Source organism: Pseudomonas moorei (assembly GCF_042846945.1).
Classification (GTDB): domain Bacteria; phylum Pseudomonadota; class Gammaproteobacteria; order Pseudomonadales; family Pseudomonadaceae; genus Aquipseudomonas; species Aquipseudomonas moorei.
The window spans coordinates 167,564-225,234 of sequence record NZ_AP035776.1 but is presented as its reverse complement, the minus strand read 5'-3'; the positions used below and the strand labels follow the sequence as shown (position 1 = coordinate 225,234).

47 protein-coding genes are annotated in these 57,671 nt (G+C 61.0%); 16 read left to right on the top strand and 31 right to left on the bottom strand.

The window, feature by feature from the left end:
* Positions 1–88: 88 nt before the first annotated feature.
* The 5 genes from ACGJAX_RS01055 to ACGJAX_RS01035 all read right to left on the bottom strand — a co-directional run bounded on the left by ACGJAX_RS01055 (position 89) and on the right by ACGJAX_RS01035 (position 8,057).
* A complete protein-coding gene (locus tag ACGJAX_RS01055) occupies positions 89–1,453 on the bottom strand; it encodes a heavy metal sensor histidine kinase (protein WP_090325021.1) in 1,365 nt (454 codons plus the stop codon).
* Positions 1,443–2,120, bottom strand: coding sequence for a heavy metal response regulator transcription factor (locus tag ACGJAX_RS01050; RefSeq protein WP_033056445.1), 678 nt, complete (start codon positions 2,118–2,120; stop codon positions 1,443–1,445). Before ACGJAX_RS01050 ends, ACGJAX_RS01055 begins: the two co-directional genes overlap by 11 nt.
* Before the next feature lie 9 nt (positions 2,121–2,129).
* On the bottom strand, positions 2,130–5,231 hold the full coding sequence (locus ACGJAX_RS01045; protein WP_390957222.1) for a multidrug efflux RND transporter permease subunit: 3,102 nt from the start codon (positions 5,229–5,231) through the stop codon (positions 2,130–2,132).
* Positions 5,228–6,388, bottom strand: coding sequence for an efflux RND transporter periplasmic adaptor subunit (locus tag ACGJAX_RS01040; RefSeq protein WP_390957221.1), 1,161 nt, complete (start codon positions 6,386–6,388; stop codon positions 5,228–5,230). The genes ACGJAX_RS01045 and ACGJAX_RS01040 overlap by 4 nt, the downstream gene beginning before the upstream one ends.
* A 700-nt stretch (positions 6,389–7,088) precedes the next feature.
* The gene (locus ACGJAX_RS01035; protein WP_390957220.1) at positions 7,089–8,057 is read right to left on the bottom strand and encodes a LysR substrate-binding domain-containing protein; all 969 of its coding nucleotides are present in this window, start codon (positions 8,055–8,057) and stop codon (positions 7,089–7,091) included.
* A 181-nt stretch (positions 8,058–8,238) separates the two neighbouring features.
* On the opposite strand from ACGJAX_RS01035, the gene ACGJAX_RS01030 reads away from it, so the two are divergent.
* The 4 genes from ACGJAX_RS01030 (at position 8,239) to ACGJAX_RS01015 (ending at position 13,190) form a co-directional block, all read left to right on the top strand.
* Positions 8,239–9,738 carry an efflux transporter outer membrane subunit gene (locus tag ACGJAX_RS01030; protein ID WP_390957219.1) on the top strand — a complete coding sequence of 500 codons (1,500 nt, stop codon included), beginning with the start codon at positions 8,239–8,241 and terminating at the stop codon, positions 9,736–9,738.
* A gap of 183 nt (positions 9,739–9,921) precedes the next feature.
* Positions 9,922–12,126, top strand: a complete 2,205-nt coding sequence (locus ACGJAX_RS01025; protein ID WP_390957218.1) for an FUSC family protein — start codon at positions 9,922–9,924, stop codon at positions 12,124–12,126.
* Positions 12,116–12,316 (top strand): DUF1656 domain-containing protein, encoded by a 201-nt coding sequence (locus ACGJAX_RS01020; protein WP_047532914.1) that lies wholly within the window; start codon positions 12,116–12,118, stop codon positions 12,314–12,316. The genes ACGJAX_RS01025 and ACGJAX_RS01020 overlap by 11 nt, the downstream gene beginning before the upstream one ends.
* 10 nt (positions 12,317–12,326) lie before the next feature.
* Entirely contained in the window at positions 12,327–13,190 is an 864-nt protein-coding gene (locus tag ACGJAX_RS01015; protein WP_090325011.1) for an HlyD family secretion protein, read from the top strand.
* 56 nt (positions 13,191–13,246) lie between these two features.
* On the opposite strand, the gene ACGJAX_RS01010 is transcribed toward ACGJAX_RS01015, so the two are convergent.
* The 16 genes from ACGJAX_RS01010 to yaaA all read right to left on the bottom strand — a co-directional run bounded on the left by ACGJAX_RS01010 (position 13,247) and on the right by yaaA (position 33,558).
* Positions 13,247–13,645: a DUF4440 domain-containing protein gene (locus tag ACGJAX_RS01010; RefSeq protein ID WP_248916944.1), complete on the bottom strand. Its 399-nt coding sequence runs from the start codon at positions 13,643–13,645 to the stop codon at positions 13,247–13,249.
* A 47-nt stretch (positions 13,646–13,692) separates the two neighbouring features.
* On the bottom strand, positions 13,693–14,517 hold the full coding sequence (locus tag ACGJAX_RS01005) for an SDR family oxidoreductase (RefSeq protein WP_390957217.1): 825 nt from the start codon (positions 14,515–14,517) through the stop codon (positions 13,693–13,695).
* Positions 14,518–14,551: 34 nt separating this feature from the next.
* Positions 14,552–15,016 carry a multidrug transporter gene (locus ACGJAX_RS01000; RefSeq protein ID WP_247256362.1) on the bottom strand — a complete coding sequence of 155 codons (465 nt, stop codon included), beginning with the start codon at positions 15,014–15,016 and terminating at the stop codon, positions 14,552–14,554.
* A gap of 294 nt (positions 15,017–15,310) precedes the next feature.
* The gene (locus tag ACGJAX_RS00995) at positions 15,311–16,762 is read right to left on the bottom strand and encodes a mannose-1-phosphate guanylyltransferase/mannose-6-phosphate isomerase (protein WP_090325005.1); all 1,452 of its coding nucleotides are present in this window, start codon (positions 16,760–16,762) and stop codon (positions 15,311–15,313) included.
* A gap of 224 nt (positions 16,763–16,986) precedes the next feature.
* The gene (locus ACGJAX_RS00990) at positions 16,987–17,643 is read right to left on the bottom strand and encodes an alginate O-acetyltransferase AlgF (RefSeq protein ID WP_390957216.1); all 657 of its coding nucleotides are present in this window, start codon (positions 17,641–17,643) and stop codon (positions 16,987–16,989) included.
* Between the two features lie 17 nt (positions 17,644–17,660).
* On the bottom strand, positions 17,661–18,836 hold the full coding sequence (locus ACGJAX_RS00985; RefSeq protein WP_390957215.1) for an alginate O-acetyltransferase: 1,176 nt from the start codon (positions 18,834–18,836) through the stop codon (positions 17,661–17,663).
* Positions 18,837–18,847: 11 nt separating this feature from the next.
* On the bottom strand, positions 18,848–20,413 hold the full coding sequence (locus ACGJAX_RS00980) for an MBOAT family protein (RefSeq protein ID WP_090325000.1): 1,566 nt from the start codon (positions 20,411–20,413) through the stop codon (positions 18,848–18,850).
* 212 nt (positions 20,414–20,625) lie between these two features.
* Positions 20,626–21,747, bottom strand: a complete 1,122-nt coding sequence (locus ACGJAX_RS00975; RefSeq protein ID WP_390957214.1) for a mannuronate-specific alginate lyase — start codon at positions 21,745–21,747, stop codon at positions 20,626–20,628.
* A gap of 8 nt (positions 21,748–21,755) precedes the next feature.
* Positions 21,756–23,204, bottom strand: coding sequence for an alginate O-acetyltransferase AlgX-related protein (locus tag ACGJAX_RS00970; RefSeq protein WP_390957213.1), 1,449 nt, complete (start codon positions 23,202–23,204; stop codon positions 21,756–21,758).
* Positions 23,205–23,214: 10 nt separating this feature from the next.
* Positions 23,215–24,813 (bottom strand): mannuronan 5-epimerase AlgG, encoded by a 1,599-nt coding sequence (gene algG / locus ACGJAX_RS00965; RefSeq protein ID WP_248916855.1) that lies wholly within the window; start codon positions 24,811–24,813, stop codon positions 23,215–23,217.
* A gap of 26 nt (positions 24,814–24,839) precedes the next feature.
* Complete coding sequence (locus ACGJAX_RS00960) at positions 24,840–26,321, bottom strand: alginate export family protein (protein ID WP_247256368.1); 1,482 nt, start codon at positions 26,319–26,321, stop codon at positions 24,840–24,842.
* Positions 26,318–27,829 carry an alginate biosynthesis TPR repeat lipoprotein AlgK gene (algK, locus tag ACGJAX_RS00955; RefSeq protein ID WP_390957212.1) on the bottom strand — a complete coding sequence of 504 codons (1,512 nt, stop codon included), beginning with the start codon at positions 27,827–27,829 and terminating at the stop codon, positions 26,318–26,320. The genes ACGJAX_RS00960 and algK overlap by 4 nt, the downstream gene beginning before the upstream one ends.
* 9 nt (positions 27,830–27,838) lie before the next feature.
* On the bottom strand, positions 27,839–29,008 hold the full coding sequence (locus ACGJAX_RS00950) for a PilZ domain-containing protein (protein WP_390957211.1): 1,170 nt from the start codon (positions 29,006–29,008) through the stop codon (positions 27,839–27,841).
* 35 nt (positions 29,009–29,043) lie between these two features.
* Positions 29,044–30,525 (bottom strand): mannuronan synthase, encoded by a 1,482-nt coding sequence (gene alg8 / locus ACGJAX_RS00945; RefSeq protein WP_090324989.1) that lies wholly within the window; start codon positions 30,523–30,525, stop codon positions 29,044–29,046.
* A 114-nt stretch (positions 30,526–30,639) separates the two neighbouring features.
* The gene (locus tag ACGJAX_RS00940; protein WP_390957210.1) at positions 30,640–31,956 is read right to left on the bottom strand and encodes a nucleotide sugar dehydrogenase; all 1,317 of its coding nucleotides are present in this window, start codon (positions 31,954–31,956) and stop codon (positions 30,640–30,642) included.
* Between the two features lie 822 nt (positions 31,957–32,778).
* Positions 32,779–33,558 (bottom strand): peroxide stress protein YaaA, encoded by a 780-nt coding sequence (gene yaaA / locus ACGJAX_RS00935; RefSeq protein WP_390957209.1) that lies wholly within the window; start codon positions 33,556–33,558, stop codon positions 32,779–32,781.
* A 188-nt stretch (positions 33,559–33,746) separates the two neighbouring features.
* On the opposite strand from yaaA, the gene ACGJAX_RS00930 reads away from it, so the two are divergent.
* The 6 genes from ACGJAX_RS00930 to ACGJAX_RS00905 all read left to right on the top strand — a co-directional run bounded on the left by ACGJAX_RS00930 (position 33,747) and on the right by ACGJAX_RS00905 (position 39,107).
* Positions 33,747–34,871, top strand: coding sequence for a polysaccharide deacetylase family protein (locus tag ACGJAX_RS00930; RefSeq protein WP_247256372.1), 1,125 nt, complete (start codon positions 33,747–33,749; stop codon positions 34,869–34,871).
* Positions 34,872–35,229: 358 nt separating this feature from the next.
* Positions 35,230–36,624 carry a PhoH family protein gene (locus ACGJAX_RS00925; protein WP_056854495.1) on the top strand — a complete coding sequence of 465 codons (1,395 nt, stop codon included), beginning with the start codon at positions 35,230–35,232 and terminating at the stop codon, positions 36,622–36,624.
* Positions 36,625–36,871: 247 nt separating this feature from the next.
* Positions 36,872–37,345, top strand: coding sequence for a cyclic pyranopterin monophosphate synthase MoaC (moaC, locus tag ACGJAX_RS00920; RefSeq protein WP_046820460.1), 474 nt, complete (start codon positions 36,872–36,874; stop codon positions 37,343–37,345).
* Positions 37,342–37,584: a molybdopterin converting factor subunit 1 gene (moaD, locus tag ACGJAX_RS00915; RefSeq protein WP_090324982.1), complete on the top strand. Its 243-nt coding sequence runs from the start codon at positions 37,342–37,344 to the stop codon at positions 37,582–37,584. The genes moaC and moaD overlap by 4 nt, the downstream gene beginning before the upstream one ends.
* Before the next feature lie 3 nt (positions 37,585–37,587).
* The gene (gene moaE, locus ACGJAX_RS00910) at positions 37,588–38,040 is read left to right on the top strand and encodes a molybdopterin synthase catalytic subunit MoaE (protein ID WP_090324980.1); all 453 of its coding nucleotides are present in this window, start codon (positions 37,588–37,590) and stop codon (positions 38,038–38,040) included.
* Between the two features lie 290 nt (positions 38,041–38,330).
* Entirely contained in the window at positions 38,331–39,107 is a 777-nt protein-coding gene (locus ACGJAX_RS00905) for an ABC transporter substrate-binding protein (RefSeq protein WP_090324979.1), read from the top strand.
* 123 nt (positions 39,108–39,230) lie between these two features.
* Here ACGJAX_RS00905 and ACGJAX_RS00900 read toward each other — a convergent pair whose 3' ends face one another.
* The 5 genes from ACGJAX_RS00900 to ACGJAX_RS00880 form a co-directional block, all read right to left on the bottom strand.
* On the bottom strand, positions 39,231–39,872 hold the full coding sequence (locus ACGJAX_RS00900; RefSeq protein ID WP_390957208.1) for a PAS domain-containing protein: 642 nt from the start codon (positions 39,870–39,872) through the stop codon (positions 39,231–39,233).
* A gap of 90 nt (positions 39,873–39,962) precedes the next feature.
* Positions 39,963–41,090, bottom strand: coding sequence for an FAD-dependent oxidoreductase (locus ACGJAX_RS00895; protein ID WP_390957207.1), 1,128 nt, complete (start codon positions 41,088–41,090; stop codon positions 39,963–39,965).
* A 144-nt stretch (positions 41,091–41,234) separates the two neighbouring features.
* Positions 41,235–42,182: an ornithine cyclodeaminase family protein gene (locus ACGJAX_RS00890; RefSeq protein ID WP_090324974.1), complete on the bottom strand. Its 948-nt coding sequence runs from the start codon at positions 42,180–42,182 to the stop codon at positions 41,235–41,237.
* A gap of 138 nt (positions 42,183–42,320) precedes the next feature.
* A complete protein-coding gene (gene rhlB, locus ACGJAX_RS00885) occupies positions 42,321–43,808 on the bottom strand; it encodes an ATP-dependent RNA helicase RhlB (protein ID WP_390957206.1) in 1,488 nt (495 codons plus the stop codon).
* Between the two features lie 97 nt (positions 43,809–43,905).
* Positions 43,906–44,562: an alpha/beta fold hydrolase gene (locus tag ACGJAX_RS00880; protein WP_390960043.1), complete on the bottom strand. Its 657-nt coding sequence runs from the start codon at positions 44,560–44,562 to the stop codon at positions 43,906–43,908.
* A gap of 467 nt (positions 44,563–45,029) precedes the next feature.
* On the opposite strand from ACGJAX_RS00880, the gene ACGJAX_RS00875 reads away from it, so the two are divergent.
* From ACGJAX_RS00875 to ACGJAX_RS00850, 6 genes are all read left to right on the top strand, one after another.
* Positions 45,030–46,061, top strand: coding sequence for an amino acid ABC transporter substrate-binding protein (locus tag ACGJAX_RS00875; protein ID WP_090324971.1), 1,032 nt, complete (start codon positions 45,030–45,032; stop codon positions 46,059–46,061).
* A gap of 65 nt (positions 46,062–46,126) precedes the next feature.
* Positions 46,127–47,308 carry an amino acid ABC transporter permease gene (locus tag ACGJAX_RS00870; RefSeq protein WP_247256377.1) on the top strand — a complete coding sequence of 394 codons (1,182 nt, stop codon included), beginning with the start codon at positions 46,127–46,129 and terminating at the stop codon, positions 47,306–47,308.
* 10 nt (positions 47,309–47,318) lie between these two features.
* Positions 47,319–48,416 (top strand): amino acid ABC transporter permease, encoded by a 1,098-nt coding sequence (locus tag ACGJAX_RS00865; protein ID WP_247256378.1) that lies wholly within the window; start codon positions 47,319–47,321, stop codon positions 48,414–48,416.
* 10 nt (positions 48,417–48,426) lie between these two features.
* Positions 48,427–49,191, top strand: coding sequence for an amino acid ABC transporter ATP-binding protein (locus tag ACGJAX_RS00860; RefSeq protein ID WP_003171943.1), 765 nt, complete (start codon positions 48,427–48,429; stop codon positions 49,189–49,191).
* A 245-nt stretch (positions 49,192–49,436) separates the two neighbouring features.
* Positions 49,437–50,096, top strand: coding sequence for a FadR/GntR family transcriptional regulator (locus tag ACGJAX_RS00855; RefSeq protein ID WP_390957205.1), 660 nt, complete (start codon positions 49,437–49,439; stop codon positions 50,094–50,096).
* Positions 50,086–51,393: a CynX/NimT family MFS transporter gene (locus tag ACGJAX_RS00850; RefSeq protein ID WP_390957204.1), complete on the top strand. Its 1,308-nt coding sequence runs from the start codon at positions 50,086–50,088 to the stop codon at positions 51,391–51,393. Before ACGJAX_RS00855 ends, ACGJAX_RS00850 begins: the two co-directional genes overlap by 11 nt.
* A gap of 52 nt (positions 51,394–51,445) precedes the next feature.
* Here ACGJAX_RS00850 and ACGJAX_RS00845 read toward each other — a convergent pair whose 3' ends face one another.
* The 5 genes from ACGJAX_RS00845 to ACGJAX_RS00825 all read right to left on the bottom strand — a co-directional run bounded on the left by ACGJAX_RS00845 (position 51,446) and on the right by ACGJAX_RS00825 (position 57,387).
* Complete coding sequence (locus ACGJAX_RS00845; RefSeq protein WP_390957203.1) at positions 51,446–52,117, bottom strand: DUF1120 domain-containing protein; 672 nt, start codon at positions 52,115–52,117, stop codon at positions 51,446–51,448.
* An 80-nt stretch (positions 52,118–52,197) separates the two neighbouring features.
* Positions 52,198–52,815, bottom strand: a complete 618-nt coding sequence (locus tag ACGJAX_RS00840; protein WP_390957202.1) for a DUF1120 domain-containing protein — start codon at positions 52,813–52,815, stop codon at positions 52,198–52,200.
* An 84-nt stretch (positions 52,816–52,899) separates the two neighbouring features.
* The gene (locus ACGJAX_RS00835) at positions 52,900–54,042 is read right to left on the bottom strand and encodes a DUF1120 domain-containing protein (RefSeq protein ID WP_390957201.1); all 1,143 of its coding nucleotides are present in this window, start codon (positions 54,040–54,042) and stop codon (positions 52,900–52,902) included.
* 9 nt (positions 54,043–54,051) lie between these two features.
* Entirely contained in the window at positions 54,052–56,535 is a 2,484-nt protein-coding gene (locus ACGJAX_RS00830; RefSeq protein WP_390957200.1) for a fimbria/pilus outer membrane usher protein, read from the bottom strand.
* A gap of 135 nt (positions 56,536–56,670) precedes the next feature.
* Positions 56,671–57,387 (bottom strand): fimbria/pilus chaperone family protein, encoded by a 717-nt coding sequence (locus ACGJAX_RS00825; protein ID WP_390957199.1) that lies wholly within the window; start codon positions 57,385–57,387, stop codon positions 56,671–56,673.
* Positions 57,388–57,671 lie beyond the last annotated feature (284 nt).

Here is a 57,671-nt window from a genome sequence, read left to right as displayed (position 1 = left end):
GTTGGGCGCCGGGAAACAGACCTGATTCAAGAAAGGACTATTGCGGAAAAAGCAAAGATTGCAGCGAGCGGCAGTGCTGGCGGGTGCGTCAGACAGGCAGGTGAATCCCGAAGGTATTCATCCCATGGTCGCTGCGCACGAACACGTCGCCGCCATGCATCAGCGCAATCGCCTTGACGATCGCCAATCCCAACCCATGGTTGTTACCGCTGTTGCTGCGCGAAGCATCGACGCGGTAGAAGCGCTCGAACAAACGCGGCAAGTGCTCGCTGGCAATGGGCGAACCGGGGTTGGCCACGCCAATGCTGACCTGATGCTCTTCGGCCTCGATCCGTACCTGAATGACCTGCCCGGGTTCGGTGTGTTGTACGGCGTTACTCAGCAGGTTGATCAACGCCCGGCGCAGATGCGCGATCTCGATGCGCACCTGAGCATCGCCGCTGACCTGCACCTGAACCTGGGCATCCTCGAGAATGAAATCCAGGTATTCGAGGGTCGTCGCCACTTCGTCAGCCAACGAGGTAGAGGTCAGTTTGGTCGCCTTGCTGCCCTGGTCGGCGCTGGCGAGGAACAGCATGTCGTTGATGATCGAACGCAGTCGTTCCAGCTCTTCAAGATTCGATTGCAGCACCTCGAAATAATGCTCGGCCGAACGTCCGCGGGTCAGGGCGACCTGGGTCTGGCCGATCAGGTTGGTCAGGGGCGAGCGCAGTTCGTGGGCGACATCGGCATTGAACGACTCAAGGCGCGAGTAGGCCTGCTCGACCCGTTCCAGCGTGGAGTTGAACGAGTTGACGAACTGATTCAACTCCGGTGGCAACGACGACATTTGCAGACGCCCCGAGCGCAAGGGCGGAGCCAGACGCTGGGCTTCCTGAGACAGCTTGATCAAGGGTTTGAGGCCAATGCGCGCCACCCAATAACCCAGCGCCGACGCCAGCAGCACCCCGATAATCGCCAGGCTGATCAGGGCAATCAGCAAGTGGTGTTGAGTCTGGAAAAAGGTCTCGGTGTCGATGCCGATCATGAAGCGCAGCGGCGGGCGCTGATCCTTGGCCGGGAATTCACTGACCAGTACTTTCAGTGGATAACGCTGATCCGGCAGTTGCAGGTCGCGCATGCCCAGCGGCCCTTGGGCGAAGGCGCGGATCTGCGGGGTGAGGTTGCCGTATTCGTACTGGGGATCGCCGCTGGTGATCCAGAAGCTGATGCGCTTGTCCTCTTCGCCGAGCAGCTTGAGCTTGTTGTTGATCTTCACCCAATGCTCAGGCGTGCCGTAGCGGCCGACGGTGGATTCGAGCACGCTGTAGCGCGCATCCAGTTCGGCTTCAGGCAACAGTCCCAAGCCTTTATCCACCTGCTGATACAGCGCCCAGCCGATCAGGAGGAACACCAATAACGCCACCAGCGTGAACATGCCGCTCAGGCGCAGGGCGATCGAGTTACTGGACACCACGGCTCTCCAGCACATAACCCATGCCGCGAATGGTGTGCAGCAGTTTCTCTTCGAACGGCCCGTCGAGCTTGGCCCGCAAGCGTTTGATCGCGACTTCGACGACGTTGGCGTCGCTGTCGAAATTGATGTCCCAGACCATCTCGGCAATGGCCGTTTTCGAGAGGATTTCACCTTGCCGGCGGGCCAGTACGCTGAGCAACGAGAACTCCTTGGCGGTCAGGTCCAGGCGCGTGCCGGCGCGGGTGGCCTTGCGGCTGATCAAATCTATCCACAGGTCGGCGATGCTCACTTGCACCGGTTCATGGCCGCCGCTGCGCCGGGTCAACGCTTGCAGACGCGCCACCAGCTCAAGGAAGGAAAACGGCTTGCCGAGGTAATCATCGGCACCGTCGCGCAGGCCCTTGATCCGGTCTTCGACACGCTCACGGGCAGTGAGCATGATCACCGGGGTTTGCTTGCGCGCACGAAGGGCGCGCAGTACGCCGAAGCCGTCGAGACCCGGCAACATCACGTCGAGGACGATCACCGCGTAGTCGCTTTCCAGCGCCAGGTGCAAGCCTTCCACACCATCGCGCGCCAGGTCCACGGTGTAACCCTGTTCCGTCAGGCCGCGGTGCAGATAATCCGCGGTTTTTTCCTCGTCTTCGATAATCAGAACGCGCATGACCCCGCCTCAGTCTGTGGTTGCCAGCGCCGGTACGGGCGTAGGTTTGGGCTTATGAAATAACCGCTCAAGCCACAAGTATATGACCGGAGTGGTGAACAGCGTCAGCGCCTGGCTAACCAGCAAACCGCCAACGACCGCGATCCCCAGGGGTTGGCGCAACTCGGCGCCGGTGCCGTAGCCGAGCATCAGCGGCAGGGCGCCGAGCAGGGCGGCGAGGGTGGTCATGATGATCGGCCGGAACCGCGTGAGGCAGGCCTGGAAGATCGCTTCTTCCGGTGACAAGCCACCTTTGCGCTGCGCTTCGAGGGCGAAGTCGATCATCAGGATGCCGTTCTTCTTCACGATACCGATCAGCAGCACCAGTCCGATCAGCGCCATGATCGAAAAGTCCTGACCGCAAATCCACAGCATGATCACCGCGCCCAGGCCCGCCGAGGGCAGGGTCGAGATGATCGTCAGTGGATGCACGAAGCTTTCATAGAGCACACCGAGAATGATGTACACCGCCACCAGCGCCGCCAGGATCAGCCACGGCTGGCTGGCCAGCGAACTCTGGAAGGCCTGGGCCGCGCCCTGGAAATTGCCACTGATGGCTGCCGGCATGCCGATGTCGAGCTTGGCCTGGTTGAGCATGATCACCGCATCGCCCAACGCCACACCGGGTGCCAGGTTGAACGACAGGTTGGCCGCCGGGAACATCCCGTCATGGGCGATGGACAGCGGGCCGATGGTCGGCGCATCGAATTTCGCCAACGCCGACAACGGCACCATCTCGCCGCTCAGCGGGGAGCGCAGGTAGAAATAGTTGAGGCTTTCCGCCTTGCCGCGTTGCTGGGTGTCCAGTTCCAGGATCACGTTGTACTGGTTGATCTGGGTCTGGAATTCGTTGATCTGCCGCTGGCCAAAGGCGTCGTACAGCGCTTCGTCGACATCGCTGGCGGTCAGGCCGAAACGTGCCGCCGCGCTGCGGTCGATCGTGATGTGGGTGATGCTGCCACCCAGTTGCAGGTCATTGGACACATCGCGAAATGCCGGGTTGCTGCGCAGTTTTTCCGTAAGGCGCTGGGTCCAGGTGCTCAGCACCGCGCCGTCATTGCTCTTGAGTACGTATTGGTACTGGGCGCGGCTCGGGCCGGAGCTGAGGTTGATGTCCTGGCCGGCGCGCAGGTACAGCACGATGCCCGGTACTTTCATCAGTTGCGGGCGAATCCGGTCGATGAACTGACTGGCCGAAACGTTACGATCACTGCGTTTTTTCAGGGAAATCCAGAAGCGGCCGTTGGCGATGGTCTGGTTGCTGCCCGACACCCCGACCGAGTGGGAAAAGGCTTCGACCGCCGGGTCCGCCGCGACGATTTCAGCCATCGCCAGGTGCTTTTTCACCATGTCGCTGTAGGAAATATCCGCAGCCGCCTCGGTGGTGCCGAGGACGAATCCGGTGTCCTGCACCGGGAAGAAACCTTTGGGGATAAAGATGTACCCGGCAATCGCCAGTCCGAGGGACAGGCCGAACACCCCGATCATCAACTTCTGATGCGCCAGGGCGTGGCGCAGGCCTTTTTCATAGAGGGCCAGCAAGCGTTCGCCGAAGGTCAGTTTGCTGTGGGCATGATGCACGGGAGCACGCATGAACAGCGCCGCCAGGGTCGGGGCCAATGTCAGTGACACCACCACCGAAATCATGATGGTCGAGGTGGCGGTCAACGCGAACTCCTTGAACAACCGTCCGACCACGCCGCCCATGAACAGCAGCGGAATGAACGCCGCCACCAGCGAGAAACTGATCGAAACCACGGTGAAACCGATCTCGCCGGCGCCTTTGATCGCCGCTTCGCGCATGCCATCGCCGGCTTCGAGGTGTCGGTGAATGTTCTCCACCACCACAATCGCATCGTCGACCACAAACCCCACGGCGACCACGATTGCTACCAGCGTCAGGTTGTTCAGGCTGAAGCCCATGATGTACATCAGGGCAAAACTGGCCGTCAGCGAAACCCCGAGCACCGCCGACACAATCATCGTTGCCGACCATTGGCGCAGGAACAGCGCCATCACCGCGACCACCAGCAGGATGGCGATCAGCAGGGTGACTTCCACTTCATGCAGCGAGGCGCGAATGGTCTGGGTGCGGTCGACCAGCACTTTGACCTGTACCGACGCCGGCAGCATGGCTTCGAGGGTGGGCAATGCGGCCTGGATGCGGTCCACGGTCTCGACGATATTGGCACCCGGCTGCCGGGATATGACCAGGTTCACCCCAGGCCGGTCACCGGCCCAGGCCTGGACGTAAGCATCTTCCGAACCGTTGACGACTTTGGCTACATCCTTCAAGTGAACCGGGGCACCGTCCTTGTAGGAAACGATGAGCTGGCTGTATTCCTCGGGGTGGAACAATTGGTCGTTGGTGGACAGCGTCGAAATACTCGACTCGCCGTACAGGGCCCCTTTGGCCAGGTTGAGGCTGGTTTTCTGGATCGCCAGGCGGATATCGGCCAGCGTCAGGCCGATGGCGGCGAGCTTGTCGGCAGACGCCTGGACGCGAATCGCCGGGCGTTGCTGACCGGTGATGTTGATTTGGCCTACGCCATCGATCTGGCTGATCTGACGCGAGAGCAGGGTTTCCACCAGGTCGCTGAGTTCAGTGCCGGGCATCTGGGTCGAATTGACGCTGAGGATCAGAACCGGGCTGTCGGCGGGGTTGACCTTGCGCCAGGTCGGCAGGGTCGGCATGTCCTTGGGCAGTTTGCCGGCGGCGGTGTTGATCGCGGCCTGGACCTCTTGAGCGGCGGTATCGATGCTTTTATTGAGGGTGAATTGCAGGGTCAGGATGGTCGAGCCCAGGGCGCTGCTCGAGGTCATCTGGGTTACGCCGGGGATGGCGCTGAACTGCACTTCAAGCGGCGTGGCCACTGACGACGCCATGGTTTCCGGACTGGCGCCCGGCAATTGCGCCGCCACCTGGATGGTCGGGAACTCCGCTTCCGGCAGCGGCGCGATCGGCAGCCGAGGGAAGGCGATCACGCCGAGCATGACCAGGGCAAACGTCAGCAGGATGGTCGCGACCGGATGATCGATGCACCAGGCCGAAACCGAACCGTGGCCCTTCATGGTTTCGACTCCGCTTGGACCACTTGCGGCGGGTCGGTCAGGACCTGCACGGTCGAACCGGGTTTGAGCCGCGACTGGCCGTCGCTGACCAGCAGATCGCCCGGTTTGACCCCTTGGATGATGTCCTGGCCGCTGCCTTGGGAAATCATCTGTACGTTAACGGTTTCGACCTTGTCGCCGTTCACCCGGTAAACGAAATGCTGGTCAAGGCCACGCTGTACGACGGTGGGCGGAACCACCAGAGCATCTTTATCCAGCGCTGTCTGAATTTTTACCGTCACCAGCAGGCCCGGCCAGAGCTTCTGCGCGGGGTTGCTGAATTCAGCCTTGGCGCGAATGGTCCCGGTGTTGGCGTTGATCTGGTTGTCGATCAGGGTCAGATGGCCTTCACCCAGCAGGTTGCCGGTTTCGCCATCGGTGTCGGCGCCGATATAGGCCTTCACCTGGGCGTGCTCCGGATCGCCGATCAAGCCTTGCAGGGTCGGCAGCATTTGCTGCGGCAGGGAGAACTCCACGGCGATCGGATCGATCTGGGTCACGGTGAACAGCCCTTGGGCGTCGGCCATGCGCAGGAAATTGCCTTCGTCCACCGTACGAATACCGACGCGGCCGGTGACCGGGGAGCGAATCTGTGTGTAGGACAGTTGCACCTGTGCCGCATCAATCGAGGCCTGGTTGCCCTGGGCGGTGGCCTTGAGCTGGTTGACCAGCGCTTGTTGCTGGTCGTAGGTCTGTTTCGAGACGCCATCGTCGACGCTCAGCAGTTTGTAGCGCTTGAGGTTGACCAGCGCCACTTGCAGTTGCGCCTGGCTTTCACCCAGTTGCGCCTTGGCCTGATCAAGGCTGGCGCGGATCGAGCGGTCGTCAATGGTGGCCAGCAGGTCGCCCTTGTTCACCAGTTGACCTTCCTTGACCAGCAATTTGGTGAGGATGCCGTCGATTTGCGGGCGGACCACCACGCTGTGCAGGGACAGGACCGAGCCGATACCGCTGGCGTAGCGGGGGACGTCTTTTTGGACGACGCTGACCACGCGTACGGGGATGGCGGTGGGGGCGGTGAGTCTGGTTTTGGCGGGTTGCATGGCATACCACAGGCCCAGCGCTGCCAGGACGATCAGGAGGGCGACGAGCAGGGCGGGTTTTTGCTGGATTCGCATGCGAGTGGGGCGCCAGGGCTGGGTAGTCGGTAGGTTGATTGCTTCCTTTATAAACCTGTTTGGCGGTCAGGAAGGTGACTGCTAACTGACGGCGCTGTCAGTTTGGTTTGACCTTGGCGGCCTTTGGGCCGACCAGGTTTTGGGGTGGTTGGGTACATATCCGTTGCTGCGGTGAGGGCGGCTGGCGGTTTCGCCCTTACGGCGAGGCACTTTTTTCAAACGCCAAAAAAGTACCCAAAAAGGCTCGCCCCGAGCGTCCGGCCCCTCGCTAAGGCTCGGCGTTCCTTCGCTGCGGTATCCATCCGGGGACACTGCCCTCCGGTCTGCTTCGCGACGACCTACATGCAGCGTGTTCGACTGCGTCGAACGGCGCTGCGCGCCACTCCCCGGATGAACACCTCCACTCAGCCTCCCGAAGGGGCGGGTGAATCAAGATCAAGAGCTGCAGGCGAGCTAACGCTCGGCCTGATGAGTGGTAAAGAGCGGATGGGTGTACGCCAACTTGCTTTTCTGTAGGAGCGAGCCTGCTCGCGATAAACGTCCGGGCAACGCGGGCATTCAGACAGCCCGCGTCATCGTTGACGTCCATCGTCGGAACGCCGCCCGGAGCAAGCTCGCTCCTGCAAGTAGTGTTGGTCGAACGCGGAATAGGGTTACGCAGCCCATTGCCCGGTGGGAGCATTGTGTGTCCCTGGCAGGCTCAGTTCGCCATTCGCGCCCCGGCCAGGCTTCCGCTCAATTCATAAGCCGCCAGTTCCGCCTGATGCGCGGCCAACAACTCCGGCAGCGATCCACGCAAATACTCGACCCAGGTCTTGATCTTCGCATCCAGGTATTGCCGCGACGGGTAGATGGCGTACAGGTTCAGTTCCTGGGAGCGGTATTTGGGCATCACGCGTACCAGGGTGCCGTTGCGCAGGCCGTCGATCGCGGCGTACAGCGGCAGCACGCCGACGCCCATGCCGCTGGTGATCGCGCTTTTCATGGCGTCGGCGGAGTTCACCAGAAAGGGCGAGCTGCTGATGGTGACCATTTCCTGGCCGTCCGGGCCGTCGAAGGCCCATTTTTCCAGGGGGATCACCGGGCTGACCAGGCGCAGGCAGGCGTGGTTGAGCAGGTCGCTGGGTTTTTGCGCGCAACCGTTGGCTTTGACGTAGGCCGGGGAGGCACAAACGATGCTGTAAGTAATTCCCAGGCGTTGGGAGACGAACCCCGAGTCCGGCAGTTCGCTGGCCAGCACGATGGAGACGTCGTAACCCTCGTCGAGCAGGTCTGGCACGCGGTTGGCCATGGTCAGGTCGAAGGTCACGTCCGGGTGTGTCTTGCGGTAGCCGGCGATGGCGTCGATCACGAAGTGCTGACCGATGCCGGTCATGGTGTGCACCTTCAGCTGTCCGGCCGGGCGCGCATGAGCGTCGCTGGCCTCGGCTTCGGCTTCTTCGACGTACGCCAGGATCTGTTCGCAGCGCAGCAGGTAGCGCTTGCCGGCTTCGGTCAGGGCGATGCGGCGGGTCGTGCGGTTGAGCAGACGGGTTTGCAGGTGGGCTTCCAGGTTGGAGACCGCGCGCGAGACGTTGGCCGTGGTGGTGTCCAGCTGTACGGCCGCGGCGGTGAAGCTGCCAGCCTCGGCCACGTAACTGAAGGCGCGCATGTTTTGCAATGTGTCCATGGGGTGCTCTCGGGTTCGATGGCAAATTGTGACACGAAGTTTCAGAGACTGAGACCCCGACCAAGGGATTATCGCGTTTACGGTAACAAAGATTCACAGGAATCCCGGCTTATCGCCATTCCGGCCGCCCCCTAGAATTGCGCATCCCGCAAATAATCCCCCACCTCAGGATATCGCAGCAGTGCCGCGTCGCATCAGCAGAGCGCTTCAACCGCTCAGTGTTTTGGCTTTAACCCTGGCAATCAGCGGCTGCATCGGAACCGGAGGTATTGCCCCGCAGGGCAAGGCACTGGAGGCCAATGCACTGGTCACCGATGAAGCCATCCAAAGCGCCGCTCAGGATGCACATTGGCCGACCGCCCAGTGGTGGCAGGCTTATGGCGACCCGCAACTGGACCGCTGGATCGACCTCGCCGTGCAAGGCAGCCCGACCATGGCCATGGCCGCCGCCCGGGTGCGTCAGGCAAAATCCCTGGCTGGGGTAGCAGAATCTGCCGAATCGCTGCAGATCAATGGCGAGTCGACCCTCAAGCGCCACAACTGGCCGACCGATCAGTTCTATGGCCCGGGTGAGCTGGCCAACACCACCACTTGGGACAACAACGCGGCACTGGGCTTCAGCTACGCCCTCGACCTCTGGGGTCGTGAAAGCAATGCCACCGAGCGCGCCGTGGACATGGCCCACATGACCGTCGCCGAAGCGCGCCAGGCCCAGCTCGAACTGCAGAACAACATCGTGCGCGTCTACATCGAACTCTCGCTGCATTACGCACAGCGGGATATCGTCGATGCCACCTTGAAGCAGCAACAGCAGATCCTCGAACTGGCGCAAAAGCGCTTGAACGGCGGGATCGGCACCCATTTCGAAGTCAGCCAGGCCGAAACGCCGCTGCCGGAAACCCATCGTCAGATCGACGCGCTGGACGAAGAGATCGCCCTGAGCCGCAATCAACTGGCCGCCCTTGCCGGCAAGGGGCCGGGCGAGGGCGCGCGGTTGCAGCGCCCGACCCTGTCGTTGGGCGCCGCCTTGAAATTGCCGTCGGCGTTGCCGGCGCAGTTGCTCGGTCAGCGCCCGGACGTGGTCGCCAGTCGCTGGCAAGTCGCGGCACAGGCCCGTGGTATCGACGTTGCCCATGCCGGTTTCTATCCCAACGTCGATCTGGTCGGCAGCCTCGGTTACATGGCGACTGGCGGTGGCGCGCTGGAGTTTTTGACCGGCAAGAAACTCAACTACAGCGTCGGCCCGGCGATTTCCTTGCCGATCTTTGACGGCGGGCGACTGCGCGCGGAGCTGGGTGAAGCGTCGGCCGGTTATGACATGGCGGTGGCCAGGTACAACCAGACCCTGGTCAATGCCCTGAAGAACATCTCCGACCAGTTGATCCGCCGCGAGTCCATGGACAAGCAGCAAGCCTTCGCTGCCGAATCGGTGGCGACCGCGCAGAAAACCTATGACATCGCGATGATCGCCTATCAGCGCGGGCTCACCGATTACCTCAACGTGCTCAATGCCCAGACCCTGTTGTTCAAACAGCAGCAAGTGCAGCAGCAGGTGCAGGCGGCGCGATTGAGCGCCCATGCCGAACTGGTGACAGCACTCGGCGGCGGGTTGGGGGCCGGTAACGATGTGCCCAAGGACAGTCAGACAGCCGCGCCGAAAACCCCGAGACTGCTGAGGTGACCCGGATGCATCAGGCCAGGCCATCTTTGTGGCGAGGGAGCTTGCTCCCGCTTGAGTGCGCAGCACTCACAACATCAGCAATGACTGCCAGCGTTTTGGGGCTGCTTCGCAGCCCGGCGCGAGCAAGCTCGCTCGCCACAGGGCGTCAATTGTTTCCAGACTTTCCCAAGTGAGCAGGACTCCATGACTTCCTTGCCCGCACCTCTGCGCTGGCTGTACTCCCTGGAATGGCGCCGGGGGTTCTTTGACTGGGCACGCAGCGACGGCGTGACCTGGGTGTACATTTTCAAGGTGTTGATCGCCGCATTCCTGACCCTGTGGCTGGCTATGCGCCTGGAGCTGCCGCAGCCACGCACCGCGATGATCACGGTGTTCATCGTCATGCAGCCGCAGAGCGGTCATGTATTCGCCAAGAGTTTTTATCGGTTCCTCGGCACCCTGGCCGGGTCGTCGGTGATGGTCGCGTTGATCGCCCTGTTCGCGCAGAACACCGAGTTGTTCCTCGGTTCGCTGGCAATCTGGGTCGGTATCTGCACGGCCGGGGCGGCCCGTTGCCGCAACTTCCGCGCCTACGGTTTCGTACTGGCCGGTTACACCGCGGCGATGGTCGGCTTGCCCGCGCTGGCGCATCCGGAAGGTGCGTTCATGGCGGCGGTCTGGCGAGTGCTGGAAATCTCCCTGGGGATTCTCTGCTCGACCCTGGTCAGCGCCGCGATCCTGCCGCAATCGGCCAGTGCCGCCATGCGCAACGCCTTGTATCAGCGTTTCGGTGTGTTCGCCTTGTTCGTTACCGACGGGTTGCGCGGGCGCAGCCAGCGCGAGGCATTCGAGGCCGGTAACGTGCGCTTCATCGCCGAGGCCGTGGGCCTGGAGGGGCTGCGCAGCGTCACCGTGTTCGAAGACCCGCACATGCGTCGGCGCAACGGTCGGCTCAGTCGCTTGAACAGCGAGTTCATGAGCATCACCACCCGCTTCAACGCCTTGCACCAGTTGCTGGAACGCCTGCGCAGCAGTGCCGCGGATCAAGTGGTGGCCGCAATCAAACCGGGGTTGCAGGACCTCGCCGAGTTGCTCGACGGCTTTAGCGGTCGCGCCCTGACCAACGCCGATGCGGCGCGTCTGGTGACAGCCCTGAGCGCTTACAAGGAAGGCTTGCCGGCGCGGGTGCGCAGCCTGCGGGCGATTTTCCAGGAGAGTCATCCGAGCGACGCCGAGCAACTGGATTTCCACACGGCGTACGAGCTGCTCTATCGCTTTGTCGATGACCTGCACAGTTACGCACAGACCCACGCATCACTGGCCGATCACAGCCACGAACGGGAGCGCTGGGACGAGCCGTTCACGCCGCAGACCAGTTGGCTGGTGTCAGCGGCCTCGGGCATTCGCGCCGCGTTCATCCTGGTGGTGCTGGGCAGCTATTGGGTCGCCACGGCGTGGCCGAGCGGGGCGACCATGACGTTGATCGCCGCCGCCACCGTCGGCCTCTCCGCCGCCACTCCGAACCCCAAGCGCATGTCGTTCCAAATGGCTTGCGGCACCTTCCTCGGGGCACTGATCGGCTTCGTCGAGATGTTCTTCATTTTCCCGTGGATCGATGGTTTCCCGTTGCTCTGTGTGATGCTCGCACCGGTGATCGTGCTGGGTTCGTTCCTCGCCTCGCGGCCGCAGTACGCCGGGGTCGGGCTGGGGCTGCTGATCTTCTTCAGCACCGGTTCGGTGCCGGACAATCTCACGGTCTACAACCCGTACAGCTTCATCAACGACTACATCGCCATGGTGCTGGGCATGCTGGTGTGCGCGGCGGCGGGGGCGATCATTCTGCCGCCCAACAGCCGTTGGCTGTGGCGGCGACTGGAGCAGGATCTGCGTGGTCAGGTGGTGTACGCCATCAGTGGCAAACTCAAGGGCCTGGCGTCGAGTTTTGAAAGCCGCACCCGTGACCTGGTGCATCAGGCCTATGGCTTCGCGGCGGGGCAGCCGCAGGTCCAGCGAAACCTGCTGCGCTGGATGTTCGTGGTGCTGGAAGTGGGGCACGCGATCATTGAGCTGCGCAAGGAGCAGGCGATCCTGCCGGTGCATCCCGCTTATGCCGAATCCCAGCCGTGGCGCCAGTCGATCCGCGTGATGGGCCGAGCGCTGGTGCGGCTGTTTCTGCAACCCGGCCAGAGCAATCTGGAGCGTGCATTGATCGCGGTCGACCATGCCATCAGCCGCGTGCAAGCCACCGACGAACCCTTCGCTCCGCACTTCGATACCTCGGCGCTGCGCCGGGTCAAGAGCTACCTGCACTTCATCCGCACTTCGCTGTTGGACCCGCAATCACCGCTCGCCGGCTACACCCATGCCATCGCCACTGCCAAGCCCCAAGGACTTGAACATGCCTCGTGAAATCGCCTTCCACGGCGTGTACATGCCGACCATGACTCTGATGTTTTTGATCGCGGCGGCGTTGGCCTGGGCGCTGGACCGCTTCCTGTCCGGGTTCGACCTGTACCGCTTCTTCTGGCACCCGGCGCTGCTGCGCCTGAGTCTGTTTACCTGTCTGTTCGGCGCCCTGGCGCTGACTGTCTACCGTTGAGAACACCCTGATGAAAAAGCTATTCAGCCTGCTCGCAACCCTGCTGGTACTGGCCCTGGCGATATGGATCGGCCGGACCCTCTGGGTGCATTACATGGAGACACCATGGACCCGCGACGGGCGGGTACGCGCCGACATCATCAACGTCGCTGCCGATGTCACCGGCGAAGTGGTGGACGTGCCGGTGCGTGACAACCAGTTGGTGAAGAAGGGGGACCTGCTGATGCAGATCGACCCCGAGCACTATCGCCTGGCGGTCAAGCAGGCGCAGTCGCTGGTGGCGTCGCGCAAGGCCACGTGGGAGATGCGCAAGGTCAACGCCCATCGCCGTGCCGACATGGACAACCTGGTGATCTCCAAAGAAAACCGCGATGACGCCAGTAACCTCGCCGACTCGGCCCTGGCCGACTACCAGCAGGCCCAGGCGCAACTGGAAGCCGCCGAACTGAACCTCAAGCGCACCGAAGTCCGCGCCGCCGTTGACGGTTACGTGACCAACCTCAATGTGCATCGCGGCGACTACGCGCGCATTGGTGAAGCGAAAATGGCCGTGGTCGACATGAATTCCTTCTGGGTCTACGGCTTTTTCGAAGAAACCAAACTGCCCCATGTGCGCGTGGGCGATCAGGCCGACATGCAGCTGATGAGTGGCGAAGTGCTCAAGGGCCATGTGGAAAGCATCTCGCGCGGTATCTACGACCGCGACAACCCGGAAAGCCGTGAGTTGATCGCCGACGTGAACCCGACGTTCAACTGGGTGCGCCTGGCACAACGGGTGCCGGTGCGGATTCACATCGACGAAGTGCCGGAAGGCGTGCTGTTGGCGGCGGGGATTACGTGTACGGTGGTGGTGAAGCCTGCGGCTGGTGAGTAGCTCCTGGACAAGCATGACATTGTGGCGAGGGAGCAAGCTCCCTCGCCACAACAATTTCAGACTTGGCTAAACGTCTCGTGCAAATGTCGCCACAGCACCTTGCCGTCCGCCTGTTTCTCGAACACCACGGTCGAGCGCCGATCCGAATGCAGCCCCGTCGCATCGGTCTGCTGCTCGCGGTAACTGACGGTGGCGCCACCGTCATGCAGCGCAATGCCGCGCAATTCGCTGAGTTCGATACGAAACCCCAGCTTCTTGCCGCCCGCCATCAGGAACAACTCGTTCAGCGCGGCAAAATCCAGCACGCGGCCTAATGGTGAAACCATGGAAAATTGCGGCGAAAAACGTGTCAGCAACTGTTCGAGTTCGCGCACATCGCGTTCTTCGGCCAGCCATTGTTCGATGGCAACGTGGGCCTGGATCACTTCGTCGAAGTATTCGGTGTAGTCGGTCATGGTGTTTCCTCAAAATCTGCCTGGCCGCGAAGAACGATAACCCGGTCTCAGAGCTGCCCGCGCAATCCGAACCGCTTCATCAAGCCTGACTCCAGCAGGCCCTTGGGCAACAGTCCGGCCATCAACGGCAATGCCCGGCTGCCGTTGCCCAGGCGTAACAGCCGTGGCGGCTTGCCTTGCTGCACAGCCTTGAGCACGCCAGCGGCGAATTCGCTGGCGGGTGTCGGTTTGTCCTGAGAGGCCCTGGCCCGGGCGCGGATACCTTCGCGCAACGGAAACCACGGCGACTGCTCGCTGATCAATTGTTCGGCCTCATGGCCGGCGTTCTTGGCAAAACTCGACGCGATGGCCCCCGGCTGAACCTCCATGACCCGCACGCCAAATGGCGCCAGTTCCATGCGCAAGGCATCGCTCAAGGCATGCACCGCCGCTTTCGACGCGCAGTAGGCGCCGGCGAAGGGCGTCACCAGCACACCGGAGACGCTGCCGATGTTCACCACCAGACCTCGGGCCCGGCGCAACACCGGGAACAGTGCGCGGGTCACGCCGACAATGGCGAACACATTGGTTTCGAACTGACGTTGCATCGCGGGTACGCCGCCATCGAGCAGGGGCCCCATGGCGCCGTAACCAGCGTTGTTGATCAGCACGTCGAGGCCACCATGCTGCTGGTTGATGCGCTCGCTCAACTGTTCAAGCGCCTGGCCATCGTTGACGTCCAGTTGCATGGCGCTGAAGCCGGCGGCGGTCAGGGCTGCCACGTCTTCGGGTTTGCGGGCGCTGGCCCAGACTGTGTAGCCGGCGGCTTTGAATACATCAGCCAGGGCGCGGCCGATGCCGCTTGAACATCCGGTAATCAACGCAACGGGCATGGCGCGGTCCTTGTGCAAAAAAAGGGGGGAGGGCTCAGTCGGAGAAACTACCCTGCAAACGCTCGGCGCGAAACTCCAGGGTTTCCGGGCGGTAGCCTGGGCGCAATGGTGGCAGCGGCAGACAGTCTTCCCAGTTGCCACCGGCCTGCAATTCGCCGGGGCCACGATAGCGCGGGGCGGTGTACTGGTTGTCAGCGAGATTGACCGTGTCGCCCGGCGCGTAGGCAGCGACACGCCAGCGCAGTTCGGTCAGCGGTACGTCGTTGCCGTTTTTCAGGGTCAATTGCAGCGGCCGGTCGGCAGGGCAGTGTTTCGGCGCGTAGCTGATGCGCAATTCAAGACGTTCCAGTTGCTTGAGTTCGCGGTGGTCCATCCAGATCACCCACGTGGCGACGATGCCCAGGCCCACGGCGGCGGCCATGGAAACGGGCAGGGCTTTGGCCGGATAGCGCAGTAGCAGGATCAGCCAGGTGATGACCAGCAGGACACCGATGAACATGACGCGCAAACCTCGGAAGCAGAGAGGAGCATCCTACCTAAGCGTAGGTGAGGTTGGCGATGGGCGGGATTTCGGCGGTGGATTGACTGGCCTCATCGCGGGCAAGCCCGCTCCCACAATGGTTGGGTGTTGAACGCAAAATGTGTGACCAACTGAAAACCCTGTGGGAGCGGGCTTGCCCGCGATGAGGCCAGCCGGGACAACATACAATCCAGGCAAAAAAAGCCCCCGTCCAACCCGCTGCGGATAGGGAACGCAGCAAGCTGGACGGGGGCTTGTTTTTTTACAGGTCAATCACTGCGCGATGGTTTTCACCGACACGCCACGTTCGATCGGGGTGGAGCGACCGTAGATATCGTCGTACCGCTCGATGTCGTCTTCGCCCAGATAACTGCCCGATTGCACTTCGATGATCTCCAGCGGAATCTTGCCCGGGTTGCGCAAACGGTGAACCGAGGCAATCGGAATGTAGGTCGACTGGTTCTCGGTGAGCAGGAACACGTTTTCGTCGCAGGTCACTTCAGCCGTGCCGCTGACCACGATCCAGTGCTCGGCGCGGTGGTGGTGCATTTGCAGCGACAGGCACGCGCCCGGCTTGACCGAGATGTGCTTGACCTGGAAGCGCCCGCCCATGTCCACCGAGTCGTAGGAGCCCCACGGACGATAGACCTCGCAGTGGTTCTGGGTTTCGCTGCGACCCTGTTCGTTGAGGGTGTTGACCATTTGTTTCACGCCTTGGACCTTGTCCTTGTGGGCGATCATCATGGCGTCCTTGGTTTCGACGACCACGATGTTTTCCAGGCCGATCACCGACACCAGTTTGCCGTTGCCGTGGATCATGCAGTTACGGCTGTCCTGGATGACCACGTCGCCTTTGGTGACGTTGCCATTGGCGTCTTTTTCGTTCACTTCCCACAGCGACGACCAGCAGCCGACATCGCTCCAGCCGGCGGTCAGCGGCACGACGCAGGCGCGCCGGGTTTTTTCCATCACCGAGTAGTCGATGGAATTGTCCGGGCAGCAGGCGAAAGTCGCTTCGTCGATGCTCACGGTATCGGCATCCTGCGCGCTGCGCTCCAGGGTCAGCAGGCAGGTGTCGTAGATGTCCGGATCGTGCTTTTTCAGCTCTTCGAGGAAACGGCTGGCGCGGAACAGGAACATGCCGCTGTTCCAGAAATAACCGCCGGACTGGACGAACTCGGTGGCGCGTTTCACGTCGGGTTTTTCGACGAAGTGCGAGACGCGGCTGACGCCTTCGGGCAACAGCGAATCGTTGGTCGACTTGATGTAGCCATAGCCGGTTTCCGGTTTGGTGGCCGGTACACCGAACAGCACCATCTCGCCGTTTTCGGCGGCGACCGTGGCCAGCGCCAGGGCGCGTTGCAGGGCTTTCTGGTCTTCCAGTACGTGGTCGGCCGGCAGCACCAGCATCAGCTCGTCGCGCCCCTCATTGACCAGCATCATCGCGGTCAGGGCCACGGCCGGCGCAGTGTTGCGACCGAACGGCTCCATCAGGATGCGCTGGGTTTCCAGTTTGCGGGCGGTCAGTTGCTCGTTGACGATAAAACGGTGGTCCTTGTTGCAGACCACGATCGGCGTGTCCATGCCTTCGAACACCAGGCGCTCCAGGGTTTGCTGGAACAGCGTGTGCTCGCCGGTCAGGGCCAGGAACTGTTTCGGGAATTGCTTACGGGAAAGCGGCCAAAGACGTGAGCCACTACCACCTGACAAGATCACCGGAATCATGTTGTTACTCCTTGAAAATCGTTTGGTTAGAGCTACGAACGCTGTGTCGTTTCACTCTTGTTCTTGTTCCGTGTCCCGGCTGACACCTCGGTCCCTTTTAGGAGCGAGCCTTGCTCGCGATGGACGTCAACGAAAACGCGTGCTGTCTGGATGAATGCGTTGTCCTTGAGTTCATTGCGAGCAGGCTCGCTCCTGCAGGGTTCCTGGTCAGCCGGAAAAATGAATTAGCGCGTCGAAACCGGGCGTTTCACCCAGACCGGCGACAGGCTGCTGCCACTGCCGGTGACGTACAGCACCGCGGCCTCACCGCGTTCCAGGGCGACCGGTTTTACGTCGCCGACTTTCTTGTCCCCATCGTATAGCGCCAGGCTGACTTTCACCGGGTTGATTTCACGTTCGCCACGGCCCTTGGCGGCCACGTTCGGCACCACGTCGGTCTTGCCGTCGGCGGTTTTCAGGGTCAGTGCCTTGTCGCTGAGGTTCTGCACCCGTACCAGGGATTTCTGTTTGTTCTTGAACGGTGGTTCCTCGATCAACTGCGGTGCGCCACTGGCGTTGTTGACCAGGGTGTAATAGTGATCGCCGGCCAGATTCACCGGCAGGCTCTGGCTGCCGACCTTGGCGCTGTAGTCACCGCCCGGCATGAAGCTGAAGTCACTGCTGGACAGGGGCGCGACATCGCTCAGGTTGGTGCTGCCGACGGTGGCGCTGACTTCAGCGTTGCTGGCGTTGTAGATCCGCACGAAGGTCGAGCCTTTCGGTGCGGTCGGGCCATACAGCGCCGCGTCGCCACCGGCGAAGGCCTGCATCGAAAGCACACTCATACCAGCAACGAGTGCGAAGGTCTTGGCGAGACGACGAGGAGTAGTCGTGAAAGTCATGGAAGTACCTCTCTCTTTCAGTTTTGCGCCCGGTCGGGCGTCTCGGATTTAGTGTTGATTGCTACGTTTTGTTGGCGCGCGCCGGCTTGTTTAAGCTCTGCGACCCACTGCGGGTCGGCGTCGCCGATTTCGTTGTTCACAGGCAGATATCGTTCCGGAAACTCCCAGATCAGCACTTGTGGCGGGCTGTTCTTGAAAGCATCGCTTTTCAGGTAGCTGAGCATTGGCAGGATCGGGCCGTGGCCGTCTTCGGCGTAATTGACCACGTCGCTGTGCAGCGCTTGTTTCAGCGCGCCGACGAAGTTCCAGTTGGGGTTGGCGCTGTAGCTGGTGCCGATCAGCGCCACGGGTACTTCGGTGTTGGCGAACAGGGCGTCGTCACCGGCTGGCTGGTCGCCGGCCGCCACGGTGTTGCGTTTCTGCAAAGCCTCTTGCGCCGGCATCAGGTTCTCGAACAGTGGGTCCAGTGGCAGGAACAGACGCAGGTCGCCCTTGTGCGTGACTTTCTCCGCCGGCTGGGTGACGAAGTCCTGCGGCTCGCCGCTCAGCGGGAACTTGTCGGCAATGGTCTTGGCCAGGCGGTTGGCCGCGATTTCCGCGCCTTCCGGCGTCCAGTGGGTGTCAGTGCGCAGGAACACTTGCTGACCGTTCTGTTTGGCTTTCAGCAGCGGGCCGAGCAGATCAGGCGCAGGAATCCGGTCGGCCGCCAGGCGCTGGTGGAAGTCCTGGTAGAGATTGGCGTGGATGCTCGCCGGTTTCACCTCGCCGAGGTGTTCCGGGTACAGCCGCACCTTGGCCGGCACCACCGCCATCACCAGTTGCACGCCTTTGGCTTTCAATGTCTGGCGCACGCCTTCGACCAGCGCGTAGTTGCCTTGCAGGTTCAGCTCTTCGTTGACGATCGGGTGGAACTCTTCATCGCTGTACAGCCACTGGTCGCGACCGAGCACAACGCCCGGACGACCTTCGTTGAACAGCTTGAAGTCCAGCGCCGCCCAGAGGTTGGTGCCCAGGCGCTTGATCGGAAACTCGTCGTCGTAGTGCGTCTCTACCGCTTTGGTCCAGCGACCGTTCAGCACCGTGGCGTCGGCGTTGGTGCTGAAACCGAAGAAGCTGCGCGTGGACCACAGGCCCAGGGCCAACAGGGTCACCAGGAACAGGGCGATGTAGAAGATGCGTAATGAGCGGGTCATGGTCAGATCCCTCAGAACTGGAAATAAAGGAACGGCGAGAAGCTTTGTGCCGAGAGTTTGAGAATCGAGGCGATGAACAGCAGCAGCACCAGCGCGCGCATCACATAACGCGACCAGTCAGCGGTCCAGTAGGCTGGTTGCACCTGGGCGTCGACGCCGACGGTGTAGCCAGGCTGATGGATGCTCGCCGGGTTATCCCCAGGCGCGGCCTTGATCAGGCCCGGTTCGGCGGCGGCCGGGCCGTCGCTGTCGACGTTCACCGCAGGCCTGGTCTTGACCGGTGGCTGGTTGGTGTAGAAGTCGCGCAGGCCGAAGAACGCCAGGGTCACATAGGCCACGATCAGCGTTGCCACTTGCAGGCCGGTGAGGCTGGCCTGGTTGAGTTCCGACAGCGACCAGTCGCCGAAGCTGAACATCGCGCCGTACATGCGGCCGGCGACGTGCAGGTTTTCCGCACGGAAGATCACCCAGCCCATCACCACCAGCAGGAAAGTAAGCGCCCAGCGGATCGGGTTGAAGCGGCGTGGCGAAGTGTTGAGGCCGATGGCTTTTTCAATCGCCAGCCACGTGCCGTGCCACGCGCCCCAGACGATGTAGGTGATGTTCGCGCCGTGCCACAGACCACCGAGCAGCATGGTCAGGAACAGGTTGCGATAGGTCATCAACGTGCCTTTGCGGTTGCCGCCCAGGGTGATGTACAGGTAGTCGCGCAGCCAGGTCGACAGGCTGATGTGCCAGCGCCGCCAGAACTCGGTGATCGACTGGCTGACGTAAGGCTGCTTGAAGTTTTCCATGAAGCGGAAACCCATCATCAAGCCCAGGCCGATGGCCATGTCGCTGTAGCCGGAGAAGTCGAAATACAGTTGCGCGGTGTAGGCCAGCGCGCCGAGCCAGGCATCACCCGTGGTCGGGTTTTGCAGGGCGAAGCAATGGTCGGCCACCACCGCGAGGGTGTCGGCGATGAAGACCTTCTTGATGAATCCCTGCATGAACCGCGTGCAGCCCTCGGAGAACTTGTCGAGGGTGTGGGTGCGGTTGTTGAACTGGTCGGCCAGGTCACGGAAACGCAACACCGGGCCGGCGATCAGGTGCGGGAAGATCGCCACGAAGGCCGCGAAGTCGATCAGGTTGCGGGTCGCCGGGGTGTCGCCACGGTAGACGTCGATGATGTAGCTGATGGACTCGAAGATGTAGAACGAGATCCCGATCGGCAAGAGCACGTGGGTCAGGATGAACGGCTCCAGGCCCACCGACGTCATCATCGCGTTGATGCTGTCGACGCCGAAGTTGGCGTACTTGAAGTAGCCGAGGATGCACAGGTCGACGGCCACGCCGAGCAGCAGCCAGCGCTGCGCCGGTTGGGTCCGCACGCCGGCGGCACCGACTCTCAGGCCGATCCAGTAGTTCCACAGCGTGACCGCGGCGAACAGCGCGAGGAAGTCCACCCGCCACCAGGCGTAGAACACGTAGCTGGCGATCAGCAGCAGTAAGTTGCGATAGCGTTGCCCGCTCAGGTAGTACAAGCCGAGAAAGATCGGCAAGAACAAAAACAGGAACACGTTGGACGAAAAAACCATCCCGATCTCTCCTTGTTTAACCACAGTCAAGGGCCGCAGCCCCCCCAAACCCCCCCACCAAAAACCGGGGGGCCTAACACACAAAAACTCAAACTCGACACCGACCCTGTGGGAGCGGGCTTGCCCGCGATTGCAATCTGACATTCAACATTGATGTCGACTGACCCACCGCTATCGCGGGCAAGCCCGCTCCCACAGGGTTTTGGGTTGGCCTAAGAGCCTTTGCCCTTCTCGTTGGCCGGGTCATAGACCCTGGTCAGGTCGCCGCCGAGGCGGAAGGTCTTGAACGGCTGCATGCCGTGCTTTTTCTCCAGCACATCGGGCGTGCAGGTGTAGAGGGTGCAGAACGGTTCGAGCCAGGCGAATTTCATGTCCTCTTTCAAGTCGGTCATGTCCTGTTCCTTGCCGTTCTTTTTCTCGAACGCGTCGGGGTCTTTCACTCCGGCGAGGACGCGATCAGCCAGGCGTTTGAGCGCGCCGTTGTTTTCCTGGCGCAAGTCCACACCGTTGACCTGGGCGAAACTGGCGATCATCGCCAGCGGTGGCAGGGCGTAGTTGTGATAGGCCAGTGCGCGTTGCTGGCGCTTGAGTTCGTTGGGCAGGAAGCCGTCGGCGTCGACCTGGTTGGCGCCGACCTTGTATTCCTTGACCGCCCAATCGAACAGGTCGCGGCGGTTGGTGGCGATGGAGGTGGCCATCACCGACCAGGCGGCCCAGTACGAGTGGTTATTGGTTTGGTCCAGCGGCAGGTTGTCCCAGTCGCTGACCACCTGATCGGCCATCCTGCTGAACCAGGCTTCGATCAGCTGCGACTCCTGCTGATGGTTGGCCAGCGGATGGGAGTCGGAAAACTTCAGGCGAATGTACGCGGACGCCATGCTGCCCAGCGCCCATTTGCGCATCGACTTGCCGGTATGGTTGAAGTCCTTGGACATCAACGCATCGGCCTTGCCCCAGGCCGTCAGCCAACTGAGTGTGCATTCCAGCTGTTCCGGACGACCGTCACGCATGAACTGCATGACCCGTTTGCTGGTACCGCGTTCCAGTTTGGTGATGTCGGCGGTGCTGTCGCGGAAAGCTTTTTCCGATTGCACGTTCAGCGTGGCGCGGGCCTTGTCCGAACCTTCGTACTTGCTGCGAAATTGCAGGGCGCCGGTATAAGGCGTCGGCGTCGCTTCGCAGCCCTCGCCCTTGTCGCCGGTCTTGAGTTTTTCGATCGGCGCGAAGTAACCCTGTGGCGGGCGCAATGGCGCGGCCGCCTGGGTTGCGCCGGCGAACACCGCCAGGCTCAAAAGCGTGGGTGCCAACAGATTTTTCAGTATCGGATTTCGCATGGCAGACCTCATTGCCCGGCCTGAGCGGTACGTTGCTCAGCGCTCGGGAATACGTTGCGTTTGCAGATTTTCGCTTCGACTTTCTGTGGCGCGGCACCCGCTTCAGGGCCCTGGACTTCGACGGCCAGCAAGTTCTGCGAGGCCCAGTCTTCGTCCGTGCGCAACTCAAAGGCGAAACGCCCGTCGGTCTCGGAGGTTTCCGGTTTGTCGATCTTGATGTCCTCGTGGCGCCCGTTCATGTACCAGAGGGTGGCTTGCAGGGTTTTCACCGACGTGTCGGCGAAGCGGATGTCGACCTGATGACTGCTGTTTTGCAGGTTCAGGTTTTTGCTGTTGACCATCAGTTCGTTCTTGCCCGGCTTCAGGGTGGTGCTGCCGGACATCTGTGCTTCCTTGCCTTCGCAACCGTTGTCCAGCAGCGCCATCATCTGGCGGTAGATGGTTTCCTGGTCGAGGCGATACAGCGGCGAGAATTCCCAGATGAGAATTTTCGGCGGGTTCTTCTGGAACTCTTCGCTGCCCAGGTACTGCAGCATCGAGCCTTCCAGGCCGCCGCCGGGGAACGCCACGTTGAGAATGTCGGCGCCGATGGCCTCTTCGAGGAAACCGGCGAAGTTGTAGTTCTTGCCACTGTGACTGGTGCCGACCAGGGTGATTTGCGGATTGCCGGAATCGCCGAACAGATCGCCATCGCCCGCTTCGCCTTTGGGTTCGGTGGTGAATTGATCCATGTACTGGATCGCGTAACTGGTGCCACAGAGTTGACCGGCCATGTTGTGCAATGTTCCGGTCTTGCCCATGCGACCCGACTTATGGGTCTCGAACTCACGCTTGGGAATGCCGGCGAACTCGGGCATTTGCTTGATTTTCTCGGCGACGATTTTCGCCGTGCGCTGGGCACCGTAAGGCGTCCAGTGCTGGTCGCCGCGGAAGTAGAAGTCGTGGGCGGGCAGGGTGTCGGGCAACGATTCGTTGGTCAGTGGCGACAGGTCCGGCACCACGTAGCCCATGGCGGCGAAACGGCCGAGCATGGTCTTGTAGTTTCTCAGTGCCTTGTCGAAATCGAAGCTGGCTTTTTCCGCCGGGTTCAATTTGTTGCGGTTCACCAGGCCACGGGTCGGCTGGTAGACCACCACCAGTTCCACGCCTTTGCTCTTGAACGCATCGTGCAGTTGCTTCATGCGTTTGTAGCCGGCGGGCGTGGTGTCGAATTCGGTGCGCAGGTCTTCCTGGGTCCGGAACAACCAGTCGCCCTGAGCCTGTACCAGCGTGGTGAAGTTCTGCTGATAGCGCGTGGTGTAGTTCTTCGCGTCATGGGCGGCCGGGCACAGGTTGCAGCACGGTTCGGCGGTGTAAGTGGGCGCCTTGGGTTCGTCGGCACGGGCACCGCTGGCGGCCGCCAGAATCCCGAGTGTCAGGCCCGACAGGCTGAGTAATTTGATCAAGTGTGGGTGCATAAAATTATCCTCAGTCCTGCATTTCGGTCTGGCGTTCGACAGGGTCGATCAGCACGGCTTTCTGCTGGCGCACCAGCAGGTCGAGAATTTCATCCTGGCGCTCGCCGAGAATCCCCGAGAAGCTGATGCCGCTGGATTTGGTCGGTGCGAGCATGGACACGCGGTACAGCTCGACGCTCAGCGGCGAGTCGATGGACAGCGGCCCGCTGCCATTGCCCGCCAGTTCACCGCCGACCACGATCAGCGACACCTGGGCGTCGAACGGATCGAGCTTGATGTCGCGGTCGGTGTTGGTCAGGTCCTTGATGTGGCCGTAGACGCCGGTCAGGCCGTTGGCCATGGCGACGTTTTCGTAGAGGCGGATGTTCACGCTGTTACGAATGCGGATGCCGTGGCGCCGGTTGCTGATCACCTTGTTGCCCCACAACAGGTTGTCGGCACTCTCGTAGAGGGTGATGCCGTCGGTGTGGTTCTGGTAGATCTCGTTGTGGGCGATCAGGTTGTTCACGCTGTTACGGTCGATCACCAGGCCCGAGAGGTGGTTGTCGTAGCTGCGGTTGTTGAAGATGAAGCTGTCGTTGACCTCACGGGAAATAATGATCCCGTGCTTCTTCCTGGTCCCGTGCACCCTGTTGTCGGCAATGATCAGGCCGTGGGAACGGTCGTGCGGGTCAATGCCGTAGACGATGTTGTCTTTGTAGGTGTTGCCCTTGACCACGAAGTCGCGGGTTTCGTAGCAGTAGAAGCCGTACCACATGTCCGAGAACTCGGAACCGACGATCCAGCCGGTCGGCTCGGGACGCTTGAGCACCTTGGCCATGTTCGGCGTGTATTGGGAAATACTCACGCCGTAGGACTTACTGTTGGCGTAACCGAAACTGGCGATCTTGCTGTTGGCGATGTAGGTCTCGGTGCCGCCCCAGGACAGCAGGAACGGCCGGAATTCCTTCGGCGAAGTGAACGTCGCCGGACCGTTGTCCTTTTCGCGCCAGCCGGTGATTTTGGTATCACGCACGAACAACTGGCCGTCGTTGACCAGGAACGAACCGGCTTCTTGCGACAGGCGCAGCTCCTGGGTCTGCTTGTCGATTTCCAGGATGCCGTGACGACCGACCACGATCGGCAACCGGGCGAGGAACACACCCGGCGCGGTTTCGATGACGTACTTGGGCAGCTTTTTCGCCACGTCCTTGAGGTTCATGTAGCCGTCGTCGACGAAGATCGCCTGGGGGATGCCGTGCTGACGCACCACCCATTCGGCCATTTTGTTGTCGCCGCCGATGAAGTCCTTCAGGGCGTCTTCCTGCATCATCCGGCGCACGCTGATCTTGCCGGCCTTGCTGCGCACGATTTTCGCGGCGATGGCTTCGGCGGTGTAGCCGGAGATGTCCGGCAATTTCGGCGTGGCCAGTTCCAGCGGCGCGGTCGGTGCGCTGCTGACGGTGTAGGTCTTGGCCTGTTGCAGTTCCTTGGCCAGGGTGGCCGGCTTGCCTGGTTGAGGGGCCGCCGGTTCGACTTTGGCCGGCTCCACATTGGCGAAGGCAGCCGCACTGGCCAGCAGCATCGCGCCAGCCAGCAAGGTCAACGAACCTTTCTTGGCATTGTTCATGTCGGGGACTCCCTTCGCGGTGTGCATCAGAAGCGCCAGATCACGTCGATGAACGCGCGGTGCATGTACGAATCAACCTGGCTGCCGTAGGCATCGCCGGGCTTGAACACGCCGCCACGGAAGCGCACCAGGGCCGAAGGCTCGTCGATCTTCTGGCTCAATGCCGCTGGCAACAGACCCTGTTTGAAGTACTTGGTGACCACCAGGTCCATTTCCTGACCCATGTCTTTCTCGCCATCGTTCAGCGGCAGCGAGGTGCTGGAGAGCACGGCGCCGGTGACGTCGTCGGTGGTGTTCTGCACCGCATCGATGCCGTTGCTGCCGACCGGCTTGTTGCCGTCGACACGCCAGAACTTGTGGTAGATCAGGCTGGCGTCGTACTCATCGTTGAGCATCCATGAACCAAACAGCGTGGCGGTTTGCAGGTTGTTCATTTCGCCACGGAAGGCTTCGCCGAAACGGTGGACCCGCGAGCGTGTGCCGGTGTAGTTCGAACGGTTGCTTTCCAGACCGTTCTGTTCGTAATCGGCGCTGGCCCGGGCGTAGGCCGCACCGACTTGCCATTGCGGATCGAGGCGCAGGCGCACGCCCAGGTCGGTGGCCCAGCCGTTGACATCGCCGCTTTGCTTGGGTTGCGCGGGCACAGTGCCATCGGCGTTCAGCGGGTTGACCGTATCGCGGTCGCCGCTCATGCCGGTGACGCTGCCCCAGTAATTGACCGTGTTGGTGTTGCGCCAGTTATAGGCATCACTGTTGGCCTGGAGGCCGATCCAGCTGATGTCGCCGTTCTGTTTTTTGTCCAGCGAGTCGCTGGGCACACCCGGTTGCGGATAGTCGAGCTTACCGTCGTCGTGGGTGTGATGACCGCGAATGCCGACCCACTGACCCGGTGTCCACTGGTACTCGGCCTCGGCGTAAGCGTGCAGGCGATCCTTGTCCTTGGGCGCCAGCTCTTTCAAGTCCGTGCGGTACTCGCTGAAGCGTTCGGCGACACCGGCATTGGCGCGCAACAGGGTGGTGTCGAAGGTCCAGTTCAGGGCTTCGATGTTGGTGTCGCGCCATTGTCCGTCGTCGTTGTGCAGGCGCTGGCGACCGAATTTGAGGATCTCGCCGGGGTAGGGCGTGAAGCCGCTGTAGCCGACCCAGAACTCGCGCATCGCCAGGTAGTTCTTCTTGGTCTGGCGATCATTGTTGCTGGTGTTCTCGGTGCCTTCGGACTGTTGCAGGGTGTCGGTTTCGATGATGTCCGTGGCCGTCACGGCCTGACCCATGGCGTAGGCGCTCCACGCGCCGCTTTCGCCATAGACCCAGGGACGCAGGTCGAGACCGACACCGTTGACGTCGCCGCCGGGCCGGGTGCCGAGGTCGCGGTCGTCTTCGGACTGGCCGGTGATTTTCACTTCGAGGCCGAAGTTCTTGGTTTCGGTGATCGCCGCCAGTGTCGGGCAGGACCAGATCAGCGCGAATGTCAGGCCAATGCCGGCCTTCATGAATGGATTGAGCTTCATAGGGATTCCTCGCCGTCCTCTTCTTGCAGGGCGTGCAGTTGCAGCGTGTTCTGGCTCAAGGCACCACGAGTCGCCTGTTCCTGTTTCAACAGTCGTTGGGCCTCGGCAAGCTGCGCGGGCGGCAGTTGGGCTTCGAGTGTTTGCGCAAGCTCGGTGGCTTGCGGGGTGTTCTGGACCTTGGCCAATTGGCTGAAGACATAGGCATTGAGCGGGTCAGGCTTGGTGCCCTTGCCCTGGGAAAACAATTGGGCGATGGCGAAGTCGGCGCTGTTCTGACCGTTGCGCGCCGCAGTCAGCAGGTGATCGAGGGCCTTCTGTGGATAAACCTTGCCCAGGTAGCCCCGGCGATAGATCTGGCCGAGGTAATAATCGGCGGCGACTTCGCGGCCGACGGCTTTCTGGAAGTGTTCTTCGGCGACCTTGGCGTCAGCCGGGACCATCTTGCCTTCGTAGTAGAGCTTGCCCAGCAGCAGTTCAGCGCGTGGCTGGTCGGCGGCGCGACCGTTGTCCAGGTACTTCATCATCTGGTCGACATCGCCCAGTTCGGGGAAGTCGTAGAGCAACTGCGCGAGGGTGACCCACGACGCCGGGTAGCCTGGAGCAATGGGTTCGAGCAGCGACTGCGCGGTTTTTTCGTCAGGCGTGCCAAGGGTCGAATCAGCGAGCACACGGGCCACACTGTCAACCCGTTGCGCCGAAACCGCGCCGCGAGCGTGGGCGGCTTGCAGCTGCTTGATCAGTTCGGCTTGCTGCTCAGGCTTGGCCTGTTTCTGATAGACCGTGGCCAGCTCGACGTAGCAGATGTCGGTGGTGTTCAACGCGGCTTTGCAGATCGTTGCCACTTCGTCCAGGTGCTGGTCGTAAGTGCCCTGGGTGCGGTAGAGCAGCACCTGCGCCAGACCCGCTTCCGGTTTGCCTTCGGCGCGCCATTGGCTGATTTGCTGCTGGGCATTCACGTTGGGGAAGCTGTGCGGGTATTGCAGGTACAGCATGGCCAACGGGATCAACGTGTTGCCTTCGCCATTGGCGGCGGCTTTTTTCAGCAGGCTTTCGGCTTCGTGATGCTCGGCTTCGGTGGAGCCGGGTTTGGCCACCAGCAGGCGACCGAGGCGCGCCTGTGCCCGTGGCGATACATCGGCGGCGGCGCGATAGGTCGCCTCGGCCTGTTTGATCTGATCGGGGTCGCGGCTGTCGACCTGAATGTCAGCCAGCCCGACTTGCGCCTCGCTGTAGCCCAGGTCCGCCAGCGCGCGGTAGTTTTGCGCCGCGGTGGTGGTGTCGCCACGCTTGAGGGCTTCGTTGGCCAGGCGCTGGTCGGGCAGGCCGGCACAGCCGGCGAGGCTGACTGCCAATGCCAGCGAACACACCACCAAGCCACTGTGGGAGCTGGCTTGCCAGCGATTCGCTTGACGCGGTTCGTCAGAAACACCGCATTGATCCAATCGCTGGCAAGCCAGCTCCCACAGGGATCTCGGTGTTCTCAGAAGACTGATGATCGTCACAGGCATGTCCTCCGCTTAAAGACCAGCGGCCATGGCTTTGTCGATCAGCCAGTTCAGGTTCGGGCCACGGTCGCTGCTCACTTCCACCGGGCGGCCGGCGAGGGTGGTGTCCAGGGCTTCGTCCGGCTGGATCAGGACGCGAATGTCAGACGACAGGTCGGCGCTTTTCAGGCTGGTGCTGCTGACGATCTTGCCAGTGCGGGATTTGTCTTCGCCGGCGATCTGGAAGCGCACCGCAGTGCCTGGCAGCACGTCGCTGAACTGGCGATAGGAGAAGCGCGCTTCAACGTTGGCTTCGCTGTTGCGTGGCACCAGTTGGAAGATCACGTCGCCTTTGCTGGCGTACTGACCGTTGGCGACCATTTGCTGGGCCAGGGTGCAATCGCACGGCGAAGTCAGGGTGCCGGTCATTTGCTTGCCGAACAGCTCTTCGACCTTGGCCGGTGTCAGTTGATCGTCTTCCAGATGGCCCTTGAGCACGTCGAGCATGCTGGTGCTGAAGGTTGCCAGCGGTGCGCCTTTGGCGGCCACGCCATCGGGTTTCAGCAGGCTCTGTACGGTACCGTCGCGGGGCATGGTGATGCTCACGCCGGGCACGCTGACCAGACCGGCCTGAGCGTGGCTGACGAAGTACATGCCATACACCGACTTGAAAATGAACCCGAACGCGGCCAGGCCAACCACGAAAATCCCCAGGCTGAAGGTCACGGCTTTCATGCGCCCGAACGCGGACATGCCGTGGCCGCCGTCCTTGATCTTGCGTGCCTTGGTGAAGTTGTCACGCTGCAGCGTCGCCAGCACTTCGCCGATGCTGACGATGTCGCCGGCCAGGTGCGAGGTGATCAGGTGGCGCAGGGTCGAGATATCTTGTTGTTCCAGATTCTGGAACTGGCAACCGGCACGACCGGTCTGGCGATCGAAGGAGCGAACCTGCAACTCGACGTCCATGGCCAGGCCGAGGTTGTCGATCACGAATTGCAGGCGGGCCTTGTACACATCGCCGGCCTTGAGCGGCAGCTGGCCGGCGTTGAAGGCCAGGCCACCGGCGGAGAGGTCGAGCACTCGCGCTTCGACCGGCGTGCGGTCGGGACCGAAGAAGCGCAGCTTGGCCGGAATTTTCACTCGGGCGTGTTGGCGCTGGGCTTCGGATTCATGCACTACGTTGGCGTTGACGGCGGTATTCATAGGGGCGGTTTCCTTGTTAATTCAGGCGAGTTCGGTCAGACCATCAACAGCAGCACGGCGACGAAAATGCTGCCGGCAGAGAAGGTCATGGTCCGAGACGACCAGGTGTTGAACCAACGTTGAAAGCTGGCGAGATCACGGGTCAGAGAAGTGGGCTGGCGAGTCCAGGACTGTTGGTCGAGGCGGAAGAACACGTAGATCTTCACCAGCGCACCGACGATCTGGTTGTAATAGAGAATCGCCGGGTAGGCCGGCCCGATCCGGTGACCGGAGCAGGACAGCAGCAGGGTCAGGATCAGGCGAGTGATACCGATCCACAGCAGGTAAACCAGGATGAACGCGGTGCCGTATTTGAAGCTGGCGATCATGGCGACGGTCAGGCCGAGCAACGAGGTCCACATCGACACGCGCTGGTCGAACAGGACCACCGAGGTGAACAGGCCGAGGCGCTTGATCCCCAGGCCCAGGGCGCGGGAATTCTGCCGCAGGTTGTTGCCGTACCAGCGGAACATCAGTTTGCGACTGGCCTTGATGAAGCTCTTTTCCGGCGGGTGTTCAACGGTGTGGATCGCGGCGTCGGGCACGTAGAAGGTGTCGTAGCCCAGGCGCATGAGGCTGAACCAGCTCGACTTGTCGTCACCGGTGAGGAACTTGAAACGACCCAGGCGCCAGTGTTGCAGCGAGTCGCTTTCCACGTCGGCGATGAAGTCCGGGTTTGTCACGACGCTGGCGCGGAATACCGACATGCGCCCGGTCATGGTCAACACGCGCTTGGACAGGGCCATCGAGCACATGTTGATGTGACGCTGGGCGAAGCGCAGCTTGTGCCATTCGCTCATGATGTAGCCGCCACGCACTTCGCAGAACTCGTTGGTGGTCAGGCCGCCGACGTTGCCGAACAGCTGGAACCACGGCACGGTCTTGAGCACCACACCCTCCGCGAGCACGGTGTCGCCATCGATCACGGCTACCACCGCACGGTCATCCGGCAGGTGACGGGAGATGGCGCGGAAGCCGTATGCCAGGCCGTCACGCTTGCCGGTGCCGGGAATGCGCACGAAGTCGAGCTTGACCCGGGCCGGTGGATTCATCCGGTTCCACAGGCTTTTCACCAGCAGCTCATCGGACATTTCCACGATGGAGCAGACCACGGTGGTCGGCAGGCCGCAGTCGATGGCTTCGCGGATCACTGAGCTGTAGACCTGCGCGGTGGTCAGGGCGTCGATGCGGAAACTGGTGACCATCAGAAAGACATGGGACGGGTCTGCCGCTTTACCGAGCTTGCGCACTTTGCGCCGCAGGTGCGGATAGACCACGTAGAGAAACAGCATGCCGCGCAGAAAATGCGTGGCCCCCATCGAGTAGCGCCAGATGCCGACGATACCGATCAGGAAAATGAAGTCCTTCGACTCGGAGTCGAACGTGGATACAGGCAACGCCAGGGCGATGCCCATCAATAAGCTTAGATAAAACAGCCAACCGGCGGCCTGGAGTAGGCCGTGCTTTAGCCTGTGCATAATCTGCATCCGTCTAGAGATTTCGGGTTAACGCAGGCGTACAAACCTGTAGGAGCGAGCTTGTCGAATCGTCGCACCGTCGCGATGGTCGCCAAGCTCGCTCCTACAGGGGGCTTACCAGCAGATGCCTTCGGTGCGGCCGCTGACGCTGGTGGCCTTGGACATGAAGCCGACCAGGTCGATCACCTGCTTGCCGTGCGGGACGTCCTGCGCCAGAGCGCGGAATTTCTCGTCACGGTTACCGAGGATGATCACGTCGGAGTTGTTGATCACGTCGTCGAAGTCGGAATTGAGCAAGGACGAGACGTGTGGGATCTTCGACTCGATGTAGTCCTTGTTCGCGCCATGAACACGGGCGTATTCGACGTTGCTGTCGTAGATGCTCAGGTCGTAGCCCTTGCCGATCAGCATTTCCGCCAGGTCAACCAGCGGGCTCTCGCGCAGGTCGTCGGTACCGGCCTTGAAGCTCAGGCCCAGCAGCGCGACTTTGCGTTTGTCGTGGCTGGATACGATGTCGAAGGCGTTCTGCACCTGGGACTCGTTACTGCGCATCAGCGAGTTGAGCAGCGGGGCTTCCACATCGAGGGAGCCGGCGCGGTAGGTCAGGGCGCGAACGTCTTTCGGCAGGCAGGAACCGCCGAAAGCGAAGCCTGGGCGCATGTAGTACTGGGACAGGTTCAGGGTCTTGTCCTGGCAGACCACGTCCATCACTTCGCGACCGTCGACGCCGACTGCCTTGGCGATGTTGCCGATCTCGTTGGCGAAGGTCACTTTGGTGGCATGCCAGACGTTGCAGGTGTACTTGATCATCTCGGCGACGGCGATGTCCTTGCGGATGATCGGTGCATCGAGCTCTTCGTACAGCGATTGCAGAACGTCACCCGAGGCCTTGTCGAACTCACCGATGACGGTCATTGGTGGCTGGTCGTAGTCGGCGATGGCGGTGCTTTCGCGCAGGAACTCAGGGTTCACGGCGACACCGAAATCGACACCGGCTTTCTTGCCCGAGCAGTCTTCGAGGATCGGGATGACCACGTTGGCCACGGTGCCAGGCAGCACGGTGCTGCGTACGACGATGGTGTGGCGGGTGCTCTTGTCACGCAGGACAAAACCGATTTCGCGGCACACGGCCTCGATGTAGTTCAGTTCCAGATCGCCGTTTTTCTTGCTCGGCGTGCCGACGCAGATCATTGACAGGTCGGTGTCGCGAATCGCCTCGGCGAAATTGGTCGTGCCGCGCAGACGGCCCGTCTGGATACCTTGTGCCAGAAGTTCGCCCAGGCCCGGTTCAACGATCGGCGATTTGCCGGCATTGATCATATCGATCTTGTCTTTGGCAACATCGACGCCGACAACGTCATGGCCCCGTGCAGACAGGCAACCGGCACACACTGCGCCGACGTAACCCAAACCAAATATGCTGATGCGCATCGCAATTACCTCTCTATTATCAAGCCTGTATTCATCAGGCCATTAGATGGCCGTAGTTAATGGTGTTTCAGCGGTCATAGTGCACTCGCAAGTGCGGCTTGCAGGCGCAACAATGCCGCGTTCTGGCATATAAGTTACGAGTGTCTAAATAAGTGCACTCAAGGTGTGCGTAACCAGGCCTTATTATTGTGACGTGCCCTGTTATGCAGCCGACCCCCTGTTGTCAGAGGATGACCGTGCAATCGTCTTGCGCGCTCAAAGCCAGGCTGGAAGCCTGTAAATCAAGCGGTTGGGTGCTCCATCGAGCACGCTTATAGGGGCGCTGCCATGGCCTTGTAGGGGATAGTCATAAACCGTTATCTCCTGTCCGTTGTGTGTTGCCCAAATCAGGGATTATTCAGCACAAGTTGATGTGACAACTTTGCTACATGGATCTCTGCTCTGCGTAAGTTATCTCGTACAAGCACTGTGAGAATCGTTACCGGTGGTATGAGCGGTGCATTCGGACATAGTTCCGATCCGCTGATCACGAATTCTGTAATTTCTTGAAATATTGAGAAAGATGGCACTGCTTTCATATTGATAGCACTTGCCGTTTCGCCCTTTATATATAGGCGATTTATTGGAGGGGATAGTTTTTTGCCACTACCGATAAAAATTTTCAGTGCCACTACTGAAAAAAATCGTAAAAGTCGAGTGAAACTAAAGTTATAAATCTGAATGATGTATTTTTGGCGCCATAAAAATGGCGAAAAAGCGAGGGAAGTGGGGTGATCTATGGGGGCGCATGACGAATTTGAGCGTCATGCGCCAAGCGGTGCTTCAGTCTGGAGCGTGATCGCGCAGGAACACCAGGTTGTCCGGTTTCGACTGCTCGGCGCTGTAACGATAGCCTTGCACGTCGAACTGTTTGAGGGCGGCCGGGTCGTTGATGCGTTCTTCAATCACGAAGCGACTCATCATGCCGCGCGCCTTTTTCGCGTAGAAGCTGATGATTTTGTACTGGCCGTTCTTCAGGTCCTTGAACTCGGTATTGATGATGCGCGCGTTCAGGGCATTGCGTTTGACCGCCGAGAAATACTCGTTCGAGGCCAGATTCAGCAGCACGTCATCACCCTGGTCGGCCAGGGCTTCGTTCAACCATTCGCTGATCCGCGTGCCCCAGAAGGCATACAGATCCTTGCCCCGGGCATTGGCCAGTTTGGTGCCCATTTCCAGGCGGTACGGTTGCATCAGGTCCAGCGGGCGCAGCAAGCCGTACAGGCCGGAGAGCATGCGCAGATGTTGTTGGGCGTAATCGAAATCGGCTTCGCTGAAGGTTTGTGCATTGAGGCCGGTATAAACGTCGCCCTTGAACGCCAGCAAGGCCTGTTTGGCGTTTTCAGGGGTGAACGCGGGCGTCCAGCTGCCGAAACGCGCGGCGTTGAGCCCGCCGATCTTGTCGGAGACGTGCATCAGCTCGCTGATTTGCGCCGGTGTCAGCTCGCGCAATTGCTGGATCAGCTCCTGGGAATGGTCCAGGTATTGCGGTTGGGTAAAGCGCTGGGTCGCCGGCGGTGTTTCGTAATCGAGGGTCTTGGCGGGTGAAATCACCATCAGCATGAAGTCGTCTCCTTTAATCGTGGTGGCGATTCTAGGGGGTTGTCCTGGTTGACTCCAGCTATCAAGGTCATAGGTGATCGGTGGTTTGCCAGGATGGGCACCCTCGCCACAATGAGTTCGGCTTGGCTGCGGGTGTTGGGACGGGATCAGCTATAGTGCCGCGCGGGTTTTGTTATGGAGACATCTCATTGCGCTTTGTTTTTCTGTTTTCGGCCTGGCTCCTGAGCTTCGGGGTCTTGGCGGCGCCGGGTGAAGTGGCGACCCTTGATCGCAGCACCTGGCCTGAGCAACTCGGCAATCCGACGCTGTTCGACGTCGCCTCACGCGCTGAAATCCTGATGTTTGCCCATGTGCTGCTGACCAGCGAAGCCCTGGACGAACCGGCGCTCGCGCAGCGCCTGGGCTTGCGTACGGTCAACATGGCGTCGGTCAATCACGTGCGCCAGCGCCTGTGGCAGCGCCTGTTGAGCAACTACAACTACGCCCAGCAAAGCTGCGACCAGGATGCGTCTTTCTGTTTTCTGGTCGAGGACCTGCCTACCCTGCGCGAACAAGCCGCCAAGTTTCAGATCGGTGAGGACAGCTACTACATCAAGTGGGCCGAACCGAGTCGCCTGTTCCATGCCCAGTACCTGGACGAGCAATTGCGCAAGGCCGCGCTGTTTCCGCAAACCAGCAGCGAAGTCGATCGTTTTGGCGACTTTGAGCGCAATGGCGACGAGATGCACGACCGGCTGTTTCTGCTGACCTTCGACAGCGGCGCCAACGCCATGCCGGACAACACGACCTGGGTCACCGAGTACCTGCGCAAGTCGAACTTGAGCGGTACGTTCTTCGTGCTGGGCAAGGATATTCAGGCGCGTCTGGCGGAGCGTTCGGTGGCGAGCCTGCAGTCGACCTACTCCATGCAGTGCGTCGGCGTCCAGGGCTGGGAGTTCCGCTCCCACAGCCATTGGCAGGACTGGCAGGATTCGATACGGCGCAGCGTCGAACTGGTCAAAAACAAGCTGCCGGAGAACTACGTGCCGTTGTTTCGTCCGCCCGACGGTCAGCGCCGTTCCGATGCCGAAGGCTTCTTCAAGTCTCAGGGGGTGCGGGTGGCGTTGTGGGACATCGATGCCCAGGACGGCGCCGGCAAGCTCAAGGCCACCCAGAGCGCGCAGCGGGTGCTGACCCTGATGCTGCTGTGGCGCCATGGGGTGATCAATTTCAATGTGAAACAGGATGGGGTGAAAACGGCGCTTCCCTGGCTGATTACGCAAACGGCGCAGAGCGGGATCGGTTGGGAGGACTGCCAGAGCGGTTTCCAATGACAAAGCCGACGCGGCTTCGCTGGAAACGGGAAATGCCCGTAAACATTGGGCGAAGGGCGATTTTGGGAGGGATTTCGATGCAGGCGGACTTCCGACTTTAAACGGGTGATGGCAGTCCGCCAAGTGCTATTGGTCATTCTGAAAAATAAACTTCAAAAAAGCGTCAAAGTGCTTTTTTCTGTCATGTGTTTTGGAGTATTACGAAGACAGACCGCCGAAACCTGCAACACAGGTGGCGTCTTCCAAGACCCGTTTGTTTGCAGTCACTTGGATCTCCGCAGGTGAGATTCGGCGGCCACTTCGAGGCGCAGCACCGCCAAGGTATTGCGTCGACTGGCTCCCACAAAGGTGACCGAGTATGGATGATCACGGACGTAGCTCTTCTTCCAACCAGCCAATCCTTTATGTACTCGATACCAATGTATTGATTCACGATCCAAACGCGCTCCTCAATTTCGAAGAACACCACGTTGCCATCCCGATGACCGTGCTTGAAGAGCTCGACAAGCTCAAGAGCGGGCATCACAGCGTTGCTGCCGAATGTCGCCAGGCCATTCGCCTGATCGACAAGACCCTGGGCGATGCCTCTCCCGAGGACGTCGAGCAGGGCGTGCCGATCCAGCGGGGCAAGAGCGGTCCGAAGGGCTTGCTGTCAATTCTGATGAGCAAGCGTGCCGAGCCGAACATCATTCTGCCCGAGCACCTGAACGACAACATCATCATCAACCAACTGATCGACCTGCACGCGCGCGATCCGAAACTGCCCGTGGTGCTGGTCACCAAAGACATCAACATGCGCCTCAAGGCCCGCGCTTGCGGGATCGCGGCCGAGGACTACAGCACCGACCAACTGGTCGACGACGTATCGCTGCTGCCAAACGGTTATCACAACATGACCGGCTCCTTCTGGGACCGTGTGAGCAAGGTCGAAACCCGTCAGGACCATGGCCGCACCTGGCACCAGGTGCAACTGATCGACAACCTGCCGGCCGTGCATATCAATGAGTTCATCATCGATGAGCAGGGCTTTGTCGGCTGGATCAAGGAGATCGAAGAAGACAAGCTGCTGATTCTGGACCTGCATCAGGAACCACTGTTGCATCAGGAAGCCTGGGGTCTGAAGCCACGGGACATCTATCAGAGCCTGGCGCTCTACGCCTTGCTGGATCCGGATATCCATCTGGTCAACCTGTCCGGTGCGGCCGGCTCGGGTAAAACCATCCTGGCGCTGGCAGCGGCGATCGAGCAGACCATGGTCAGCAAGCGTTACCGCCGGATCATTGCCACCCGCAGCGTGCAGGGCCTGGACCAGGAGATCGGCTTCCTGCCCGGTACCGAAGCGGAAAAAATGGAGCCTTGGCTGGGCGCGATCACCGACAACCTCGAAGCCTTGCACATGGATGACGAAAGCACCCATGGCAGCGTCGATTACATCCTCAGCAAAGTGCCGTTGCAGTTCAAATCCCTCAACTACATCCGGGGGCGCAGCTTCCAGCAGAGCCTGATCCTGATCGACGAGTGCCAGAACCTCACACCGCACCAGATGAAGACCATCATCACCCGTGCCGGTGCCGGCTCCAAAGTGGTGTGCCTGGGTAACCTGGCACAGATCGACACCCCATACCTGTCCGCGACCAGCTCCGGGCTGACCTACCTGACAGAACGCTTCAAGGATTTCCCGAACGGGGTGCACATCACCCTGCAAGGGGTGCCACGTTCGATCCTGGCCGAATACGCCGAATCGCATCTGTAACCTTTCAGCCAAAACCGGGCGGCCTCAAAAACCGCCCGGTTTTTTATGCCCGACACAATCTCCCTGTAGGAGCGAGCCTGCTCGCGAAAAACGCAGGGACAACGCGATCATTCAGGCAGTACGCGTTATCGTTGGCGTCCATCGCGAGCAGGCTCGCTCCTACAGGGGGCTGTGTGGGCCGATAATCGTGCGTGCGGAATTCTGACCCGCAGGTTTACAATCGACGCTCCTGATCAGGAGTAACCCCGTGCTGACTCATCTCGATTCCCAAGGTCGCGCCAACATGGTCGACGTCACCGAAAAAGCCGTGACGTTCCGTGAGGCGACGGCCCAAGCGCTGGTGCGCATGCTGCCCGAAACCCTGCAGATGATCGTCAGCGGCGGTCACCCCAAGGGTGATGTCTTCGCCGTGGCGCGCATTGCCGGCATTCAAGCGGCGAAGAAAACCAGCGACTTGATTCCCCTGTGCCACCCGCTGATGCTGACCGGCGTGAAAGTCGAGCTCAGTGCCGAGGGCGAGGACAGCGTGCGTATCGTCGCTCGCTGCAAACTGTCCGGGCAGACCGGCGTCGAGATGGAAGCCCTGACCGCCGCCAGTGTGGCAGCGCTGACCATCTACGACATGTGCAAGGCCGTCGATCGCGGCATGACCATCGAAAGCGTGCGCCTGCTGGAAAAGGTCGGCGGCAAGAGCGGGCATTTCCAGGCGGATCAGCCATGAATATCACGGTGAAATTTTTTGCCCGTTATCGCGAAGCGATTGGCGTGGATGCGCTGAAGGTCCAGGGCGATTTCGCCACTGTAGACGATGTGCGGGCGCTGCTGGCTCAGCGCGATGGCGCCGAAGTGCTAACCGAGCAAAACCTGATGTGCGCGCGCAACGAAGACCTCTGCCAGCTCGACGAGCCGGTGAGCGAGGGCGATGAAGTGGCGTTTTTTCCGACCGTGACCGGGGGCTGAGCCATGGCGATTCGCGTGCAGTCCACGGCGTTCGATCCGGGAGCCGAAGTCAACGCCATGCACGATGCCAATGTCGGCGTCGGCGCGGTGGTGAGTTTTGTCGGCTACGTGCGCGACTTCAATGACGGGCTCGACGTGGCCGGGATGTTCCTCGAGCACTATCCGGGCATGACCGAAAAAGCCCTCGGCAAGATTGCCAGCGAAGCCGGGCAGCGCTGGCCGCTGCTCAAGCTGGAAGTGCTGCATCGCATTGGCGCCCTGGAACCGGGCGAGCCCATCGTCTTTGTCGGCGCCGCCAGTGCGCACCGCCAGGCGGCGTTCGACGCCTGCGCCTTTGTCATGGACTACCTGAAAACCCGCGCACCGTTCTGGAAGAAAGAAAACACCAGCGACGGCCCGCGATGGGTGGAAGGGCGTGACAGTGATCATGCGGCGGCGGATCGCTGGAAGCATTAATTCCTGCGACTTCCTCGAGCAAGCCATCGCGAGCAGGCTCGCTCCCACAGTTGATCTGTGTCGTACGCAGACCCCCTGTGGGAGCGAGCCTGCTCGCGATGGCGTCATCTGCACCACCAAAAATGTTCTCGCCTCGCCACCCGACCACCGGCCGATACGGACTGCATTTGTCTGATTGACGGATAATACGTAAAAGTCCAATATGGAATTATAAGTACAAAAAAGGCTTTCCCTGTTTCAGCTCTTTCTTCTGTCTTGCCAAACCAACAACAACCCGCGAGAGAACGAACATGAAGAAGTTTCCCCTCATCACCGGTCTGGCCCTGAGCCTGTTGGCGTGCAGTAGCCTTTTTGCCGCCGAGAAAACCTTGCGCATCGGTATCGAGGCCGCTTACCCGCCGTTCGCTTCCAAAACCGATCAAGGCGAAATCGTCGGCTTCGACTACGACATCGGCAATGCCTTGTGCGCACAGATGAAGGTCAAGTGTGTGTGGGTTGAAGGCGAGTTCGACGGTCTGATTCCTTCCCTGAAAGTGAAGAAAATCGACATGGCGCTGTCGTCCATGACCATCAATGACGACCGCAAGAAGTCGGTGGATTTCACCCACAAGTACTACTTCACGTCATCGCGCCTGGTGATGAAGGAAGGTGCAGTGGTGGATGACCAGTACGCCAGCCTCAAAGGCAAGACGGTCGGCGTGCAGCGCGCCACCACCACGGACCGTTATGCCACCGAGGTGTTTGAGCCCAAAGGCATCATCGTCAAGCGTTACGGCAACAACGAAGAAATCTACATGGACCTGGCGGCCGGTCGCCTCGACGCCATTTTTGCCGACACCATTCCGCTCAATGACTTCCTGTCGATGCCGCGCGGTAAAGGCTACGCGTTTGTCGGGCCTGAGTTGAAGGACCCGAAATACGTCGGCGAGGGCGCCGGGATTGCCGTGCGCAAGGGTAATGCCGAGTTGGTCAGCGAACTGAACACCGCCATCGACGGCATTCGCGCCAATGGCGAGTATCAGAAGATTTCCGAGAAGTACTTCAAGTCGGATATTTACGGCGACTGATAGTCCGCTATCGCTGGCAAGCCCGCTCCCACATTGTCTGCGCCGTGCACAACGATGTGATCACCGCAGAACCTGTGGGAGCTGGCTTGCCAGCGATGAGGCCGGAACTGCCGATGCAGATCTCTAGCCCTTCAATTCCTTCAAATGCTTGTACACCGTCGCCCGTCCCATGTTCAGCACATTGGCCACGTAGTTCGAAGCGCTTTTGCCTTTGAAGGCCCCTTCGGCGTGCAGCGCCAGCACCAGCTCGCGTTTGTGGTCGCGGGTCAGCAGGTTCAGGCTCAGTTGCCGCTCGCGCAGCCAGTTATGCAGGAAGGTATTGATGCGCTCCTGCCAGTCGTCGCGAAACAGTGAGTCCGGTTGCGGAATCAGCTTGTTCGGCGACAGAAACAGGTCCAGCGCCGCCTTGGCATTTTCAAACAGCGAAATATTCAGGTTGATGCACAGGACCGCCAGCGGATGACCTTCGCGGTCGCGCAGGACGGTGCTCAAGCTGCGAATTTTCTGACCATCCCAATTGAGCTTTTCATACGGCCCGATATTTCGTTCGCTGACATCGTCGCTGAGCATGTCTTCAAGCGCCGAGTCGTCGCCGATCTCCCGTTTCGACAGGTTGTTGGCGATGTAATCGACCTTTTGCGTGCGCAAGTCGTGCAGCACCACTTCGGCTAGGGGAAAGAACAGCGTGGCGATGGCGTCGGCAATCGCCCGGAAGTTATCCAGGGACGCGTCGTTCAGGGCCGGGTCTTTTTCGGGGGCGTTCATACGTGGGGCTCCGGGCAGCTTCAGCGCCCCGAAAAACGGGGCTCTGAAAGTGTGCCGCAATCGTGTCGGCGCGTCACCTGAGGACGAAAATCAACCCAGGCGGGCAGGGGAGAGCATGTCGGCGTTCAAGCCGAAGCGCGTGAGTTGCTCGGGCAGGGCCTCGCCGCGCACCAGGGCGGCGCTGGCCTGGCCCATGGCGGGCGAAGTCTGGATGCCATAGCCGCCCTGTGCCGCCACCCAGAACAGGCCTGGCACCTGCGGGTCGAAACCGGATAACAGATCGCCGTCACTGACGAAGCTACGCAGACCGGCCCAGGTACGGGTCGGACGGCGGATGGTCAGGGTCGTGGCCTCTTCGATCTGGTAAATGCCCATGGCGATGTCCAGCTCTTCAGGCTGCACGTCATGGGGTTCTACCGGGTCGGCGTTGGCCGGCGAGCCGAGGAACATCCCGGCATCGGGTTTCATGTAGAAGGATTCGTCGAGGCTGACCAGCATCGGCCAGTGATGAATGTCCACGCCTTCGGGACCGGCAAAGATGAACGCCGCGCGCCGCTTGGGTTGCAGGCCCAGCGGTTTGGCGCCGGCCAGTTCGCCGATCTTGTCCGCCCAGGCGCCGGCGGCGTTGATGATGATCGGTGCGCTGAAGGTTTCAGTTTGGGTCTGTACGTGCCATACGCCTGCGGCATCGCGGCTCAGGCCCAGTACTTCGCAGTCTGTGTGGACTTGGCCTGTGTTGCGGCGGATACCGCGCAGATAGCCCTGATGCAGCGCGTCGGTGTCGATGTCGCTGGCGGTCGGGTCGAAGATAGCACCGTGGACTTTTTCCTGGCGCAGGATCGGCAGGCGGGCGCAGGCCTCCTCGGCGCTGAGCAATTGCATCTCGGGCACCGTGGCCTTGGCGCTCAGGTATTGATTGTTCAGCTCGGCCGGATCGCCGGTGAAGTCCACGGTCATCTCGCCGCGCGGGGTCAGTAGCGGATGCTCGCAGAAGCCGGCGGGTGGGGTGTCGAAAAACTCGCGGCTGGCCTGGGTCAATGCGCGAACCTGCGGCGTGCCATAAGCGGCGGTGTACAGCGCGGCCGAGCGACCGGTGGAGTGATAGGCCGGATGGGATTCGCGTTCGAGCACGACCACGCGCCCGTGCCGGGACAGCCAGAAGCCGGTGGAAGCGCCGGCAATCCCGCCGCCGATGATGATGAAGTCTGCGTGGCTCATGAACGTCTCCTGATGGGGCGTAAATGCCAATGATTTGAATGCTCTATGTGGGAGCGAGCCTGCTTGCGATGGTCTGTCAGACGACTCAGTGGTGCCTGATCCACCTTCGCGAGCAAGCTCGCTCCTACAAGGGGTTATGTGTTGTCAGGGCAGCAGGCGGTAGATGGCATTGGCCAGCGCGATGTCTTCCAGGCCCAGGCCGATGGAGCGGAAGTACACATGACGATCGTAGTCGGGGCGCTGCACCTTGCCGCTCAGCAGATCGGCCAGGTCGCCGACCAGCGCATTTTTATCCCAGCCGTGTTGCTCGCCGGCGATCAGCATCTCACCCGCCGAGCCGGGGGTGGTCAGACGGTAGTCGCAGAACACCTGCATGTCATTGAGGCTCTGTGGCGGTACTTCGTGGGCGCGCGGGGCGTTGGTGCTGATGGAGGTGATCAGCGCCGCTTTGCTCAGGCGGGACGGGTCGATCACCGGGCCGGCGGACGAGGTGCACAGCATGATCACGTCGGCATCGGCAATGGCGGCTTCACGGCTGTCGACGATGGTCAGGCGTGGGTCGAGGCTTGTGATCTGCGCCAGATCCTGCGGGCTGGCCTCGTTGAGGCCCGGGGCGTACAGGCTGATGGACTGCCAGTCGCGCAGGCCTTTGACGTAGTGCACGTGCGCCTGGGCGACTTTGCCGCCGCCGATGATCGCCAGGCGCGTGGCTTGTGGCGGCGCGAGGGCATCGATGGCGACGGCGGTGGTCGCGGCCGTCCGTGCGATGGTCAGTTCACCGGCGTCGCACAGCATCAGTGGCTGGCCGGTTTTCATCGACATCAGCAAGGTCCAGGCGGTCACCAGCGGGCCTTGTTCGCGCACGATGTACGGCGACGTCTTGACCCCGTACACGCCTTCTTCGGCCAGCACGCCCAGGTAGTTGATGAAGTCGCCGGCGCCCTGGGGAAACTCCACCAGTTGCTGCGCAGGTTGCACGGCCTGGCCGGCGGCGAGGTCGCGGAACAGCTTGCGCATGATTTGCGGTACGTCGACCTGGGCCAGCCATTCACGGGCCTGCGGTTGGGTGATCACGTGGGGGCTGTGGGTCATGGTGGCTCCGGGCAGTGAAATAAACTAATTTGTCTATTATGGACATTTAAATATCGTGATCAAGCGCCCGTTGAAAAAAAGCCGGGCAAAAAAAAGCGCAGTCCGTTGCCGGCTGCGCCTTTTTCTGCAAGTCGTCCGTTACGGGCGCTTGCGCTCAACCGCACGCAGCAGATGCGTCGGTGGTGTTTCACAGCTGATCTTGCGACCCAGCTTCTCTTCGATGGACGGTAGCTGGTAGGAGTCGTCTTCACCGGCAAAGCTGATGGACACGCCGTCTGCGCCAGCGCGACCGGTACGGCCGATGCGGTGCACGTAGTCGTCCGGAACCTCCGGCAGGGTGAAGTTGATCACGTGGCTGATGCCGTCGATGTGGATGCCGCGTCCGGCCACGTCAGTGGCCACCAGCACCCGGATCTTGCCTTCGCGGAAACCTTCCAGGGTCTTGATGCGCTTGTGCTGCGGCACGTCGCCGGACAACTGCGCCGCATTGATGCCATCACGCACCAGGCGTTCTTCGATGCGTCGCACTTCATCCTTGCGGTTGGCGAACACGATCACTCGCTCCCAGCCGTTATCGTTAACCAGGTTGTAGAGCAGTTTGTATTTGTCGGCAGCGGCCACCGCGTAGATGTGCTGCTCGACGTTTTCGTTGGCCACGTTGGTGATTTCGATTTCGACGATGGCCGGGTCGGTGGTCCATTGCTTGGCGAGGTTCATCACGTCTTCGGTGAAGGTCGCGGAGAACAGCAATGTCTGACGCTCGCTCTTGGGCGGGGTCTGGCGAATGATCTGGCGCACTTGCGGGATGAAGCCCATGTCGAGCATGCGGTCGGCTTCGTCCAGCACCATGACTTCGACCATGTCCAGGTGCACGTCGCCGCGCTGGTTGAAGTCCAGCAGGCGGCCCGGCGTGGCAACCAGGATGTCGCAGTGGCGGGATTCGAGGTGCTTGAGTTGCTTGTCGAAGTCCATGCCGCCAACGAAGGTCATGACATTGAGGCCGGTGTACTTGGTCAGGTCGGCGGCGTCCTTGGCGATCTGCACCACCAGTTCACGGGTTGGCGCAATGATCAGTGCCCGTGGCTCACCCATGTAGCGCTCTTTCGGCGGCGGGGTTTGCAGCAGCTGGGTGATGATCGAGATCAGGAACGCGGCGGTCTTGCCCGTGCCGGTCTGGGCGCGGCCGATGGCGTCTTTGCCCGCGAGGGTGAAGCCCAGCACCTGGGCCTGGATCGGCGTGCAATACGGGAAGCCCAGGTCCTGGATGGCGTGCATCAGTTCCGGGGCGAGTTTGAAATCGTGGAAGCGGGTTTTGCCTTCCTGTGGCTCGACGACGAAATCTTCGAGTTTCCACGGGATCACCGGGGCTTTTGGTTTCGGTTCGCGGCGCGGTTTGGCGGGTTTTGGCGTTTCGCTGCGCGGTTGTTCGGTGACAGTGGTCACCGCAGGCTGCTCGGCCGCTGCGGGCTTGGGCTCGTGTTTCGGTGCCGCGGCGGTGGCGGCCCGACCAGGCTGATGACCGTCGGCGCGGTGGCTGGGTGTGTGAGACGGAGCGCTGGGGACTGGCGCGAGTTGCTCAGTCTCGCTTTTACCGAACATTTTCTTGAGTGCTTTGAGCACGGTCATCTCATCAATTGGTTAAGGAATATACGCCGGCCAGTGTAATGCAAGAATCGGGCGCGGCGTAGTGGGATGGATCAAAGGGTGTTTTTAAACGCAGTGTTTAGCGCAGACGCTCGGTGAGCCAGACGCCTATGTCGCGGATTTCCTCGGGTAACACTTCGTGACCCATTGGGTATTCCTGCCATGTCACGGTGACACCACGCTGCTTCAAATGCTCGTAGGCGGTTCGGCCCATCGAGTTTTGCACGACATCATCGTACTGACCGTGCAGCGACAGCACCGGGATGCGTTGCTGGCTGGCGGACAGTTCCAGGGTTTCGCTGAAAGTCGGTGCATAAGTAGAGAGGGCAAGGACACCCCCCAGTGCGCCCTGCCATTTGAGGAACGCGGTGTGTAGAACCACGGCGCCACCCTGGGAAAAACCTGCCAGATAAATCCGCGAGGCGTCTATTCCGGCGGCTCGCTGTGCTTCGATCAGATCCATGACCCGCTGTGCCGACGCTTCCAGCTGCTCGCGATTGATTGCTCGCGCCGGGCTCATGGCCAATATGTCGTACCAGCTCGGCATCTCGTAGCCACCATTGATAGTGACAGCACAGGTGGGCGCCTGGGGCAGGACGAAGCGGGTGGTCAGCAAGGTTTCCTGCAGCGCTTCGGCGACGGGCAGGAAGTCGTAGCGATCGGCGCCAAGGCCGTGCATCCAGATGACGCAGGCGTCTGCGGGCTTGACGGGTTCTAGAATCAAGGGCTCGGTCATGGCTGCTCCAATGTTGTGCATGCGCTCTCATTAAGTGCGAGGTCTGAGTGCGCGTCTGGTTGATCTGTTAATAAGATGTCGCAAGGCTGCAAGTTTTGCTCTTGACCTGTGCCTGAAACGATTTTGCAAGCGGTGTGGTACGGGGTTTGCTATGGGGAAGCGGTGCAACCCATCTCACGCTTGGCGGTAACACTATCAGTGTACTGCTGACCGTGGGATAGCAAAAAATCCGGTGATGGATGTTCGCCAGTGGCCGCTACGGGCTTCGCGAACGTGAAAGGGCTACAGCCCGTTCGGCCGATTGGTGAGAAGTGAGTTGTCCATGATGTGGATTTTCTCCTACTAGACTCATAGCTACGGTCCTACGTCGGTTGACCCTAAAAAAAGCCAACACGGGTCAACAACGCCTCAAAAGGGTGCGATTGGACTCACGCTCCGACACAACAAGAGCAAAACTGGAGGTTTGAATGAAGATGTTGAAATCCACCCTGGCAGTCGTGACTGCAGCGGCAGTACTCGGCGTCAGTGGGTTCGCTCAGGCGGGCGCGACCCTGGATGCAGTGCAGAAGAAAGGTTTCGTACAGTGCGGCGTCAGTGACGGCTTGCCTGGCTTCTCGGTTCCAGACTCCACCGGCAAGATCGTCGGTATCGATGCCGACTACTGCCGTGCCGTGGCCGCTGCGGTCTTCGGCGATGCGACCAAGGTCAAGTTCAGTCAGTTGAACGCCAAGGAACGCTTCACTGCGTTGCAGTCCGGCGAAATCGACATCCTGTCGCGCAACACCACCATGACCAGCTCCCGTGACGCGGGCATGGGTCTGAAATTCCCGGGCTTCATCACTTACTACGACGGCATCGGCTTCCTGGTAAACAACAAGCTGGGCGTCAAGAGTGCCAAGGAGCTGGACGGCGCAACGATCTGCATCCAGGCCGGTACCACCACCGAGCTCAACGTCTCCGACTACTTCCGCGGCAACAACCTGAAGTACACCCCGATCACTTTCGACACCTCCGACGAAAGCGCCAAGTCGCTGGAATCCGGTCGTTGCGACGTGCTGACTTCCGACAAGTCCCAGCTGTTCGCCCAGCGCAGCAAGCTGGCTTCGCCGAAGGACTACGTGGTTCTGCCGGAAACCATTTCCAAGGAGCCACTGGGCCCGGTCGTGCGTAACGGCGACGACGAGTGGCTGGCCATCGTGCGCTGGACTGGCTACGCCATGCTCAACGCTGAAGAAGCAGGTATCACTTCGAAGAACGTCGAAGCTGAAGCCAAATCCACCAAGAACCCGGACGTTGCCCGTCTGCTGGGTACCGACGGTGAATACGGCAAAGACCTGAAAGTGAAAAAAGACTGGGTCGTCCAGATCGTCAAGCAAGTCGGTAACTACGGCGAAGTGTTCGAGAGAAACCTCGGCAAGAGCACTCCGCTGGAAATCGACCGCGGGCTGAACGCCTTGTGGAACGCTGGCGGCATTCAATACGCACCACCAGTGCGCTGATGGTTCTATCACCCGGTGGGCCAACCACCGGGTGATGTTCTGTTCCATTATTTGCGGGGCACTTCATGCAAAATTCAATCGGCGCACCGAAGCAGAGGCTCAGTCTCAGCGATCCGAAAGTGCGTGCGTGGCTATTCCAGATCATCACCATTGTCGCGGTGGTCTCGATGGGCTGGTATCTGTTCGATAACACGCAGACCAACCTTCAGCACCGGGGCATTACCTCGGGCTTCAGCTTTCTGGAGCGCAGTGCCGGTTTCGGCATCGCTCAACACCTGATCGACTACACGGAATCGGACAGTTATGCCCGAGTCTTTGTCATCGGCCTGCTCAATACCTTGCTGGTGACCTTCATCGGCGTGATCCTGGCGACGATCCTCGGATTCATCGTCGGTGTGGCACGGCTGTCGAAGAACTGGATCATCGCCAAGCTGGCGACGGTCTACGTGGAAGTTTTCCGTAACATTCCGCCGCTGCTGCAGATCCTGTTCTGGTATTTCGCGGTGTTCCTGACCATGCCGGGACCGCGCAACAGCCATAACTTCGGCGACACCTTTTTCGTCAGCGCCCGTGGCCTGAACATGCCGGCCGCGAAGCTGGCGGACGGTTTCTGGCCGTTCGTGGTCAGTGTGATCGTGGCTATCGTCGCCATCGTGCTGATGAGCCGCTGGGCCAACAAACGCTTCGAAGAAACCGGCGTACCGTTCCACAAATTCTGGACCGGTCTGGCGTTGTTCCTGGTGATTCCGGCGCTGTGCGCGCTGATCTTCGGCGCACCGCTGCATTGGGAAATGCCGAAGCTGCAAGGCTTCAACTTCGTCGGTGGCTGGGTGCTGATCCCGGAACTGCTGGCCTTGACCCTGGCCCTGACGGTGTACACCGCGGCGTTCATCGCCGAGATCGTGCGCTCGGGCATCAAATCGGTCAGCCACGGCCAGACCGAAGCGGCGCACTCGCTCGGCCTGCGCAACGGTCCGACCCTGCGCAAGGTGATCATCCCGCAGGCCCTGCGCGTGATCATTCCGCCGCTCACCAGCCAATACCTGAACCTGGCGAAGAACTCCTCGCTGGCGGCCGGTATCGGTTACCCGGAAATGGTCTCGCTGTTTGCCGGTACGGTGCTGAACCAGACCGGGCAGGCGATCGAAGTGATTGCGATCACCATGAGCGTGTACCTGGCGATCAGTATCAGCATTTCCCTGCTGATGAACTGGTACAACAAGCGCATTGCGCTCATCGAGCGGTAAGGAAAAGCGCATGAGTACTCATACCTTCAAACCCGACATGCCACCTCCGAGCAGCAGCATCGGTGTGGTGGCGTGGATGCGCGCGAACATGTTCTCCAGCTGGCTCAACACCCTGCTGACCCTGTTTGCGTTCTACCTGATCTACCTGGTGGTGCCGCCGATCCTGCATTGGGCGATCCTCGACGCCAACTGGGTCGGTACCACCCGCGCCGACTGCACCAAATCCGGCGCCTGCTGGGTGTTCATCCAGCAGCGCTTCGGCCAGTTCATGTACGGCTACTACCCGCCGGAACTGCGCTGGCGCGTGGACCTGACCGTGTGGCTGGCGGTCATCGGAGTGGCACCGCTGTTCATCTCGCGCTTTCACCATAAAGCGGTGTATGGCCTGAGCTTCCTGGTGCTGTACCCGATCATTGCCTACTTCCTGTTGCATGGCGGCCTCTTCGGCCTGACCAACGTGGCGACCAGCCAATGGGGCGGCTTGATGCTGACCCTGGTGATCGCCACCGTCGGTATCGCCGGTGCATTGCCGCTGGGGATTATCCTGGCCCTGGGTCGTCGTTCGAACATGCCGGCGATTCGTGTGGTCTGCGTGACCTTCATTGAGTTCTGGCGCGGCGTGCCGTTGATCACGGTGCTCTTCATGTCCTCGGTGATGCTGCCGTTGTTCCTGCCCGAAGGCATGAACTTCGACAAGCTGCTGCGGGCCCTGATCGGCGTGATCCTGTTCCAGTCGGCCTACGTGGCTGAAGTGGTGCGTGGCGGTCTGCAAGCGATTCCCAAGGGGCAGTACGAAGCCGCCGCGGCGATGGGCCTGGGTTACTGGCGCAGCATGGGCCTGGTGATTCTGCCGCAAGCCCTGAAGCTGGTGATCCCCGGCATCGTCAACACCTTCATTGCGCTGTTCAAGGACACCAGCCTGGTGATCATCATCGGCCTGTTCGACTTGCTCAACAGCGTCAAACAAGCCGCCGCCGACCCGAAATGGCTGGGCATGGCCACCGAAGGCTATGTGTTCGCCGCCCTGGTGTTCTGGATTTTCTGTTTTGGTATGTCCCGCTACTCCATGCATTTGGAACGTAAGCTCGACACTGGCCACAAGCGTTAGGAGTTCTTTTATGAGCGAAGCAATCAAACAGCCTGTGAGCCCTGAAGGCATTATTCAGATGCAGGGCGTGAACAAGTGGTACGGCCAGTTTCACGTACTCAAGGACATCAACCTCAACGTCAAACAGGGCGAGCGTATCGTGCTGTGCGGCCCGTCGGGTTCCGGCAAGTCCACCACCATCCGCTGCCTCAACCGTCTGGAAGAGCACCAGCAAGGCCGCATCGTGGTCGATGGTGTGGAGTTGACCAACGACCTCAAGCAGATCGAAGCGATCCGTCGTGAAGTCGGCATGGTGTTCCAGCACTTCAACCTGTTCCCGCACCTGACCATTTTGCAGAACTGCACCCTGGCGCCGATGTGGGTGCGCAAGATGCCCAAGCGCAAGGCCGAGGAAATCGCCATGCACTACCTGGAGCGCGTACGCATTCCGGAGCAGGCGCATAAATTCCCGGGGCAACTGTCCGGCGGTCAGCAGCAGCGTGTGGCGATTGCCCGTGCGCTGTGCATGAAACCGAAAATCATGTTGTTCGACGAACCGACTTCGGCACTCGACCCCGAGATGGTGAAAGAGGTGCTGGACACCATGATCGGCCTGGCCGAAGACGGCATGACCATGCTCTGCGTCACCCACGAAATGGGCTTCGCCCGTACCGTGGCCAACCGCGTGATCTTCATGGACAAGGGTGAAATCGTCGAACAGGCTGCGCCGAACGACTTCTTCGACAACCCGCAGAACGACCGCACCAAGCTGTTCCTGAGCCAGATCCTGCATTGATCGACGCTCGCCAGTGAAATGAACCCGGACATGTTCCGGGTTTTTTTTACCCAAAGAAAACCGCGACCCTGTAGGAGCGAGCCTGCACGCGATGACCGAGAGCGCGCCGCGGGACGTCAGGCGTTTATCGTTAACGTTGACGTCCATCGCGAGCAAGCTCGTTCCTATAGGTGGTTGCCGTTCTGAAACAAGCTGACTAACATGTCAGAAAATTCATCCTATGATTGGATGACAGGGCGAATCCAATGTCTGAAATTTCTCCATTAGTTAAACGATCCCTGGTCGATCAGGCCCTGGATCAATTGCGCCTGCGCATCAATGAGGGGGTCTGGGTGGTGGGCCAGCGCTTGCCTACCGAGCCGGAGTTGTCCGCCGAGCTGGGCATCAGCCGCAACACCGTGCGTGAAGCCATGCGGGTGCTGGCGTTTTCCGGCCTGATTGAAATCCGTCAGGGTGACGGCAGTTACCTGCGGGCGGTGGTCGACCCGCTGGACACGCTGAAGGCGCTGTCCCGTTGCTCCCTTGAGCAGGCCCGGGAAACCCGGCACATCCTCGAAGTCGAGGCCATCGGCCTGGCGGCCTTGCGTCGTACCGATGAAGACCTGCTGGCCTTGCGTGAGGCGCTGGCGGCCAGCGGCAGTCACTATCACGGCGATCTCGATACGTACATCGCCTGCGATCTGGTGTTCCACCGCCGTCTGGTGGACGCCGCACACAACCCGACCCTCAGCGAGCTGTATCGCTACTTCTCCAGCGTGGTCGGCGCGCAGTTGCGTCAGACCCTGAACATCGTCCCGCGCCGACAGGAAGTGTTCGACCTGCACATCGCGCTGCTCGATGCGGTCGAGCAACGCGACCCGGAGCGGGCCAAAGCCTTGTCGAGGCAGTTGATCAATGAACCTTGAAAGCGAGAACACCATGACCAGCGATTCAGGCAGCACCGCTCAACCCAAACGCACGGCTGAGCTGGAAGAGCTGCTGATCGACGCCGAAGCCGATGATGAACAAGTCCAGCAAACCCATCCGGTCTTGCGCCGGCCATGGCTATTGCTGCTGGGCCTGATTCTGGTCGCGCTGAACCTGCGCCCGGCATTGTCGAGCATGGCGCCGATGCTCAGCGAAGTCTCGAAATCCCTGGGACTGTCGGCGTCCCAGGCGGGCTTGCTGACGACCTTGCCGGTCCTCTGTCTGGGGCTGTTCGCGCCGCTGGCGCCGCTGCTGGCGCGACGTTTTGGCGCCGAGCGGGTGGTGCTGGGCATTCTCCTGACCCTGGCCGGCGGGATCGTTCTGCGCAGTTCCTTTGGCGAGATCGGCCTGTTCGCCGGCAGCGTGCTGGCGGGTGCCAGCATCGGTGTGATCGGCGTGCTGTTGCCGGGCATCGTCAAGCGTGACTTCGCCAAACAGGCCGGGACCATGACCGGCGTCTACACCATGGCCCTGTGCCTGGGCGCTGCCATGGCCGCAGGTTCCACCGTGCCGCTGAGCGAGCATTTCGACAGGAGCTGGGCACTGGGCCTCGGTTTCTGGGTGATCCCGGCGCTGGTTGCCGCGCTGTTCTGGTTGCCACAAGTCGGCCAGAAACACGGCGCGCACAACGTTGCCTACCGCGTTCGCGGATTGCTGCGTGACCCACTGGCCTGGCAAGTGACCTTGTACATGGGCTTGCAATCGTCCCTGGCCTACATCGTGTTCGGCTGGTTGCCGTCGATCCTGATCAGCCGTGGCCTGACGCCGACCCAGGCCGGCCTGGTGCTGTCGGGTTCAGTGATTGTGCAATTGGTCAGCTCGCTGGCCGCGCCCTGGCTGGCCACGCGCGGCCAGGATCAACGCATGGCCATCGTGATCGTCATGGCCTTGACCCTTGGCGGCTTGTTCGGCTGCCTGTATGCGCCGCTCGATGGCTTGTGGGGCTGGGCGATCGTGCTGGGGCTAGGGCAGGGCGCCACGTTCAGCCTGGCCTTGACCCTGATCGTGCTGCGCTCGCGGGATTCCCATGTGGCGGCGAACCTGTCGAGCATGGCTCAGGGATTTGGCTACACCCTGGCCTCCATGGGGCCGTTCGCGGTGGGCATCGTGCATGACTGGACCGGCGGCTGGTCTGCGGTGGGCTGGATCTTCGGGGTGATTGGCCTGGGCGCGATCATCGCTGGCCTTGGGGCCGGTCGTGCGCTGTACGTGCAGGTCGTCAGCGAAAAAATCTGATCGGGCACTGAATCACTCCCTTTGACGCCTGGAGTGATTCAGCGTCAGGGGCTTACAGGTAGGTCAATTCAAATGTCGCGGAACCGTCCATTTTGATTTCGTCAGTCAAGGTCAGGCTGTTGGCTGGAGCGATGTAAGTCACGACCTCAAGATCCATCGTGAGGTTTTCTACGGGGCTCGGGATGTACCTGCCGCCCGGTGCGCTGGTACCTGCCGATGTGTACTGATCCTTGCCCAGAACCTCGATGCGAACCCAGTCTGGACGGGTCCCGGAGATATCATATGCGCGGATCGGCGTTAAGGTTGAGCCGTCTGCCATGGCGCTTTTGATGTCGGCCCGGAAGATTCCGATCTTTTCACCCCTGGCGGTAAACCCCAGGCCGAAGTAGTTGTCGGCCAACGTCGAGCTGGCCTGGTTGTCGATGCCATACAGGGCTACCGCCATCGGAGCGCTGCAGGTCACGCTCAATTGCATCGGATGGGCCCCCACCCGGGTGTTGGTGTCCAGGTTGAGATCTTTCGCGGAGATCTTGCCGTTATCAATGATGCCGCCATTGGACAGGCTCGGTGTGCAAGCCTGTGGCGTGATGACGCCCGTGACGGTCAGATCGGTACTGGACGCCGCGACGGCAAAGGGCGCGACGCTGATCAGTGCGGTGGCGGAAAGTGCAGCGAAATAGTTTTTCATGTTGGTTAATGCTTCTTTTCGGTGTTTGCTTTCCATTCCCCGTTGCAAAGGCACAGAGGATGGAGACGTGAGCCGAACCACTCGCCCAGACGCTGCGGGTGGTTCAGCGCCGGGGCTTAGATGTAAGTCATTTCAAATGTCACCGCACCGTCCATGAGCACCTCGTCGGTCAGGGTCAGGCTGTCGGCGCGGGCGATGTTGGTGTTGACCTCGAAATCCATGGTGAGGTCTTTCACAAACAGCGGGGTGCTCAGGTCGGTGGTGGAACCGACTGACAGGAGGTATCCGGGGCTTGTTACCCAGGCTGCCTTCCAGGTTTTACCCTCGTCTTCGGAGTCGATGGCGTGTGCCGCCACGCCGTCTGCCAGGGCATTTTTGACATCGACGCGAACCCAGCCCAGTTTCTCGCCAGCGTCGGTCAGGCCCAGGCCGAACCAGGTTGCCATAGAGGCCGTGCCGGCCTGGCGATCGATGGGCTTCAATGCAAACTGAGTCGGCCCATCGCATGACACCGCCAATTGCAGCGGATAGGTGCCGATCAACGTATCGCGCACGGGGTCGAGATCCTTCGCCGAGATCTTGCCGTTATCCACGACACCGCCCTTGGACAGGCTCGGTGTGCAGGCAGACGGGGTGATGACGCCGGTGACCGTCAGGTCGGTTGACGACGCGAGGGCATAGGGTGCGACGCTGACCAGAGCGGCAGTCGACAGGGCCACGAAATACTTTTTCATTTCTTTTCCTTTTGTGGGTGGTTGTTTCCTTGAATGGCCCAGGGCGTTCGATTGCGCCCTGGGGTCAACAAGGTGGGTTGGGTGTTACAGGTAAATAATCTCGATCGTTCCCGAGCCATCGAGCTGGACGGCGGAGCTCAGGTCCAGGCTTGAGGTGGGCGCAATGACGGCCTCGACGGTGACGCCGGTTGTCAGGTTCTGAATCGCGACCGGGCCTGCGGTGCTGCCGGCGATGTCGGTAAAGCCCAGGTAGCTTTTCTGGCCGACGGGTATCGGGCTTGAACTGGCTGTACTCCAGGCGGCGCCTGTGGTGGTGGAGTCGGTTCGGTACAGGCGCGCAAAGCTGTCGGCGCTGGCATCGGCCGGATCGACGTTCAGCGAATACAGGCCGATCTTGTTGCCGCGGTTATCGAATGCCAGGCCGAAATAAATCTCACTGTTGACCGTCGCCGAGCCTGCGCGGTTGTCGTGCATCACCAGGGCAAAGTGGGTCGGTGCATCACAACCGACCCGCAGCGTCAGGGACTTGGGCGGCAGTCGAGTGCCCTGGTCGGCATTCAGATCGCTCTTGGACAACCTGCCAAAGTCGACCAGGCCGCCGTTGGACAGCATCGGTTTGCAAGCTCCCGGCGCGAAGCGGGCGCGCAGGATGGCTTCCCGGGAGCGGCCTGCCGCGACCGCGTCGAATACACCTGTGGTTTCCCAGGTGACGGCTTCACGCACTCGCATCGCTTGCTCCTGAGCCCAGGCGGTCACCTCGATCTGCGCGGAGAAGCTCCGACCCTGAACCGCTGTGCCGGCGCGCACTGGCGCGATGCCGTGTTCCGGGCGCCAGGTCAGGGTCGATGCGGTTTCCACAGGTGACTGGCCGACCTTGGAAATCAGTCCCAAATCGACCGATTGCCCATCAAGTACGCCGTCGCGAATACGCATTTCATAGCTGCCGTGCTCCGCGAAGTCATAGCGTTCGGCGGTCGCGGCCATGGCGCGGTAGAACACGCTCATGTCGGTGGGCTGCGAACAACTCAGGTTGAGGCCCAGGCGACGTTCACCCAAGGTGCGTACCGGAGTCGTATCGATGCGTATCGCACGGTTCATCAAGCCGTAGTCGAGCACGGGCTGGCTGAGGCTGAGCTGACAGTCTTGCGGCAGCGCCCAGGCGTGGGATGAGAGGGCGCCCAGCGTCAGAGGGGCGAGGACAGGCAGCAGGTAACGGGACAGGTTCATCAATTATCCTCAGAGGGCTCGGCACTGGGCAGCGGCGGTTTCGTAGTACGCCTCGGAGTCGGCTTTGGCCGGCAGCTCGAAATCGAGTCGGCAGCGCTCAAGCCCCGGCGCGGTTATCCACAGCGGCCGTGAGTCGAGCACATTGGGCAAAAACACTTGGCCGGCGTCCTGAACCAGCGTCACGAACTCGCCGTCCTCGGTATTCACCGTCGCGCCTCGGGGCAGTGGTGCGCCCTGGCTTGTGGTGACCTTGAGCAAGGCGCGGCGGGTCATCGATACCCCGAACTCGATGCGCTCGACCGCACCACGACCGGCCGATATCACGGCCATGCCGTTGTTGATATCGATATTGCGCGGTAGCGAACGGGTATCGATTTCCACCGCACTGCGGCCATAGGCTGCGACCTGCGGGACCACCGCCTGACCTTGCCGGTCGGTCCAGACCGGGCCGCTGGGGGTGCTGACCTTGATGGCGTCCATCTCACCGACCGACAGCAGGGCGAAGGTGTCGCGCACTGGATACGGCGACAGCGTCAAGCCACCGCCATGCAGTACGGCACCGCCGCGGGCGCCGGCCTGATAGCTCGAGTGCTCGGCGTCGGAACGGGTGTAACTGAGGTCCAGTTGGCTGGAGTGCGGCAGCAACGAGACGCCGGCAGTGGACTGCACCTGTTTGTCGCGGGTGTCGTGTTCGACGCCGATCCGATAGCCGAATCGGTCGTTGACCCGTTCGTTCAGGCCGACGCCGCTGCGGTATTCGCCAGCGGTGCTGCGCACCCAGGTTCGCGCCCGGCGACTTTCACCCAGGGGAATACTGAGACTCAGGTAAACACTGTCACCACTGCGGCCCGCCCCGCTGAGTTGCCATTGCGCGTTTGCCGAAACGGATACCCCACCGATGCTGGTGCCCCATGACGCCAGGGCGCGACTGTTGCTTTGGCCGTCGTATGAAGAAGAGCGACTAATGCCGCCGCTGAAGGCGCCCAGGACCGGGTGTGACCAGGCCAGCGCGACGCTTTGGCGATCGCGGTAACGGGATTTGTCGTTGTCTGACGAGATGCCGAAGACAGCATCCTCAAGTTCGCGGTAGCCGAAGGTCCGGTAGGCGCTGCCGACATTGATCGACCATTGGTCATCGAATCGATGGGACGCGCTCAGGTCGCCTTGCAGTCCGCGGGAGGGCGCGCGTCCACCGGCGTCCGCCTGCAAAAGGCTGGCCTGAATCTGCGTCTCGGGCGAGGGCAACAGGCCGAGACTGAAACCTGTCGCACGATAATCAGCCGCGGCTGTCATGCCCGCGCTGAACTGCAATTGAGGATCCAGCGCACCGCTCCAGCCACCGCTGATCATCCATGGAAGGCCATCCTGGGTATCGCTTGTACTGCGTACCTGGCCCGCTGCAAGCGAAAAGCCTGGCGCGGGAAGGCCGACGCCAAGCATGGCGGCCGGCACGATAAAGCTGCGCTCACTGCCGTCCGCCTCTTTGACCGTGACTTCCACATCGGAGCGATGGTTGAGCCGACGCACGTCATTCAACGAAAACGGGCCGGCGGGCACCACTGTCGAATGAATCAGCGAACCGTTCTGCCGAACTTCGATCTGCGCCTGGCTCTGCGCAATCCCTTCAATCACCGCGTTTTGGCTTTCGACCTGCAGGGCCTGCTCGGTCATGACTTGCACACCGGTTATCTGCGCACCGGCGAGCACCGGGTTATAGAGATTGATCTGCCCGGCCTGCAGCACCGCTTGCTGACTGGCGAAGGTGCGCTGGGCGTACGCCGCCAGATGGCTGGTGCGCGACACGTCATCCTGCCGGGTCTGCACCTGGCGACTGCGCACGATCCAGTCGCCGGCGTTGAAGCCGAGTTCGGTATTGGCTGACAGATAACGGCTCGACTGATCGCCGAGGTGGCTGTACAGGCTGTTGATGTCGTAATTGAGCAGACCGGCGAAGCCACCGGTTTGATAGCCGGTAAAGTCCCGGGTTGCCGGCCGGATCGAATCAGTGGGCACGATCAATGACAGGCTCAGGCTGGCGGGGTCCGGGTCGATCGCGGTTTGCGGCCAGGCACCGAGGAAATCGTTACAAGGCTGATCGTCCGGCGTGCCGGCAGGAAGCCTCAGGTTCGCTGTGTCGAGCAGGGCCTGGTCAAAGCACAAGTCACCGTGGCGATCGAACGCGGCATCCACCCGCCCGCGGCGCTGACCGTTGACCGTGAGCGTGACCGGATGTCGACCCGCGGTGAAGCGAGGCGCTTGTAGCAGCTGGGTCGCCAGTGCCGGATCGATACCGCGTTGCTGCAACGTTTTCTTGTCAAATGCAGTCAGCAGCGGCGAGTCGGCCATGACATCGGCGCCGACATCGGTCAGCACCAGTGCATTGGCCAACCCCAGCGCCACACTGGCCCAGGGGCGGGATCGCGGAAGGCGAGCGTTCGCCACCCGAATTGCGGGCATGGCTTCGCCATCACAGTAGGTCGATACGGTGTTCATGGGGTTCACTAGTCTTTTGTCAGCGTGCTGCTCGACACGCTGCGGTTCAGGCACACGTTCGGCGACGATCAGCGGGTCGTCGCATTGGTCTCTCGCCAGCGCCCGCATTTCGCCGGGGCGCCAGGGTGATGCGTATCAGGATTCGATGGGTGCGTCGTAGTGCGGCACCGCAAAGCCGTAGACGGTGGCGGGCAGGAAGCGCACCTGCGTCGCTGTTGTGGCCGTTGCCGGCACACTGATGCTCTCGCCGGGCAGCACATAGGTTCGTGGCAACAAAGCACCGCTCCCCGATGGCAACAATTGCAGCTCCTGCGGCAGGCGCACCACATAAGGTGTTTCGTTGCGCACGGTCAGTTGGCCGTCCCGCAATGACCATTGCAGGCCGGTCCACGGCGTGCGATTGGGCGCCAGGCCCTTAGGGTGCAGAATCAATGGCAGGTTCTGGCGCACGGTCACGCCGACGCGGGCATGCCCGGCTTCGGCGGCAGGCCTGCCCTGGGGAATGCCTTCAAAGATCACGCGCTTCAAGCGTTGAGTGAGCAAGGGTTTTTCCGATTGCAGGATGAAGCGCACCAATTGGGTTTTCGACGCCTCGACGCGGGACAGCGGAGGGGTCACGAACACCAGGGATTCGTTGTCCTGCTCGATGTTTTCAATGGTGACGTGAAGCAACGCCAGGTTGGCGTCGGTGTTGGTCACGGAAACGGAGGCCTCGCCATCGGCCTCGTTGACAATCACCACCGAGGTGTTCGGGACCATGCCATCGGCTTGCGCCTGGGTGGCCAGTAACAGAACGAGCGCGCCGATACCGCTGTGAATCAAGGGGCGCGCGAAAGTAAAAAACATCGTCATGACGTGTCTCGTTGATAGTTTCGATAAGGAGCCGATGGTTTCGGTCGGATGGCCGCTTGCAGATGACAACGGGGCCAAGGATGCAACGGGCATCAGGGATTTTCGGAAATGGGGGGCTCACCGATTGAGGTGCCATTTAAGCGGCTGGCATTGGCGCCTTGAATGCAACAAGTACGAAAGCAACGGTCCGGTGTGTAGAAAAGTGTTGCAAACAGTGCCTTGCCATTGGCCGCACGGTCGTCGGCGTGCAGGCAGCCGGTCAAAGGAGCTGGGATGTACCCGTG

Coding starts and splice junctions, on each gene's coding strand:
- ACGJAX_RS01035 (WP_390957220.1), bottom strand. CDS start 8,057: ATGGACACATTGCAAAACATGCGCGCCTTCAGTTACGTGGCCGAGGCT.
- ACGJAX_RS01050 (WP_033056445.1), bottom strand. CDS start 2,120: ATGCGCGTTCTGATTATCGAAGACGAGGAAAAAACCGCGGATTATCTG.
- ACGJAX_RS00985 (WP_390957215.1), bottom strand. CDS start 18,836: ATGACCCGCTCATTACGCATCTTCTACATCGCCCTGTTCCTGGTGACC.
- ACGJAX_RS00970 (WP_390957213.1), bottom strand. CDS start 23,204: ATGCACCCACACTTGATCAAATTACTCAGCCTGTCGGGCCTGACACTC.
- algG (WP_248916855.1), bottom strand. CDS start 24,813: ATGAACAATGCCAAGAAAGGTTCGTTGACCTTGCTGGCTGGCGCGATG.
- ACGJAX_RS01040 (WP_390957221.1), bottom strand. CDS start 6,388: ATGCGAATCCAGCAAAAACCCGCCCTGCTCGTCGCCCTCCTGATCGTC.
- ACGJAX_RS00865 (WP_247256378.1), top strand. CDS start 47,319: ATGAGTACTCATACCTTCAAACCCGACATGCCACCTCCGAGCAGCAGC.
- ACGJAX_RS00835 (WP_390957201.1), bottom strand. CDS start 54,042: ATGAACCTGTCCCGTTACCTGCTGCCTGTCCTCGCCCCTCTGACGCTG.
- rhlB (WP_390957206.1), bottom strand. CDS start 43,808: ATGACCGTGCTCAAAGCACTCAAGAAAATGTTCGGTAAAAGCGAGACT.
- ACGJAX_RS01015 (WP_090325011.1), top strand. CDS start 12,327: ATGAAAAAGCTATTCAGCCTGCTCGCAACCCTGCTGGTACTGGCCCTG.
- ACGJAX_RS01005 (WP_390957217.1), bottom strand. CDS start 14,517: ATGCCCGTTGCGTTGATTACCGGATGTTCAAGCGGCATCGGCCGCGCC.
- ACGJAX_RS00995 (WP_090325005.1), bottom strand. CDS start 16,762: ATGATTCCGGTGATCTTGTCAGGTGGTAGTGGCTCACGTCTTTGGCCG.
- ACGJAX_RS01010 (WP_248916944.1), bottom strand. CDS start 13,645: ATGACCGACTACACCGAATACTTCGACGAAGTGATCCAGGCCCACGTT.
- ACGJAX_RS00960 (WP_247256368.1), bottom strand. CDS start 26,321: ATGAAGCTCAATCCATTCATGAAGGCCGGCATTGGCCTGACATTCGCG.
- moaE (WP_090324980.1), top strand. CDS start 37,588: ATGGCGATTCGCGTGCAGTCCACGGCGTTCGATCCGGGAGCCGAAGTC.
- ACGJAX_RS00870 (WP_247256377.1), top strand. CDS start 46,127: ATGCAAAATTCAATCGGCGCACCGAAGCAGAGGCTCAGTCTCAGCGAT.
- yaaA (WP_390957209.1), bottom strand. CDS start 33,558: ATGCTGATGGTGATTTCACCCGCCAAGACCCTCGATTACGAAACACCG.
- ACGJAX_RS00825 (WP_390957199.1), bottom strand. CDS start 57,387: ATGACGATGTTTTTTACTTTCGCGCGCCCCTTGATTCACAGCGGTATC.
- ACGJAX_RS00830 (WP_390957200.1), bottom strand. CDS start 56,535: ATGAACACCGTATCGACCTACTGTGATGGCGAAGCCATGCCCGCAATT.
- ACGJAX_RS00925 (WP_056854495.1), top strand. CDS start 35,230: ATGGATGATCACGGACGTAGCTCTTCTTCCAACCAGCCAATCCTTTAT.
- ACGJAX_RS00980 (WP_090325000.1), bottom strand. CDS start 20,413: ATGGTTTTTTCGTCCAACGTGTTCCTGTTTTTGTTCTTGCCGATCTTT.
- ACGJAX_RS00840 (WP_390957202.1), bottom strand. CDS start 52,815: ATGAAAAAGTATTTCGTGGCCCTGTCGACTGCCGCTCTGGTCAGCGTC.
- ACGJAX_RS00950 (WP_390957211.1), bottom strand. CDS start 29,008: ATGAATACCGCCGTCAACGCCAACGTAGTGCATGAATCCGAAGCCCAG.
- ACGJAX_RS01020 (WP_047532914.1), top strand. CDS start 12,116: ATGCCTCGTGAAATCGCCTTCCACGGCGTGTACATGCCGACCATGACT.
- ACGJAX_RS00850 (WP_390957204.1), top strand. CDS start 50,086: ATGAACCTTGAAAGCGAGAACACCATGACCAGCGATTCAGGCAGCACC.
- ACGJAX_RS00990 (WP_390957216.1), bottom strand. CDS start 17,643: ATGACTTTCACGACTACTCCTCGTCGTCTCGCCAAGACCTTCGCACTC.
- ACGJAX_RS00860 (WP_003171943.1), top strand. CDS start 48,427: ATGAGCGAAGCAATCAAACAGCCTGTGAGCCCTGAAGGCATTATTCAG.
- ACGJAX_RS01000 (WP_247256362.1), bottom strand. CDS start 15,016: ATGTTCATCGGTGTCCTGCTGGTCATCACCTGGCTGATCCTGCTACTG.
- ACGJAX_RS00875 (WP_090324971.1), top strand. CDS start 45,030: ATGAAGATGTTGAAATCCACCCTGGCAGTCGTGACTGCAGCGGCAGTA.
- algK (WP_390957212.1), bottom strand. CDS start 27,829: ATGCCTGTGACGATCATCAGTCTTCTGAGAACACCGAGATCCCTGTGG.
- ACGJAX_RS00940 (WP_390957210.1), bottom strand. CDS start 31,956: ATGCGCATCAGCATATTTGGTTTGGGTTACGTCGGCGCAGTGTGTGCC.
- ACGJAX_RS00895 (WP_390957207.1), bottom strand. CDS start 41,090: ATGAGCCACGCAGACTTCATCATCATCGGCGGCGGGATTGCCGGCGCT.
- ACGJAX_RS00890 (WP_090324974.1), bottom strand. CDS start 42,182: ATGACCCACAGCCCCCACGTGATCACCCAACCGCAGGCCCGTGAATGG.
- ACGJAX_RS00845 (WP_390957203.1), bottom strand. CDS start 52,117: ATGGAAAGCAAACACCGAAAAGAAGCATTAACCAACATGAAAAACTAT.
- moaD (WP_090324982.1), top strand. CDS start 37,342: ATGAATATCACGGTGAAATTTTTTGCCCGTTATCGCGAAGCGATTGGC.
- ACGJAX_RS00975 (WP_390957214.1), bottom strand. CDS start 21,747: ATGCGAAATCCGATACTGAAAAATCTGTTGGCACCCACGCTTTTGAGC.
- ACGJAX_RS01025 (WP_390957218.1), top strand. CDS start 9,922: ATGACTTCCTTGCCCGCACCTCTGCGCTGGCTGTACTCCCTGGAATGG.
- ACGJAX_RS00855 (WP_390957205.1), top strand. CDS start 49,437: ATGTCTGAAATTTCTCCATTAGTTAAACGATCCCTGGTCGATCAGGCC.
- ACGJAX_RS00900 (WP_390957208.1), bottom strand. CDS start 39,872: ATGAACGCCCCCGAAAAAGACCCGGCCCTGAACGACGCGTCCCTGGAT.
- ACGJAX_RS01045 (WP_390957222.1), bottom strand. CDS start 5,231: ATGAAGGGCCACGGTTCGGTTTCGGCCTGGTGCATCGATCATCCGGTC.
- alg8 (WP_090324989.1), bottom strand. CDS start 30,525: ATGCACAGGCTAAAGCACGGCCTACTCCAGGCCGCCGGTTGGCTGTTT.
- ACGJAX_RS00905 (WP_090324979.1), top strand. CDS start 38,331: ATGAAGAAGTTTCCCCTCATCACCGGTCTGGCCCTGAGCCTGTTGGCG.
- ACGJAX_RS00880 (WP_390960043.1), bottom strand. CDS start 44,562: ATGACCGAGCCCTTGATTCTAGAACCCGTCAAGCCCGCAGACGCCTGC.